The 56,370-nt window shown below is 72.1% G+C and carries 58 protein-coding genes (1 of these 58 only partly in view); 21 read left to right on the plus strand and 37 right to left on the minus strand.

Annotated features, from left to right (window positions below):
• From TR42_RS03265 to TR42_RS03275, 3 genes are all read right to left on the minus strand, one after another.
• Positions 1-1,287 (minus strand): DEAD/DEAH box helicase (locus TR42_RS03265; RefSeq protein ID WP_042213048.1); only part of this gene is annotated, 1,287 nt, incomplete at its 3' end.
• Between the two features lie 241 nt (positions 1,288-1,528).
• On the minus strand, positions 1,529-2,179 hold the full coding sequence (locus TR42_RS03270; protein ID WP_042213049.1) for a response regulator: 651 nt from the start codon (positions 2,177-2,179) through the stop codon (positions 1,529-1,531).
• Entirely contained in the window at positions 2,176-3,195 is a 1,020-nt protein-coding gene (locus TR42_RS03275; protein ID WP_052405556.1) for a sensor histidine kinase, read from the minus strand. Before TR42_RS03275 ends, TR42_RS03270 begins: the two co-directional genes overlap by 4 nt.
• A gap of 159 nt (positions 3,196-3,354) precedes the next feature.
• On the opposite strand from TR42_RS03275, the gene TR42_RS14080 reads away from it, so the two are divergent.
• On the plus strand, positions 3,355-5,040 hold the full coding sequence (locus TR42_RS14080; protein WP_052405557.1) for a PspC domain-containing protein: 1,686 nt from the start codon (positions 3,355-3,357) through the stop codon (positions 5,038-5,040).
• Positions 5,037-5,387 carry a hypothetical protein gene (locus tag TR42_RS03285; RefSeq protein WP_042213051.1) on the plus strand — a complete coding sequence of 117 codons (351 nt, stop codon included), beginning with the start codon at positions 5,037-5,039 and terminating at the stop codon, positions 5,385-5,387. The genes TR42_RS14080 and TR42_RS03285 overlap by 4 nt, the downstream gene beginning before the upstream one ends.
• Positions 5,388-5,462: 75 nt before the next feature.
• On the opposite strand, the gene guaA is transcribed toward TR42_RS03285, so the two are convergent.
• Genes guaA through TR42_RS14085 form a run of 4 tightly spaced genes read right to left on the minus strand, consistent with a single transcriptional unit; the run spans position 5,463 to position 9,326 of the window.
• A complete protein-coding gene (gene guaA, locus TR42_RS03290) occupies positions 5,463-7,148 on the minus strand; it encodes a glutamine-hydrolyzing GMP synthase (protein ID WP_081953147.1) in 1,686 nt (561 codons plus the stop codon).
• On the minus strand, positions 7,031-7,378 hold the full coding sequence (locus tag TR42_RS03295) for a DUF3817 domain-containing protein (RefSeq protein ID WP_042213055.1): 348 nt from the start codon (positions 7,376-7,378) through the stop codon (positions 7,031-7,033). Before TR42_RS03295 ends, guaA begins: the two co-directional genes overlap by 118 nt.
• On the minus strand, positions 7,375-8,160 hold the full coding sequence (locus TR42_RS03300) for an SURF1 family cytochrome oxidase biogenesis protein (RefSeq protein ID WP_042213056.1): 786 nt from the start codon (positions 8,158-8,160) through the stop codon (positions 7,375-7,377). The genes TR42_RS03295 and TR42_RS03300 overlap by 4 nt, the downstream gene beginning before the upstream one ends.
• Positions 8,157-9,326 (minus strand): sensor domain-containing diguanylate cyclase, encoded by a 1,170-nt coding sequence (locus tag TR42_RS14085; RefSeq protein WP_052405558.1) that lies wholly within the window; start codon positions 9,324-9,326, stop codon positions 8,157-8,159. Before TR42_RS14085 ends, TR42_RS03300 begins: the two co-directional genes overlap by 4 nt.
• Positions 9,327-9,515: 189 nt before the next feature.
• Between TR42_RS14085 and pta the strand changes: the two genes are divergently transcribed.
• From pta to TR42_RS03325, 4 genes are all read left to right on the plus strand, one after another.
• On the plus strand, positions 9,516-11,594 hold the full coding sequence (pta, locus tag TR42_RS03310; protein WP_042213058.1) for a phosphate acetyltransferase: 2,079 nt from the start codon (positions 9,516-9,518) through the stop codon (positions 11,592-11,594).
• A complete protein-coding gene (locus TR42_RS03315; protein ID WP_042213059.1) occupies positions 11,591-12,727 on the plus strand; it encodes an acetate/propionate family kinase in 1,137 nt (378 codons plus the stop codon). Before pta ends, TR42_RS03315 begins: the two co-directional genes overlap by 4 nt.
• 254 nt (positions 12,728-12,981) lie before the next feature.
• Complete coding sequence (locus TR42_RS03320) at positions 12,982-15,429, plus strand: phosphoketolase family protein (RefSeq protein WP_236623329.1); 2,448 nt, start codon at positions 12,982-12,984, stop codon at positions 15,427-15,429.
• A gap of 135 nt (positions 15,430-15,564) precedes the next feature.
• On the plus strand, positions 15,565-16,524 hold the full coding sequence (locus TR42_RS03325; RefSeq protein WP_042213063.1) for a zinc-binding dehydrogenase: 960 nt from the start codon (positions 15,565-15,567) through the stop codon (positions 16,522-16,524).
• Positions 16,525-16,595: 71 nt separating this feature from the next.
• On the opposite strand, the gene TR42_RS03330 is transcribed toward TR42_RS03325, so the two are convergent.
• Together TR42_RS03330 and TR42_RS03335 are read right to left on the minus strand one after the other, a co-directional pair.
• Positions 16,596-16,982: a DUF3054 domain-containing protein gene (locus TR42_RS03330; protein WP_042213424.1), complete on the minus strand. Its 387-nt coding sequence runs from the start codon at positions 16,980-16,982 to the stop codon at positions 16,596-16,598.
• The gene (locus TR42_RS03335; protein ID WP_042213064.1) at positions 16,979-17,671 is read right to left on the minus strand and encodes a glutamine amidotransferase; all 693 of its coding nucleotides are present in this window, start codon (positions 17,669-17,671) and stop codon (positions 16,979-16,981) included. The genes TR42_RS03330 and TR42_RS03335 overlap by 4 nt, the downstream gene beginning before the upstream one ends.
• Positions 17,672-17,859: 188 nt before the next feature.
• On the opposite strand from TR42_RS03335, the gene TR42_RS03340 reads away from it, so the two are divergent.
• From TR42_RS03340 to TR42_RS03365, 6 genes are all read left to right on the plus strand, one after another.
• Positions 17,860-19,233, plus strand: a complete 1,374-nt coding sequence (locus TR42_RS03340; protein WP_042213066.1) for an L-serine ammonia-lyase — start codon at positions 17,860-17,862, stop codon at positions 19,231-19,233.
• Positions 19,234-19,265: 32 nt separating this feature from the next.
• The gene (locus TR42_RS03345; protein ID WP_042213067.1) at positions 19,266-19,685 is read left to right on the plus strand and encodes a nitroreductase family deazaflavin-dependent oxidoreductase; all 420 of its coding nucleotides are present in this window, start codon (positions 19,266-19,268) and stop codon (positions 19,683-19,685) included.
• 122 nt (positions 19,686-19,807) lie between these two features.
• Positions 19,808-21,622 (plus strand): ABC-F family ATP-binding cassette domain-containing protein, encoded by a 1,815-nt coding sequence (locus TR42_RS03350; RefSeq protein ID WP_439644689.1) that lies wholly within the window; start codon positions 19,808-19,810, stop codon positions 21,620-21,622.
• 101 nt (positions 21,623-21,723) lie between these two features.
• The gene (locus tag TR42_RS03355; protein WP_042213071.1) at positions 21,724-23,079 is read left to right on the plus strand and encodes an urease accessory protein UreH domain-containing protein; all 1,356 of its coding nucleotides are present in this window, start codon (positions 21,724-21,726) and stop codon (positions 23,077-23,079) included.
• A gap of 54 nt (positions 23,080-23,133) precedes the next feature.
• The gene (locus TR42_RS03360) at positions 23,134-24,204 is read left to right on the plus strand and encodes a malate dehydrogenase (protein WP_042213073.1); all 1,071 of its coding nucleotides are present in this window, start codon (positions 23,134-23,136) and stop codon (positions 24,202-24,204) included.
• Positions 24,201-24,656 (plus strand): hypothetical protein, encoded by a 456-nt coding sequence (locus TR42_RS03365; protein ID WP_042213074.1) that lies wholly within the window; start codon positions 24,201-24,203, stop codon positions 24,654-24,656. Before TR42_RS03360 ends, TR42_RS03365 begins: the two co-directional genes overlap by 4 nt.
• A 115-nt stretch (positions 24,657-24,771) precedes the next feature.
• Here TR42_RS03365 and TR42_RS03370 read toward each other — a convergent pair whose 3' ends face one another.
• Complete coding sequence (locus tag TR42_RS03370) at positions 24,772-25,896, minus strand: GuaB3 family IMP dehydrogenase-related protein (protein ID WP_042213076.1); 1,125 nt, start codon at positions 25,894-25,896, stop codon at positions 24,772-24,774.
• 107 nt (positions 25,897-26,003) lie between these two features.
• Here TR42_RS03370 and TR42_RS03375 point away from each other — a divergent pair, with 107 nt between their 5' ends.
• Together TR42_RS03375 and TR42_RS03380 are read left to right on the plus strand one after the other, a co-directional pair.
• Positions 26,004-26,771, plus strand: a complete 768-nt coding sequence (locus tag TR42_RS03375; protein ID WP_042213078.1) for an exonuclease domain-containing protein — start codon at positions 26,004-26,006, stop codon at positions 26,769-26,771.
• A gap of 152 nt (positions 26,772-26,923) precedes the next feature.
• Complete coding sequence (locus tag TR42_RS03380) at positions 26,924-28,201, plus strand: Glu/Leu/Phe/Val family dehydrogenase (protein ID WP_042213080.1); 1,278 nt, start codon at positions 26,924-26,926, stop codon at positions 28,199-28,201.
• 96 nt (positions 28,202-28,297) lie between these two features.
• Here TR42_RS03380 and TR42_RS03385 read toward each other — a convergent pair whose 3' ends face one another.
• Complete coding sequence (locus tag TR42_RS03385) at positions 28,298-29,047, minus strand: TSUP family transporter (RefSeq protein WP_042213082.1); 750 nt, start codon at positions 29,045-29,047, stop codon at positions 28,298-28,300.
• A 15-nt stretch (positions 29,048-29,062) separates the two neighbouring features.
• Positions 29,063-30,574, minus strand: coding sequence for an IMP dehydrogenase (gene guaB / locus TR42_RS03390; RefSeq protein ID WP_042213084.1), 1,512 nt, complete (start codon positions 30,572-30,574; stop codon positions 29,063-29,065).
• Positions 30,575-31,018: 444 nt separating this feature from the next.
• Here guaB and TR42_RS03395 point away from each other — a divergent pair, with 444 nt between their 5' ends.
• Positions 31,019-31,309: a WhiB family transcriptional regulator gene (locus tag TR42_RS03395; protein WP_042213425.1), complete on the plus strand. Its 291-nt coding sequence runs from the start codon at positions 31,019-31,021 to the stop codon at positions 31,307-31,309.
• Positions 31,310-31,445: 136 nt separating this feature from the next.
• On the opposite strand, the gene groES is transcribed toward TR42_RS03395, so the two are convergent.
• Positions 31,446-31,739, minus strand: coding sequence for a co-chaperone GroES (gene groES, locus TR42_RS03400; RefSeq protein ID WP_042213085.1), 294 nt, complete (start codon positions 31,737-31,739; stop codon positions 31,446-31,448).
• A gap of 169 nt (positions 31,740-31,908) precedes the next feature.
• On the opposite strand from groES, the gene TR42_RS03405 reads away from it, so the two are divergent.
• From TR42_RS03405 to TR42_RS03415, 3 genes are all read left to right on the plus strand, one after another.
• Complete coding sequence (locus TR42_RS03405) at positions 31,909-33,078, plus strand: THUMP-like domain-containing protein (protein WP_042213087.1); 1,170 nt, start codon at positions 31,909-31,911, stop codon at positions 33,076-33,078.
• 146 nt (positions 33,079-33,224) lie between these two features.
• Positions 33,225-34,835: a sulfatase family protein gene (locus TR42_RS03410; protein ID WP_143058905.1), complete on the plus strand. Its 1,611-nt coding sequence runs from the start codon at positions 33,225-33,227 to the stop codon at positions 34,833-34,835.
• Between the two features lie 110 nt (positions 34,836-34,945).
• Positions 34,946-36,220 carry an anaerobic sulfatase maturase gene (locus TR42_RS03415; protein ID WP_042213089.1) on the plus strand — a complete coding sequence of 425 codons (1,275 nt, stop codon included), beginning with the start codon at positions 34,946-34,948 and terminating at the stop codon, positions 36,218-36,220.
• Here the strand turns inward: TR42_RS03415 and TR42_RS14520 are convergent.
• Both TR42_RS14520 and TR42_RS03425 read right to left on the minus strand, forming a co-directional pair.
• Complete coding sequence (locus TR42_RS14520) at positions 36,217-36,507, minus strand: hypothetical protein (RefSeq protein WP_042213090.1); 291 nt, start codon at positions 36,505-36,507, stop codon at positions 36,217-36,219. The genes TR42_RS03415 and TR42_RS14520 overlap by 4 nt on opposite strands.
• A 17-nt stretch (positions 36,508-36,524) precedes the next feature.
• Positions 36,525-37,130 carry a LysE/ArgO family amino acid transporter gene (locus TR42_RS03425; RefSeq protein WP_042213092.1) on the minus strand — a complete coding sequence of 202 codons (606 nt, stop codon included), beginning with the start codon at positions 37,128-37,130 and terminating at the stop codon, positions 36,525-36,527.
• Between the two features lie 70 nt (positions 37,131-37,200).
• Here TR42_RS03425 and TR42_RS03430 point away from each other — a divergent pair, with 70 nt between their 5' ends.
• Positions 37,201-38,082 (plus strand): ArgP/LysG family DNA-binding transcriptional regulator, encoded by an 882-nt coding sequence (locus tag TR42_RS03430; protein WP_042213094.1) that lies wholly within the window; start codon positions 37,201-37,203, stop codon positions 38,080-38,082.
• Here TR42_RS03430 and TR42_RS03435 read toward each other — a convergent pair.
• Both TR42_RS03435 and tsaD read right to left on the minus strand, forming a co-directional pair.
• Entirely contained in the window at positions 38,069-39,712 is a 1,644-nt protein-coding gene (locus tag TR42_RS03435) for a glycoside hydrolase family 3 N-terminal domain-containing protein (protein ID WP_052405560.1), read from the minus strand. The genes TR42_RS03430 and TR42_RS03435 overlap by 14 nt on opposite strands.
• Complete coding sequence (tsaD, locus tag TR42_RS03440) at positions 39,712-40,749, minus strand: tRNA (adenosine(37)-N6)-threonylcarbamoyltransferase complex transferase subunit TsaD (protein ID WP_042213095.1); 1,038 nt, start codon at positions 40,747-40,749, stop codon at positions 39,712-39,714. The genes TR42_RS03435 and tsaD overlap by 1 nt, the downstream gene beginning before the upstream one ends.
• A 91-nt stretch (positions 40,750-40,840) precedes the next feature.
• Here tsaD and TR42_RS03445 point away from each other — a divergent pair, with 91 nt between their 5' ends.
• Complete coding sequence (locus TR42_RS03445; RefSeq protein ID WP_042213431.1) at positions 40,841-41,470, plus strand: malonic semialdehyde reductase; 630 nt, start codon at positions 40,841-40,843, stop codon at positions 41,468-41,470.
• A gap of 191 nt (positions 41,471-41,661) precedes the next feature.
• On the opposite strand, the gene rimI is transcribed toward TR42_RS03445, so the two are convergent.
• Genes rimI through glmS form a run of 6 tightly spaced genes read right to left on the minus strand, consistent with a single transcriptional unit; the run spans position 41,662 to position 46,554 of the window.
• Positions 41,662-42,123, minus strand: a complete 462-nt coding sequence (gene rimI, locus TR42_RS03450; protein ID WP_052405562.1) for a ribosomal protein S18-alanine N-acetyltransferase — start codon at positions 42,121-42,123, stop codon at positions 41,662-41,664.
• Positions 42,120-42,728: a tRNA (adenosine(37)-N6)-threonylcarbamoyltransferase complex dimerization subunit type 1 TsaB gene (gene tsaB / locus TR42_RS03455; RefSeq protein ID WP_042213096.1), complete on the minus strand. Its 609-nt coding sequence runs from the start codon at positions 42,726-42,728 to the stop codon at positions 42,120-42,122. The genes rimI and tsaB overlap by 4 nt, the downstream gene beginning before the upstream one ends.
• A gap of 4 nt (positions 42,729-42,732) precedes the next feature.
• Positions 42,733-43,230, minus strand: coding sequence for a tRNA (adenosine(37)-N6)-threonylcarbamoyltransferase complex ATPase subunit type 1 TsaE (tsaE, locus tag TR42_RS03460; protein WP_042213098.1), 498 nt, complete (start codon positions 43,228-43,230; stop codon positions 42,733-42,735).
• The gene (gene alr / locus TR42_RS03465) at positions 43,227-44,333 is read right to left on the minus strand and encodes an alanine racemase (RefSeq protein ID WP_042213100.1); all 1,107 of its coding nucleotides are present in this window, start codon (positions 44,331-44,333) and stop codon (positions 43,227-43,229) included. Before alr ends, tsaE begins: the two co-directional genes overlap by 4 nt.
• Complete coding sequence (locus TR42_RS03470; RefSeq protein WP_042213102.1) at positions 44,333-44,686, minus strand: holo-ACP synthase; 354 nt, start codon at positions 44,684-44,686, stop codon at positions 44,333-44,335. The genes alr and TR42_RS03470 overlap by 1 nt, the downstream gene beginning before the upstream one ends.
• Positions 44,687-44,688: 2 nt before the next feature.
• Entirely contained in the window at positions 44,689-46,554 is a 1,866-nt protein-coding gene (gene glmS / locus TR42_RS03475; protein WP_042213104.1) for a glutamine--fructose-6-phosphate transaminase (isomerizing), read from the minus strand.
• Positions 46,555-46,633: 79 nt separating this feature from the next.
• Between glmS and coaA the strand changes: the two genes are divergently transcribed.
• On the plus strand, positions 46,634-47,608 hold the full coding sequence (coaA, locus tag TR42_RS03480; RefSeq protein WP_042213106.1) for a type I pantothenate kinase: 975 nt from the start codon (positions 46,634-46,636) through the stop codon (positions 47,606-47,608).
• 21 nt (positions 47,609-47,629) lie between these two features.
• Here coaA and TR42_RS03485 read toward each other — a convergent pair whose 3' ends face one another.
• The 14 genes from TR42_RS03485 to TR42_RS03545 all read right to left on the minus strand — a co-directional run.
• Positions 47,630-48,373 carry a DedA family protein gene (locus tag TR42_RS03485; protein WP_052405563.1) on the minus strand — a complete coding sequence of 248 codons (744 nt, stop codon included), beginning with the start codon at positions 48,371-48,373 and terminating at the stop codon, positions 47,630-47,632.
• 79 nt (positions 48,374-48,452) lie between these two features.
• Positions 48,453-49,814 carry a phosphoglucosamine mutase gene (gene glmM, locus TR42_RS03490; protein WP_042213108.1) on the minus strand — a complete coding sequence of 454 codons (1,362 nt, stop codon included), beginning with the start codon at positions 49,812-49,814 and terminating at the stop codon, positions 48,453-48,455.
• A 10-nt stretch (positions 49,815-49,824) separates the two neighbouring features.
• Complete coding sequence (gene rpsI / locus TR42_RS03495) at positions 49,825-50,304, minus strand: 30S ribosomal protein S9 (RefSeq protein WP_074789205.1); 480 nt, start codon at positions 50,302-50,304, stop codon at positions 49,825-49,827.
• Positions 50,305-50,332: 28 nt separating this feature from the next.
• A complete protein-coding gene (gene rplM, locus TR42_RS03500) occupies positions 50,333-50,776 on the minus strand; it encodes a 50S ribosomal protein L13 (protein ID WP_042213112.1) in 444 nt (147 codons plus the stop codon).
• A 182-nt stretch (positions 50,777-50,958) separates the two neighbouring features.
• A complete protein-coding gene (gene truA, locus TR42_RS03505) occupies positions 50,959-51,813 on the minus strand; it encodes a tRNA pseudouridine(38-40) synthase TruA (RefSeq protein WP_042213114.1) in 855 nt (284 codons plus the stop codon).
• Positions 51,814-51,852: 39 nt separating this feature from the next.
• Positions 51,853-52,368, minus strand: coding sequence for a 50S ribosomal protein L17 (gene rplQ, locus TR42_RS03510; protein WP_042213115.1), 516 nt, complete (start codon positions 52,366-52,368; stop codon positions 51,853-51,855).
• A gap of 18 nt (positions 52,369-52,386) precedes the next feature.
• Entirely contained in the window at positions 52,387-53,373 is a 987-nt protein-coding gene (locus TR42_RS03515; RefSeq protein ID WP_042213117.1) for a DNA-directed RNA polymerase subunit alpha, read from the minus strand.
• Between the two features lie 156 nt (positions 53,374-53,529).
• Positions 53,530-53,919, minus strand: coding sequence for a 30S ribosomal protein S11 (gene rpsK, locus TR42_RS03520; protein ID WP_042213119.1), 390 nt, complete (start codon positions 53,917-53,919; stop codon positions 53,530-53,532).
• A 3-nt stretch (positions 53,920-53,922) separates the two neighbouring features.
• Positions 53,923-54,291, minus strand: coding sequence for a 30S ribosomal protein S13 (rpsM, locus tag TR42_RS03525; RefSeq protein WP_042213121.1), 369 nt, complete (start codon positions 54,289-54,291; stop codon positions 53,923-53,925).
• Between the two features lie 128 nt (positions 54,292-54,419).
• A complete protein-coding gene (rpmJ, locus tag TR42_RS14530; RefSeq protein ID WP_061960951.1) occupies positions 54,420-54,533 on the minus strand; it encodes a 50S ribosomal protein L36 in 114 nt (37 codons plus the stop codon).
• A 48-nt stretch (positions 54,534-54,581) separates the two neighbouring features.
• Positions 54,582-54,803, minus strand: a complete 222-nt coding sequence (gene infA / locus TR42_RS03530) for a translation initiation factor IF-1 (protein ID WP_042213122.1) — start codon at positions 54,801-54,803, stop codon at positions 54,582-54,584.
• Positions 54,804-55,014: 211 nt separating this feature from the next.
• Entirely contained in the window at positions 55,015-55,335 is a 321-nt protein-coding gene (locus TR42_RS03535) for a hypothetical protein (protein ID WP_042213124.1), read from the minus strand.
• A 120-nt stretch (positions 55,336-55,455) separates the two neighbouring features.
• A complete protein-coding gene (locus TR42_RS03540) occupies positions 55,456-56,046 on the minus strand; it encodes a hypothetical protein (protein ID WP_042213125.1) in 591 nt (196 codons plus the stop codon).
• A 108-nt stretch (positions 56,047-56,154) separates the two neighbouring features.
• Positions 56,155-56,370, minus strand: the 3' portion of a protein-coding gene (locus tag TR42_RS03545; RefSeq protein WP_042213127.1) for a hypothetical protein. The gene runs 372 nt beyond the window's last position; 216 of the gene's 588 nt are visible here — the last part of the coding sequence; its start codon lies beyond the right edge, outside the window — the gene reads right to left on this strand; it ends in the stop codon at positions 56,155-56,157.

Here is a 56,370-nt window from a genome sequence, read left to right on the forward strand (position 1 = left end):
GCCGCGGCCCGCGCCGCGACCGCCCGAGCGACGCCCGCGGCCGCCCGCGGGACGCGAGCCTCCGGGACGCGAGGTGTGGTGCGCCTGCGGCGCGGCGGCGGTGCTCGGCGCGACGTGCGCCGCGACCTCGCCGATGAGCCGGACCACCGGGGCCGAGGCCGCGCTCACGGCCTCGGGGCGCACGGTGATCTTGGCCTTCTTGAGCAGCAGGTCGGTCTCCTTGCGCTGCTCGGGCATCACGACGGTGACGACGTCGCCGGCGGAGCCGGCACGCGCGGTGCGGCCCGAGCGGTGCAGGTAGGCCTTGTGCTCGGCCGGCGGGTCGACGTGGACCACGAGCTCGACGCCGTCGACGTGGACGCCGCGCGCCGCGACGTCCGTCGCGACCAGCACGCGCACGCCGTCGCCCGCGAAGGCCGCGAGGTTCCGGTCGCGAGCGTTCTGCGACAGGTTTCCGTGGAGGTCCACGGCCGGGATGCCGGCGGCGGTGAGCTGCTTCGCGAGCTTCTTCGCCTGGTGCTTGGTGCGCGTGAAGAGGATGCGGCGCGACGTGCCCGAGGCGAGCGCGTGCACCAGGTCCTTCTTCGCGTCCGCGCCCGCGACGTGGAACACGTGGTGGGTCATCGCCTCGACGGGGCTCGACGCATCGTCCACGGAGTGCATGACCGGGTCGGTGAGGAAGCGCTTGACCAGCTTGTCGACGCCGTTGTCCAGCGTCGCGGAGAACAGCAGGCGCTGGCCGCGCTGCGGCGTCTTCGACATGATGCGCGTGACGCCGGGGAGGAAGCCGAGGTCGGCCATGTGGTCGGCCTCGTCCAGCACGGTGATCTCGACGCCGTCGAGCGAGACGTGGCCCTGACCCATGAGGTCCTCGAGGCGGCCGGGGCACGCGACGACGATGTCGACGCCGCGCTGGAGCGCCTGCTCCTGACGGCGCTGGCTCACGCCGCCGAAGATGGTGGCGGTGCGCATGCCGTACGCCGCGGCGAGCGGCGCGATCACGGCGTCGATCTGGGTGGCGAGCTCACGGGTCGGCGCGAGGATGAGCGCGCGGGGACGGCCGGGCTTGGCGCGGCCCGAGCGCGAGCCCAGGCGCGAGGCGATCGGGATGGAGAAGGCGAGGGTCTTGCCGGAGCCGGTACGGCCCCGCCCGAGGACGTCACGGCCCGCGAGCGTGTCGGGGAGCGTGTCGACCTGGATGGGGAACGCGTGGCGCTTGCCCTCCGCCTCGAGGACGTCGGTGAGGGGGGTGGGCACGCCGAGCTCGGCGAAGGTGGTGGAGGACATGGGTGCCTTTCTGGCGGCTTCCGGCGCGCGCGACACGGCGCATCACCGGATGAGGTGGCGAATCGCGGAGGTGTCCGCGCTCGTTCGCCGAAGAGAACTTCTCCGAGCCGCGCCGCCATGAAGGTCGGGCGCCGGCGAGAAGTGGAAGCAATCCGCGACGCAGGAGGGCCGTCGACGGCCCTGCAAGTGGGTCAAGCGTACCAGGCCGGTCATCGGCGCCCCCGGCGGGGACCGCGTCGCGTCAGACGATGCGTCGCTGCGCGGCCCAGTGCGCGAGCTCGTGCCGGTTGGACAGCTGGAGCTTGTGCAGCACCTTGCCCACGTGCGTCTCGACCGTCTTGATCGAGATGAACAGCTTCTCGCCCACCTCGCGGTAGGTGTAGCCGCGCGCGATGAGACGCATGACCTCCTGCTCGCGCTCGGTGAGCTTGTCGAGGTCCTCGTCCACCGCCGCGACCTCGCCTCCGGCGGCGCCGAACGCGTCGAGCACGAAGCCCGCGAGGCGCGGCGAGAACACCGCGTCCCCGCCTGCGACGCGACGCACCGCGTCTGAGAGGTCGGGGCCCGAGATCGACTTGGTGACGTAGCCGCGCGCGCCGGCGCGCACCGTCGCGACCACATCCTCGGCCGCATCGGACACCGACAGCGCGAGGACGCGCGGGGCGCCGGGACGATGCAGCACCTCGGCGAGCACGTCGAGCGCGCCTCCCCCGGTGCCGCCGGGCAGGTGCACGTCGAGGATCACCACCTGCGGCGCCTTCGCGACGATCTCGGCGACGGCGGACTCGACGTCGCGCGCCTCGCCGATCACCTCGATGTCGTCGTCGAGGCTCTCGCGAACCCCGACGCGGATGACGTCGTGGTCGTCCACGATCACCACGGATACGGTCATGGCTGCTCCTCCCGGGGCATCGTGATGGTCACCTCGGTGCGGCCGCCGGGCGCGGAGGAGATCTCCGCGGTGCCGCCGTGCCGCTCCACACGGTTGATGATGGAGTCGCGGATCCCGAGCCTGCCCGTCGGCACGGCGCCGGGGTCGAAGCCCGGCCCTCCGTCGCGCACGAACACCTCGAGCCCGCGCGCGGTCACCTCGGCGTACACCGAGTAGGGCGGCTCCGCGTGCCGCGCGGCGTTGAAGGTCGCCTCGCGCACCGCCTGCACCGCCGCCGCGAGCGCGGGCGTGGTGGGCGAGTCGCCGACCGTCACCACCTCGACCTCGACGCTGTGCGCGTCCTCGACCTCCGCGACCACGGCGCCGAGCGCCGTCGCCACCGACTCGTCGTGCGAGAGCCGATCCTGGTACAGGTAGGCGCGCAGGTCCCGCTCCTGCGCGCGGGCGAGCCGCGCGACCGCCGCCGGATCGTCCGCCTTCGCGCGGATGAGGGTGAGCGTCTGGAGCACCGAGTCGTGCAGGTGCGCCGCGATCTCGGCGCGCTCGAACTCGCGCACGCGCCGCTCACGCTCGACGCCGACCTGCCGGATGAGCCGCAACCACCACGGCGCGAGCAGGAACGCGAGCGCCGCGACGAGCACGAGAGGCAGCACCAGCGCCCGTACCAGCGGGTTCCAGTCCGGGTCCGCGGCCGCGAACCACCACAGCGCCCCGACCGACAGCAGCAGGCCCGCGCTCGCGCGCAGCCACGCGTCTCGGGAGAACAGCCCGCCGACGTCCGGCCTGCGCGCGTCGAGCTGAACCGCGTTCTCGAGCGGGCTCCACACCAGCACCACGCCCATGATGAAGACGAGCAGCGGCACCAGCCACCACGACAGGCGCGCCCACTCGTAGCGGTGGATCAGCATCGCCGCCGCGATCGCGAGCAGCACGCCCCCGACCAGCGCACGCCACCACTGCGCGGCCGTCGAGCGGCGCTCGAGGGGGTGCGCGAGGCGCGGCGCGGGAGCGGACATGGGACCACCTTCGCACAGGGTTCGCGCGCCTCGCCTCGGCCGCTCGGACGATGCGCGGAACAGCGCCGCCGACCCAGGATCAGGGGTCGAATCAGGGGCTTCCCTCATGGCGCGCCGCGCGGGCCGGCGCGAGACTCGAAGAGGAGACGGAGGAACGACATGAGCGATCAGCAGACCCCGCCGCAGGAGGCAGGGTTCTTCACCAGCATCCGAGGCTGGGGCATCCGGCGCGGCGACGCGCACGTCCTGGGAGGGGTCGCGAGCGGCCTCGCCGAGCGGCTCGGGTGGTCGGTCGGATGGACCCGCGTGGCCGTCGTGGCGGCGGCTCTCCTCACGCACGGGCTGGGGCTGCTCGCCTATGCCGCGGCGTGGGCGCTGCTGCCGGACAGCCAGGGCCGCATCGTCGCCCAGGACTTCGGACGCGGCGTCCCCAACGTCGGCGCGCTCATCGGCATCGGGATCATCGGCGTGCTGGGCCTCATCGGGCTCAGCGACGGCAACACGTGGGGGTGGAACGGCGGCGGCTGGGACGGCGGTCCCGACGTCGGCGGCATCCTCCGCGGCTTCTTCGGCCTGGTCGCCGCGATGTTCACCCTCGCGGTCATCGCCGGCGCGATCGCGCTCATCGTCTACCTGGTCCGCCGCAACCGGGACACCACCGGCACCGCGCAGCCGCGCAACCCCGCCGACGGCCCGCCCGTGTACGCCGCGCCCCCGGCGTGGGCCGCCGATCGGCAGGCGCAGCGCGAGGCGTCGCGCCAGGCACGCGACGAGCGCCGCGACTACCGGCGTGCGCAGGCCTACGCCGCGGCCGATGAGGCCGTCGCCTCCGCGAACGCCGCCGCCGACGGTGCGGCAGCCGCCGCCCAGGAGGCCTCCGACGCCGCACGTCAGGCCGCTCAGCCGCCGTACACGTACGCCGGGCACACCGCCCCGCGCATGGCACCGCCCCGCCCCCCGCGCCCGCCGCGGGTGCCCGGACCCGGGCTGCCGTTCCACCTGCTCAACCTCGCGTGGTTCGCGCTCTCCGGCGCCGCGACGGCCTGGGCGGCGTGGCAGGGCGAGCTCGCGGTCAACGGGCTGGTCGCATGGTTCGCGCTGTACTTCACGGGGCTCGGCGTGCTCATCGCGATCGTCGCCCTCACCGGGCGCCGGCTGGGATTCCTCGCGGTGCTCTCCGCGCTGCTCCTGGTCCCGGCGATCGTCATGATCGCCCAGGCGGACGAGATCCGCGACGGCTGGGGCAACCGGTGGCTTCCGGGCATCGCGATCGAGGGCGAGGGCGACGAGGTCACCCGCGTGCGGATCGGCGACAGCGGGATCGTGATCGACGAGGACGGCGTGCGGATCGGCGACGACGACATCGTCATCGACGACCAGGGGGTCCACCTCAACGGCGGCTCCGAGCCGACCACCGAGCCGTCCACGGCGGCCCCCGAGCCCTCGTCCACCGGCACCGCGTCGGCCGGGCCGGCGGAGGTGGACGCGATCGCCGCGCTCACGGACGGCTACTCGCTGATCTTCGTGCCCTCCGCGTGCGACGACGACCTCACGGTCGACGCCGACGGGCACCCCACCGGACAGGTGTCGACCACGGGGCTCCTCGGGGAGCGCACGGTCGAGGCCACCACGTACAGCACCACCGTCGGCATCGACGAGGGCACCGGGATCGCGATCGACCTCGCGGACGACGAGTCCGTACGCGTCGTCTGGCCGCAGCGCGGCTTCGCGTGCGACGTCGCCGCGGGCGACGAGTTCGCCGCGGTCGCCCCCACCCACCCGCTGGTCCACATCGATCCGAGCCCGGCGGTCCGCTACATCGTCATCGAGGAGGTCGCATCATGAGCACCGACACCCTGCGCACCCGGCCGCGCCGCGGCATCGGCGAGCGCGTCACCGGAGTGATCTGGGGCGCGATCGTCGCCACCACGGGCGGGCTGCTCATCGCAGCGCTGTCCGGTTACACGATCGACGTCGAGCTCGCCGCGATCATCGCGCTCAGCGCGCTCGGGGCTTGGCTCGTGGTCTCCGCGGTCGTGGTCGCGACGCGTCAGTCCCGCCGGGAGCGGGCGGCCTTCGAAGCGGCCAAGTCGCCGGGCCCGGAGCCCGAGGAGCCCGCGATGGCGCCGGCCGAGCCCACGGGCACCACAGGGCAGGCGTCTACCGAGCCCGAGGACCGCAAGGATCCCTGACTGGCCCGACATACGGGTCGGCCCGGACACGCAGAAGGGGCGCCGCGCATGCATGCGCGGCGCCCCTTCAGGCGTCTACTCCCACTCGATGGTGCCCGGCGGCTTCGACGTGACGTCGACGACCACGCGGTTGACCTCGGCCACCTCGTTGGTGATGCGGTTGGAGATGTGCGCGAGCACGTCGTAGGGCAGGCGCGACCAGTCGGCGGTCATCGCGTCCTCGGAGGACACGGGACGCAGCACGATCGGGTGCCCGTAGGTGCGGCCGTCGCCCTGGACGCCCACCGAGCGGACGTCCGCGAGCAGCACCACGGGGCACTGCCAGATCTGGTCGTCGAGGCCGGCCTTGGTGAGCTCCTCGCGCGCGATCGCGTCGGCGCGGCGCAGGATCTCGAGGCGCTCCCACGTGACCTCGCCGATGATGCGGATGCCCAGGCCGGGGCCCGGGAAGGGCTGACGGCCCACGATCTCCTCGGGGATGCCGAGCTCGCGGCCCACCGCGCGGACCTCGTCCTTGAACAGCGCACGCAGCGGCTCGACCAGCGAGAACTGCAGGTCGTCGGGAAGGCCGCCCACGTTGTGGTGGCTCTTGATGTTCGCCGCGCCCTCGCCGCCGCCGGACTCGACCACGTCGGGGTACAGCGTGCCCTGGACCAGGAACTCGACGTCCTCGCCGTGCGCGCCGGCCTCCTCGACCACCTGACGCGCGGAGTCCTCGAACACGCGGATGAACTCGCGGCCGATGATCTTGCGCTTGGTCTCGGGGTCGGAGACGCCGGCCAGGGCCGAGAGGAAGCGCTCCTTCTCGTCGCGGATGATGAGGCGCACGCCGGTCGAGGCGACGAAGTCCTTCTCGATCTGCTCGACCTCGCCCGCGCGCATGAGCCCGTGGTCGACGTGGATGCACGTGAGCTGGTCGCCCACGGCCTTCTGCACGATCGCCGCGGCGACCGCGGAGTCGACGCCGCCCGAGAGGGCGCAGATGACGCGCTTGTCGCCCACCTGGGCGCGGATGCGCTCGACCTGCTCGTCGATCACGTTGGAGGACGTCCAGTCGGGCTGCAGCCCGGCGACGTTGTAGAGGAAGTTCTCGATCGCGTGCTGACCCAGCGGCGAGTGCTTGACCTCGGGGTGCCACTGCACGCCGCACATGCGCTTGTCGAGGTTCTCGAAGGCGGCGACGGGCGCGCCCTCGGTGGTCGCGAGGACCTCGAAGCCGGGGGGAGCCTCGTGCACCGAGTCGCCGTGGCTCATCCAGACCTCCTGGACGGCGGGGCTGCCCGCGAGCGCGGTGCCGGCGGTGCCGACCGACGCCTGCGTGCGGCCGTACTCGCGGAGGCCGGTCTTCGCGACGGTGCCGCCCATGGCCTTCGCCATCGCCTGGAAGCCGTAGCAGATGCCCATGACGGGCAAGCCGGCCTCGAACAGCGCGGGGTCGATCTGCGGGGCGCCGGCCTCGTACACCGAGGAGGGGCCGCCGGACAGGATCACCGCGGCCGGGTTCTTGGCGAGCATGGCCTCGGCGGACATCGAGTGGGGCACGATCTCCGAGTAGACGGACGCCTCGCGCACGCGCCGCGCGATCAGCTGCGCGTACTGCGCGCCGCAGTCGACGACGAGCACCGGGCGGTGCTGGGTCTCATTCACTTCTGAACCTCCAGGGTGTCGAGGACCTCCGCGTGCACGCGGCGCTCGGCGAAGAACGACAGCAGCGGGACGATGCCGCCCGCGGCCATGTAGATGACGCGCGGGATGTCCCATCGCATCAGCAGCCACAGCTGCAGCACCGTGACCAGGTAGACCATGTAGACGAAGCCGTGGACCTGCGCGATGACGAACATCGTCGGGTCGAGCGTCTCCTTGAGCGACTCGAGGCCGGGCAGGTAGCGCAGCAGCCCGAGGAACACGACGATGAGCAGCGCTCCGGTGACGAACGCCATGACGCGGTAGCGCGCCAGCGCGCCGGGGATCTTGCTGGAAGCGTCGCTCACGCGTGGTCCTCTCCGGTGATCTGCGCATCGTCCCGGGTGTCCGGGCGCGCGCGTCCATTGTCGCGTATCCAGCGCATCGTGATGAACAGAGCGAAGGCGCCGAACAGCCACCACTCGAGCGCGTACGCGGCGGAGCGGAAGTTGAGCTCCGTGGTGGGCGGCAGCGGCTCGAGCGCCGTCCAGGTCTCGGTGCCGTCGTAGGACACGAGCAGGGCGGAGTACATCGGCGCGGGCCAGACCTGCGCGAGCTCCGAGGTCGCCATCGCTGAGGCCCAGAAGGTCCCGTCGGCGGGCGCGGACTCGGGAGCGGACGATGCGGTCGAGGCCTCGGGCGCCCGGAGGTACCCCTCGAGCGCGACCTCGGTGCCGGCGGCGTCGTCGGGCCCGGCCGGCTCGCCGTCCGCGCGCCAGCCCACGACCACCGCGAGCGTCGCCTCCTCACCCGTGCCGGTCTGCTCGGCGGGCACCGTGAGCGCGCGCACCAGCATCTCGGCGGCCGTGCCGTCCACCTCGCGGCCGGTGACCACGGCCGCGTCGACGTCGGCCCAGGTCCCGGTGACGGTGACCTGGCGGCCGATCGCCTCGCCCGCGGACTGCGCGGGGCTCAGCACCTCCGCGAGCGCGACGGCGGGATCGGGCTGCACGGTGCGCCCGGTGGTCGAGGCGCGCGACCACTGCCACCAGCCGAGTCCGCCGCACACCCCGACCGCGAGCGCCGCGACGAGCACGGCGGCGATCACGCGGCCCCAGAGGATGGTGCCGCGTGCGTCCCGCCCCGTCACCGGCGCGGCCGCGTCGGGTTGCGGGAGGAGCCGGCCTCGCTCAGCGGGCGCATCCGGACGCAGTCGCGACCGGCCTGCTTCGCGTCGTACAGCGCGTCGTCGGCCCGCTTGACCACCCGGTGGCTCGCGCCGTCGCCCGTGCCGTCGGCCACGCCGACGGACACCGTGACGCGGTGCTCATGGTCGCCGCACGTGATGGGGCGCTCGCGAACGATCCTTCTCATGCGCTCCATCATGACGGCTGCATCGGCCAGCGTGGAATCGCCGAGGACCACGATGAACTCCTCGCCGCCCCAGCGCCCCAGCGCGTCGGTGACGCGGACCTGCCCGCGCAGGCGCTCGCCGAGATCCGCGAGCACACGGTCGCCGCACGCGTGGCCGTGCACGTCGTTGAGCTCCTTGAAGCGGTCGAGATCCGCGATCGCGACGCAGTAGGCGCGGCCCTCCGCGCCGCCAAGCTCCTCGAGGCGGGCCGCGATGGGGCGCCGGTTCGCGAGCCCGGTGAGGGGATCGGTGTTGGCGAGGTACTCGGCGCGGGCGGCGAGGCGCTCGGCCTCGGCCTTGGCGGCGCGCGCCCGATGCTGCGCGACCACCGACAGCAGGAACATCAGCGTCGCGGTCCCGACTGCGTTGGTCGCGAACATGCCGGCCACGTCCTCCTCGCTGCCGTACGGGCCCACGCCCTCGGTCGCGAGCTGCGCGTACAGGAAGGCGGTGCCTGTGACGGCGGCGAAGAACCACCGCCATCCGCGCTGATCCTCGGTGAACATGAGGAACACCAGCTGCGACGCGGTGATGAGGTAGAAGTGATGGCCCGACGCCCATCCCATGAGCGCCGCCATGTAGACCATCCCGGTGGTCGCGACGGCGAGGTACAGCACCGCGGCCGCGAGCTGGCGCCCGCGGTGCACCAGCGCCAGCACGGCGAGGAACGCGAGGATCGAGGCGCCGTTGAGCCACGGCAGCGGGCCCGCGGCGACCTCGGGGTCGGTGAGGTAGGTCAGCGTGAAGAGCAGCGTGGTGACCACCGACACGACCGCGAAGGTGTTGACGGTGCCGGCCGCGCTTCCCGCGGGCCCGGTCAGGCCGCCGGCCCGGCGCTCGAAGAACGTCGACAGCGCTGCGGGCACGCGCGAGACGCGCTCCTCGGGCTCCCCCGGACCCATCGCGCCTCCCCTCGGCCGTGCCCCGCATCAGGCCTGGCACGTACGGTCCTGCCCCTCAGCGGGACCGCTCGACGTCCAGCCTACCGACCCCCGCGGACGATGCGCCTCTCACGAGCGTGCGAAGGGTGCCACAGGCCCCTCAGGACCTTCGGCCGCGAAGGTCCCGGTCATTCGTGGAACCATAGGGGCGTGGCACGAAGCATCTACATCGCATCGGCCGAAGGCGACACCGGGAAATCGACGATCGCGCTCGGCATCACCAATCTCCTCGCGAAGCAGGTAGGACGGGTCGGGATCTTCCGACCCGTCGCCCGCGTCGCCGACGGATCCGACTACGTCCTGCAGCTGCTGCTGGGACACGACAGCATCGACCTCTCGTACGAGCAGGCCATCGGCGTCACGTACGACGATGTCCACGCCGACCCCGAGAAGGCCCTCGCGACCATCGTGTCGCGCTATCACGAGGTCGAGCGCAGGTGCGACGCCGTGGTGATCGTGGGCACCGACTACACGGACGTCTCCGCGGCCGCGGAGCTCGAGTTCAACGGACGCGTCGCCGCGAACCTCGGCGCCCCCGTGGTGCTCGTGGTGCACGGTAACGAGCGCACGCCCGCCGAGGTCGCGCAGGTCATCGACCAGGCGCGCCTCGAGCTCGTGGGCTCGCACGCCCACATCGCCGGCATCTTCGTCAACCGCTGCAACGTCGACGACGTCGACGCGATCGGCGCGCTGCTGCCCGAGGGCCTGCGCCTCGGCGTGCTGCCCGAGGACCCGCTGCTCATCGCGCCGTCGATGAACCAGCTGGTCGACGCCATCGAGGGCACGCTCGTCACGGGCGACCCGGCGCTGCTGTCGCGCGAGTCGCGCGGGATCATGGTCGGCGCGATGACCACGTCGAACCTGCTCGACCGGCTCGAGGACGGCTCGGTCGTCATCGTCCCCGGCGACCGCTCCGACACGGTGCTGGCGCTGCTCGCGGCGCACGGCGCCGAGGGCTTCCCCGCGCTGTCCGGCGTGATCCTCACCGGCGGGCTCGAGCCGCGCTCGGCCGTCCGCCGCCTGCTCGAGGGCCTCAGCTCCCCGCTGCCGGTCATCCGCACCGAGCTCGACACGTTCGAGACGGCCCGCCGCTGCTCGGCGACCAAGGGCCGCCTGTCGCGCGAGAGCCAGCTCAAGGTCGACACCGCGCTGGCGATGTTCGAGCAGCGCGTCGACACCGACAAGCTGCGCGGCGTCCTCGACGTGGCCCGCACCGACGTCATCACGCCGCTGATGTTCGAGTACGACCTGCTCGACCGCGCCCGCTCGGACAAGCAGCACATCGTGCTCCCCGAGGGGATGGACGACCGCATCCTGCGCGCCGCCTCGTCCCTGCTCACGCGCGACGTGGTCGAGCTCACCATCCTCGGCAACGAGCAGTCGATCCGGGCGCGCGCCGCGGAGCTGGGCCTCGAGCTCGACTCCGCGACCGTCATCGACCCGACCGACCCCGAGCACGTCGAGCGCTTCGCGGCCGAGTACTACGAGATGCGCAAGGCCAAGGGCGCGACGCTCGAGGCCGCGCGCGACCGCGTCCAGGACGTGTCGTACTTCGGCACGATGATGGTCCAGCTGGGCCTCGCCGACGGCATGGTCTCGGGCGCCGCGCACACGACGGCGCACACGATCCTGCCGTCGTTCCAGATCATCAAGACCATCCCCGGCGTCTCCGTGGTCTCGTCGGTGTTCTTCATGTGCCTCGCGGACCGCGTCCTCGTCTACGGCGACTGCGCCGTCAACCCGGACCCCACGGCGGAGCAGCTCGCGGACATCGCGATCTCCTCGGCCGACACCGCCGCGCAGTTCGGCGTGGAGCCGAAGGTCGCGATGCTGTCCTACTCGACGGGCGAGTCCGGCTCGGGCTCCGACGTCGACAAGGTGCGCGAGGCGACCCGCCTGGTGAAGGAGCGCCGTCCCGACCTGCTGGTCGACGGGCCGATGCAGTACGACGCCGCGGTCGAGCCCTCGGTCGCACGCTCGAAGGCGCCGGACTCCCCCGTCGCGGGTCAGGCCACCGTGCTCGTCTTCCCCGACCTCAACACCGGCAACAACACCTACAAGGCTGTGCAGCGCTCCGCAGGGGCCGTCGCTGTCGGCCCCGTCCTGCAGGGCCTGCGCAAGCCGGTCAACGACCTCTCGCGCGGCGCGCTCGTGCAGGACATCGTCAACACGGTCGCGATCACCGCGATCCAGGCCCAGAACCTCGACTCCTCGGAAGGCAACGCGTGAGCGTCAACTACACGGGCATCGCCCTCGTCCTCAACTGCGGTTCCAGCTCGATCAAGTACCAGGTGGTGGACACCACCCAGGACGCGCCGCTCGCGTCCGGCCTGGTCGAGCGCGTGACCGACCACAACGAGGGCGTGCGCCAGATCATCGCCGACCTCTCGCAGCCCGGCTCCGGCGTGGATCTCTCGACCCTCACGGTCGTGGGCCACCGCGTCGTCCAGGGCGGCTCGGAGTTCACGGCCCCGACCGTCGTCACCGACGAGGTCGAGGACCACATCGCCAAGCTGTCGACGCTCGCGCCGCTGCACAACCCGGCGAACCTCGCGGGCATCACCGCGGCCCGCGCGGCCTTCCCCGAGATCCCCCACGTGGTGGTCTTCGACACCGCGTTCCACGCGACGCTGCCCGAGGCCGCGTACACGTACGCGATCGACCGTCGCGTCGCCGAGGAGCACGGCGTGCGCCGCTACGGCTTCCACGGCACCTCGCACGCGTACGTCTCCCGCGAGACCGCGCGCCTCATGGGCAAGGCGCCCGAGGACGTCAACATCATCGTGCTCCACCTCGGCAACGGCGCCTCCGCGTGCGCCGTCCAGGGCGGCCGCTCGGTCGACACGTCGATGGGCCTCACCCCGCTCGAGGGCCTCGTCATGGGCACGCGCTCGGGCGACATCGACCCCGCCGTCGTGATGCACCTGGGCCGCACCGCCGGCATGGACGTCGACGAGGTCGACGCGCTGCTCAACCGCCAGTCCGGCATGCTCGGGCTCACCGGCTACTCGGACATGCGCGACGTGTGGACCGCCGCCGACCAGGGCGACGCCGCCGCGAAGCTGGGCCTCGAGGTCTACGGCCGCCGCATCAAGGGCTACATCGGCAAGTACCTCGCCGAGATGGGCAGCGTCGACGCGATCGTCTTCACCGCGGGCGTGGGCGAGAACGACCACGGCGTGCGCGAGCTCGCCACCAAGGGCCTCGCGGGCCTCGGCATCGAGCTCGACCTCGAGCGCAACGACGGCCGCAAGAAGCAGGCCACGCTCGTCTCGACCGACGCGTCGCCGGTCCAGATCTGGGTGGTGCCCACCAACGAGGAGCGCGAGATCGCGCTGCAGTCGGTGGCCGCGGTCTCGTAGGCCACGCATCATCCACGAGGGCCGGTCTCCCGCAAGGGGGCCGGCCCTCGTCGCGTCTCCGGCGGTCCAGCCCCCTGCGAGGTGCTCAGCGCCCGTTCCGATCGAATCCGGGCACTCAGCACCTCACAGCGCGCCAAGTCTCCACCGCGAAGTTCACCCGCATTTCTCCTCCCGGTCGGGACCTTCGCCGCGCCGTGTGAACGTTCACCATGGAATGCTGAACGCATACCCGAACTGGAGGAGAAATGGCACCGATGCCCTGGTCCCCCCGCACTGCGGATTCCGTCAGCGACGCCGAGGTCGAGGCCATCGACCTGTGGTGGCGCACGGCGAACTACATGTCGGTGGGGCAGATCTACCTGCTGGACAACCCGCTGCTCCGTGAGCCGCTGCACCGCGATCACGTGAAGAAGCGCCTCGTGGGCCACTGGGGCACCACGCCGGGCCTCAACTTCATCTACACGCACCTCAACCGCATGATCACGTCGCGTCAGCAGCCGACGATGTACATCATCGGCCCCGGCCACGGCGGCCCCGGCCTGGTGGCCGCGAGCTACCTCGAGGGCACCTACAACGAGACCTACCCGGAGATCTCCGAGGACGAGCGCGGCCTGCAGCGCCTGTTCAAGCAGTTCTCGTTCCCGGGCGGAATCCCGTCGCACGTCGCGCCGGAGACCCCCGGCTCGATCCACGAGGGCGGCGAGCTCGGCTACGCCCTCAGCCACGCGTACGGCGCGGCCTTCGACAACCCGGACCTGCTGGTCGCGGCGGTCGTCGGCGACGGCGAGGCCGAGACCGGCCCGCTCGCCACGTCCTGGCACTCGAACAAGTTCATCAACCCGGCCACCGACGGCGTGGTCCTCCCGATCCTGCACCTCAACGGCTACAAGATCGCGAACCCGACGCTCCTCGCCCGCATCGGCGACGAGGAGCTCGAGGCGCTCATGGTGGGCTACGGCCACAAGCCGCACTTCTTCACCGCCGGCTTCGACGAGGAGTCGCCCGAGTCCTTCCACCGCCGCTACGCGGAGCTGATGGACGTGGTGATGGACGAGATCGCCGCGATCAAGGCCGAGGCCAAGGAGAACCCGAACATGGAGCGCCCGAAGTGGCCCATGATCGTGCTCCGCACCCCCAAGGGCTGGACCTGCCCGCCCAGCATCGACGGCAAGCGCACCGAGAACTCGTGGCGCGCGCACCAGGTGCCGCTGTCCAACGCCCGCGACACCGACGACCACCTCCACACCCTCGAGGCGTGGCTCCAGTCGTACGGCCCGGACGACCTCTTCGACGAGAACGGCGTGGTCCGCCCCGCGGTGCTCGGCACGGTCCCCGAGGGCGAGCTGCGCATGTCGGCCCGCCCCGAGGCCAACGGCGGCCTGCTCATGCAGGACCTCGTGATGCCCGACTACCGCGACTACGCGGTGGACGTGCCGGCCCCCGGCGCGGAGATCGGCGAGGCGACCCGCACGCTCGGCGACTTCCTCAAGGGCGTCATGGAGCGCAACCCCGACAACTTCCGCATCTTCGCGCCCGACGAGCTCGCCTCGAACCGCATCCAGGCGGTCCTCGATGTGACCCAGAAGGTGTGGAACGCGGAGATCGACCCGGACGACGGCCCGATGGGCCACAACGGCCGCGTCGTGGAGATGCTCTCCGAGCACCAGTGCCAGGGCTGGCTCGAGGCCTACAACCTCACCGGCCGCCACGGCCTGTTCACCTCGTACGAGGCCTTCATCCACATCGTCGACTCGATGTTCAACCAGCACGCGAAGTGGCTCAAGGTCGCCCACGAGCTGCCGTGGCGCCGGCCCATCCCGTCGCTCAACTACCTGCTGTCGAGCCACGTGTGGCGCCAGGACCACAACGGCTTCTCGCACCAGGACCCGGGCTTCATCGACCACGTGGTGAACAAGAAGGCCGAGGTGGTGCGCGTGTACCTCCCCGCCGACGCGAACACCCTGCTCGCGACCTACGACCACTGCCTGCGCTCGCGCGACAAGGTCAACGTCGTGGTCGCCGGCAAGCAGCCCCAGGCCCAGTGGCTCACCATCGAGGAGGCGGAGAACCACTTCGCCCGCGGCGCCGGCATCTGGGAGTTCGCCTCCAACGTGCCGCTCGGCGAGGAGCCCGACGTGGTCATGGCCGGCATCGGCGACGTGCCCACGATGGAGGTGCTCGCGGCGATCGACATCATCCGCGAGGAGCTGCCCGAGCTCAAGGTGCGCATGGTCAACGTGGTCGACCTCATGCGTCTGCAGCCGGAGAAGGAGCACCCGCACGGCATGTCCGACCGGGAGTTCGACCAGCTGTTCACCACGGACAAGCCGATCATCATGAACTACCACGGCTACCCGTGGCTCATCCACCGCCTCACGTACCGTCGCAACGGGCACGAGAACCTGCACGTGCGCGGCTTCAAGGAGGAGGGCACCACCACGTCGCCGTTCGACATGGCGATGGTCAACGACATCGACCGCTACCACCTGGTCATGGATGTCATCGACCGCGTGCCGGGCCTCGGCACCCGCGCCGCCGTCCTGCGCCAGAAGCTGCAGGACAAGCGCTTCGAGGCCCAGCGCTACGCCTACGAGACCGGCGCCGACCTCCCCGAGGTCGCCGAGTGGGTCTGGTCCGGCGCCGGCACCGAGGTGCAGGCCAAGCTCTCGGGCGCGCTCGCGACCGACGGCGACAACGAGTAGGGACTCCTCTCCCGACGCTCAGGGGGACGATGTGCGGGCCGCGACCCGCGCATCGTCCCCCTTTCGCTTGCCCGGCGCAGAATGCCGGTGACCTCCGTCCCGGCGGACCGCCGCGCATCGTCCTAGGTTGGAGGCATGCTCGCCGCCTACGCCGCCCGCTTCAGCCCCGACGACCCCGTGAGCGCCCTCGAGGTGGGCGACCGCCCCGCTCCCGAGGAGCGCGAGCATTGGACCACCGTGTCCGTGCGCGCCGCGTCGATCAACCACCACGACGTGTGGTCGCTGCGCGGAGTCGGGCTCGCGGAGGCGCAGCTGCCGATGATCCTCGGCTGCGACGCCGCCGGCGTGACCCCCGACGGGGCCGAGGTGGTGGTCCACGGCGTGATCGGCGCGGACGGTCACGGCGTCGGGCCGCGCGAGCCGCGCAGCATCCTCTCGGAGCGCTACCCCGGCACGCTGGCCGAGCAGGTCGCCGTCCCCACCGCGAACCTGCTCCCCAAGCCCCCGGAGCTCAGCTTCGAGGAGGCGGCCTGCCTGCCCACGGCCTGGCTCACCGCGTACCGGATGCTGTTCCACGGCGCGGATCTCAAGCCGGGGGAGTCGGTGCTGGTCCAGGGTGCCGGAGGCGGCGTCGCGAGCGCCGCGATCGCGCTGGGCGCGGCCGCGGGCCTCGAGGTGTTCGCCACCTCGCGCTCGGAGGCCAAGCGCGAGGCCGCGCTCGGGATGGGCGCGGTCGGCGCCGTCGAGCCGGGCGCGCGGCTCCCGAAGCGGGTGGACGCCGTGATCGAGACCGTGGGCAAGGCGACGTGGAAGCACTCGATCGCGAGCGTCCGCAACGGCGGCACCATCGCGATCGCGGGCCACACCACCGGCGACCCCGACCCCGCCCTGCTCACGCGGGTGTTCTTCCACGAGCTCCGCATCCAGGGCGTCACGATGGGCACGCGCGAGGATCTGGCCGCGCTCATGGCCTTCCTGGTGCGGACCGGGCTGCGGCCGACCATCGACTCGGTGCACCCGCTCGCGCAGGCCCGCGAGGCGGTCGCCCGCGTGGTGTCGGGCGAGCAGGTGGGCAAGGTCGTCGTCACCGCCTGACCTCCTCGGGTCGGGACGCTCAGTACTGCTGCGCGCTCGCCTCGGCGCTCCCGCGGGACGCTCAGTCCTGCTCAGCCCTTGAGGCCCCGGCGTGTCGCGATCCACCCGGAGACGACGCGCCAGCCGATGAGGGACACCGCGAGGAACGTGCCGGCGACGATGACGAAGGACACCTGGACGCCCTGACCGCTCGCCGCGCGCAGGAGCATGCCGCCCGCCAGCGTCGACGCCCACACCGCGAGCCCGGTGCGTCGCCAGTCGCAGGGGCGCCTCCACGCCCTCGCGAGCACCCACCCGATCCCTGCGCCCGCGAGGAACGGCCACGCGGTGGTCGCGAGGCCGGAGCCGCCGGGCCCGAGGATCCCTTCGTCGTGGCTCGCACGCCCGATCGCGGAGAACACCACGATCGCACCCGCGTCGAGCGCCGCGGCGCCGATGGCCGCCTGCCGGAGGTTCACGCCGCGCTCCCGTCGCCGCCGCGCAGCCATTCCCTGATCATGAGGATCCCGGCGACGGCCGCATCGTCCCCCACCTCGCGGGAGCGCTCGCGCAGGCCGCGCGGCGAGATCCCCAGGGCGCGAAGCTCGCCGGTGTGCCCGATCAGCCAGCGCTCGATGCGCTCGGCGTCGACCTCGGGGTGGAACTGCAGGGCCAGCGCCGAGCCGTGGACGAACGCCTGGCACGGCGTCGCGGCGGTGGAGGCGAGCACGGCGGCGCCGGAGGGAGGGACGATGCGGTCGCCGTGCCAATGCAGCACGGGCGCCCCGGCGAGGTGGCGCAGCGGAGTGCCGGCGGCCTCGGGCGCGAGGTCGATGCCGCCCCACCCGACCTCGGGCTCGCCGGGCTCGACGCGGCCGCCGAGCGCGTGCGCGAGCAGCTGCGCGCCCAGGCACACCGCCAGCGTCGGCAGGCCGGACCGCACCCGGCTCGCGAGCAGCGCGGACTCCTCGGCGAGCGTGGGGTAGTCGTCGACGTCGCCGACGCCGATCGGGCCGCCGAGGACGACGCCGAGGTCCGCGGAGAGGAAGGGCGCGAGGTCGTCGACCCCGGCATCGAGGTAGACGACCTCGTAGCCGTGGGCCGCGATCTCCGCCTCCCAGATCCCGAGGTCCTCGAACGCGACGTGGCGGATGGCGACGCATCTCATGCCGCGAGCCTAGGTCCTCCCGCCGCCGTCGACGGCCCACGCGGGGCGCGTGCGCACCTGCGGATCCGGACGTGGCCGCGCTCAGCGATCGCGTCGCCGCGCTCGCGCCGCGCCCGCCGCTGGATGAGGATGCCTGATATGAGCGCGACGTCCCCCCAGCACGGTCCGCAGGCGAGCGGGAGCCTCCGATGCCCCTGAGCGCCTTCGACCTGTACTCCGTCGGCATCGGCCCCTCGTCCTCGCACACCGTCGGGCCGATGCGGGCCGCGAGGACCTTCGTCGAGGCCCTCGCGGCCGAGGGAGCCCTGGCCCGTACGGTCCGCGTGCGCGCCGAGCTGTTCGGCTCGCTCGGTGCGACCGGCCGCGGGCACGGCTCCGACAACGCGGTGATCCTCGGACTCGAGGGCGAGGATCCCGCCACGGTCGACACCGATCGCGCGGCGACGCGGGTCGAGTCCGTCCGTGCCGAGGGGACGCTGCTGCTCGGCGGCGCGCATCCCGTGAGGTTCGTCCCGCAGACCGACCTGCTCCTGCATCGGCGCCGGTCCCTCCCGACGCACCCCAACGGCATGCGCTTCACCGCGTACGCGGCCGACGGCGGCGTGGTGCTCGAGCGCGAGTACTACTCGGTGGGCGGCGGCTTCGTGGTCGACGGCGACACGCGCGGCAGCGATCCGCTGGTGCAGGACGACACCCCGCTGCCGTTCCACTTCACCAGCGGGGACGAGCTCCTCGCGATCTGCCGCCGCGAGGGCCTGTCGGTGAGCGACGTCATGCTCCGCAACGAGCTCGCGTGGCGCACCGAGGACGAGGTGCGCGCCGGCCTCCTGCACCTGTGGGAGGTCATGGCGGACTGCGTGCGCGAGGGCTGCGAGCGCGACGGCGCGCTGCCCGGCGGGCTCGAGGTCCCCCGCCGTGCCCCGGCGCTGCTCGCCGACCTCCGTGGGCGCGAGCAGGGCAAGGACCCCCTCGACGTCGTGGACTGGGTGAGCCTGTACGCGCTCGCCGTCAACGAGCAGAACGCGGCCGGCGGCCGCATCGTCACCGCGCCCACCAACGGCGCCGCCGGGATCATCCCCGCGGTGCTGCACTACTACTGGCGGTTCGTGCCCGACGCGAGTGAGGAGGGCATCGTCCGCTTCCTGCTCGCCGCCGCCGCGATCGGCATCGTCATCAAGGAGAACGCCTCGATCTCGGGCGCCGAGGTCGGCTGCCAGGGCGAGGTGGGCTCCGCGTGCGCGATGGCCGCGGCGGGCCTCGCGGAGGTGCTCGGCGGCTCCCCCGAGCAGGTCGAGAACGCGGCGGAGGTGGGCGTCGAGCACAACCTGGGCCTCACGTGCGATCCGATCGGCGGGCTGGTGCAGATCCCGTGCATCGAGCGCAACGCGGTCGCCTCGATCAAGGCGATCACGGCGGCCCGCCTCGCGCTCCGGGGATCAGGGGTGCACAAGGTGAGCCTCGACTCCGCGGTGAGGACGATGCGCGACACCGGCCGCGACATGCACAAGAAGTACAAGGAGACCTCGAGGGGCGGCCTGGCGGTCAACGTCATCGAGTGCTGACAGGTGCGCTGTCTCTTGGCACCATCGATCTCATGACCTCCGCGATGGACCTCCACGGACCCGCCCACGTGGCCCGCTACCTCGAGACCGACGGCGCCGACGGGCACGACTGGCGCCGCGGCACCACCGTCCTGCTTCTCACCACCATCGGCCGCAAGAGCGGCGAAGCGCGCACCAGCCCGCTGATCTACCGCGAGTGGGGCGATGCGTACCTCGTCGTCGCGTCCAAGGGCGGGGCCGATGCGCCGCCGGCGTGGTTCCTCAACCTCGCCGCGAACCCGGACGTGACGGTGCAGATCAGGGCCGAGAGGTTCGCGGCACGGGCCCGTACCGCCACTGCCGAGGAGAAGCCCGCGATGTGGGGCGCCATGGTCGAGGCGTGGCCCGACTACGACTCCTACCAGGCCGGCACCGAGCGCGAGATCCCCGTGGTGGTGCTCGAGCGCACGTAGCCGCCCGCCTCCCCCGGTGCCGAGGAGTGTGGCGGAGCCCCGGGACCGGGCGCGACTACCCTTGTGTGGTGGCTCACCTGCTTGGCGCCGAGGCGCTTCACCTGGACTTCGGCACCGGACCGGTGCTCGGCTCGATCTCGATCGGGCTCGACGACGGCGACCGCATCGGCATGGTCGGCACCAACGGCGCGGGCAAGTCCACGCTGCTCAAGGTGCTCGCCGGGCGCATCGAGCCCGATAACGGCCGCGTCACCGTGGCCCGCGGCACGCGCATCGGCGTGCTCGATCAGTCCGATCACGTCGACGAGGCGCTCACCGTCGCGCAGGCGATCGTCGGCGACCGCGACGAGCACGAATGGGCCGCCGACCCGCGCGTCCGGGACATCATGTCCGGCCTGGTCCCCGACATCCCGGCCGAGGCGATCGTGGGCGACCTCTCGGGAGGCCAGCAGCGCCGCGTCGCGCTGGCCCACGTGCTGGTCGAGGACCACGACGTGGTCTTCCTCGACGAGCCCACCAACCACCTCGACGTCGAGGGCGTGACCTGGCTCGCCGACCACCTCAAGCGTCGCTGGCCCGCGAACCGGGGCGCCCTCCTGGTGGTCACCCACGACCGCTGGTTCCTCGACGAGATCTCCACCAAGACCTGGGAGGTCCACGACGGCGAGGTCGACATGTACGAGGGCGGCTACGCCGCGTACGTGCTCCAGCGCGTCGAGCGCGACCGCATCGCCGCCGTCACCGAGCAGCGCCGCCAGAACCTCATGCGCAAGGAGCTCGCGTGGCTCCGCCGCGGCGCCCCCGCGCGCACCTCGAAGCCCAAGTTCCGCATCGACGCCGCCAACGCGCTCATCGCGGACGTGCCGCCCATCCGTGACAACGTCAAGCTCCACCGCATGGCCGCGGCCCGCCTGGGCAAGGACGTGGTCGAGCTGGTGAACGTGGGCGTGAGCTACGGCGACAAGCAGGTCATCCGCGGCCTCGACTGGAACATCGGCCCCGGCGACCGCATCGGCCTCCTGGGCGAGAACGGCGCGGGCAAGTCGACGCTGCTGCGCCTCATCACCGGGGAGCAGGAGCCCACCTCGGGCCGCGTCAAGACCGGCATGACCGTGCGCGTCGAGCAGCTGAGCCAGCAGCTCGCGGAGCTCGACGACATCGCCGACGAGCGCGTCTCCGCGGTGGTGAAGCGCTACTCGTCGATCCAGCTGAGCGACGGGCAGGAGATGACGCCCAGCCAGCTGCTCGAGCGCATGGGCTTCACCTCGATCCAGCTCAAGACGCCGGTGGGCCGCCTGAGCGGCGGCCAGCGCCGCCGGCTGCAGCTCCTCGTCGTGCTGCTGAGCGAGCCCAACGTGCTGGTGCTCGACGAGCCCACCAACGACCTCGACACCGACATGCTCGCCGCGCTCGAGGACCTGCTCGACTCGTGGCCCGGCACGCTCATCGTCGTGAGCCACGACCGCTACCTCATGGAGCGCATCACCGACCAGCAGTACGCGGTGGTCGACGGCGGCCTCCGCCACCTCCCCGGCGGCGTCGACGAGTACGTCGCGCTGTCCCGCGAGCGCCGCACGGGCGGCTCGTCGGGCATCGGCACCTTCGGCGCCTCGCAGGGGGACGATGCGGCGGCCACCGTCCGCGCGGCGTTCCCCGACGCGGTCGAGTCCCCCGCGGCGGCCGCCTCGTCGGCATCGTCCGCGGCGCCCGCGCTGAGCGGCGCCGAGCGCCGTGCGGTCGAGAAGGAGCTCAAGGCCGTCGAGCGGCGGATGGCGAAGATCCAGGAGCTCACGGAAGGTCGGCACCTCGAGATGTCGATGCACGACCAGTCCGACTTCGGAGGGCTCGCGAAGCACATGAAGGAGCTCCAGGCCCTCGAGGAGGAGAACGCGGAGCTCGAGGAGCGGTGGCTCGAGCTGGGCGAGCAGCTGGGCTGAGATCGCCTACCAACCCTGCCCCGGGGTCAGGGTCGCGACCTCGGTCCCGCGCGCGGCGCCCGTCGCTGATGCTTAATGGACTCACCCGAAGGAGAGTCCCCGTGAGCGAACGCACCGTCCCGATCGCAGGCATGACCTGCGCGGCGTGCGAGCGCACCGTGACCGCGGCGGTGCTGGGCCTCCCCGGGATCGAGTCCGCGAGCGCGGATCGACGCGCGGGCCGCCTTGCCATCGCGGGCCGCAGCCTCCCCTCCGACGCCGACGTGGACGCCGCGCTCGCGGACACCCCGTACTCGGTCGGCACGCGCCCGTGGCTCAACCGCGACCCCTTCGTGTGGCGCGACCTCCTGGTCGCAGTCGCGGTCGTCGGGATGCTCGCGGCGGCCGCCTGGACGCTCGGGCTCGCCTCCCGCGTGCAGGACCTCACCTCCGGCGCCTCCGCGGGCTCGGCGGTGGTGGTGCTCGGACTCGGTGTCGCGGCCTCGGTGTCGACATGCATGGCCCTGGTCGGCGGGCTCGTGGTCTCGCTCGCGGCGTCGGTCCCGTCGCGCGCCTCCGGCATCGCCCGACTGCGCCCGCATCTCGCCTTTAACGGCGGGCGGATCGTGGGGTTCACCGCGCTCGGCGCGGTCATCGGGCTCGTGGGCCGCTCGCTCGCGCCGTCGGGGCTCCTGCTCGCCGTCGTGGTCCTGCTCGCGGCGTCGGTCATGGCCATCGTGGGGGTCCGCCTCACCGAGACCTCGCCTCGGGTCGCCGCCTGGCAGCTCTCGCTGCCGGGCCGCTGGGGCGCCTGGGTGCGCGGCGCCTCGGCGGACGATGCGCGGGGCGGTACGCCGCGCGCGCTCGGCATGGGCGCCGCGACCTTCTTCCTGCCGTGCGGGTTCACGCAGGCGGTGCAGGTGTACGCGCTGTCCACGGGGAGCGCCCGCGAGGGCGCACTGGTCATGGGCCTGTTCGCGATCGGCACCACGCCGGGCCTGCTCGCCGCAGGTGCGGCTGCCGGGGCCGCCGCAACGTCCCGCCGTCCTGGGGCCGGGCGCGTGCTGAGGGGCATCGGCGTCGCCGTGATCGCGTTCGCGCTGGTGACGGCCTCCGGCGCGATCACGCAGCTGGCTCCGGGCCTCGGCACGACCGCCGTGACCGCCACCGAGCGCACCCCGAACGTGAGCGACGTCGGCGGTGTCCAGCACGTCACGACCCAGGTGGTGGACGACGGCTACTCGCCGGCGACCACGGTGGTCTATGTCGACGAGCCCGTCGCGTGGACGCTCGAGCCGGTCTACCAGGGCTGCCAGAGCGCGATCGACGCGCCATCGCTCGGGCTCGACCGGCTGATGGTGCTGTTCGACGCGGAGACGGTGGAGTTCACGCCGACGGAGACGGGGACCTACCGGTACTCGTGCGCGATGGGGATGTACACCGGCGAGTTCGTCGCGATCGAGCGGCCCGACCCCTGACCTCTCGGGCACGCGGCAACACCCGCGACACACGGCCCGCGTACCCTTTTCCGCATGGATGTCGCGATCGTCGGAGCCACCGGGGACATCGGCCGGGCGATCTGCGGATCCCTGATCGAGCACGGTGAGCTGGGGCCCACGAGCCGTCTGCAGCTGGTCGGACGGGAGGGCGGCGCCTCGGGCGACGCGATCCACGGGCTGCGCGTCGACCTCATCGACGCGCACGACGAGCGCGCGCCCCACATCGACGTCGCGACCCGACCCGAGGACGTGGTCGCCGACGTCATCGTCATCGCCGCCGGCGCCACCGTGCCGACGGGGACCGGCCAGGTGGTCGACCGCGACAAGCTCGCCGAGGGCAACCGGCGCTTGTTCGAGCAGTACGCCGACGCCCTCGCCGCGCACGGCTCCGGCCACGAGGTCGTGATCGTCGTCTCCAACCCGGTCGAGCTCGCGGTCGAGGTCTTCGCGCGCCGCCTAGGCCGCCACCGCGTCATCGGCATGGGCGCATGGCTCGACACGCTGCGCTTCCGCCGCGAGATCGCGGCGACGCTGGGGATCCGCCGCCAACGGGTGGGCGGCTTCGTCGCGGGCCAGCACGGCGACCGGATGGTGCCGCTGTGGTCGAGCGTGCGGCTCCGCGGCCTCGACCCGGACGAGCGCGCCGAGATCGTCGACCGCCTGCGCGGCGAGCGGACCCTCGCCTCGTTCCGCTCCGAGGTGACCGCCGCGAAGCAGCGCGTCGCCGGGGAGCCGGACGTCCGTGGGGCCTTCGCCGCGATCGACACCTACCCGCCGGACATCCAGGCGGTGATCCGGCCCTACCTCACGCACCAGAGCGGCGCCAAGACCGCGTACGGCACCGCCAATGCGACCGTCGACCTCATCCGCACGGTGCTCGACGGCCGCGACATCGTGGTGGCCGGCCAGGTGCTGCTCGACGGCGAGATCGAGCTGGGCGGGATCCCGTGGCGCGGGGTGCTGGGCGTGCCCGTCGCGGTCGGCCCCGAGGGCTGGTCGAAGGTGCTGCTCGACGACCTCGCTCCCGACGAGACGCGCGTGCTGTGGGAGGTCGCCCAGTCCATCAACGAGTCCCTGGTCGCATGGGGAGGCGGTGCGCGATGAGCACGATCACCCAGCGCTGGTTCGCCTTCATCGAGGTCGAGGACCGCTCCGGCGCGTCCGCAGCCCTCACCGGGGTCTTCTCCGAGCGGGGCGTGAGCTTCGGCTCGGTGTCGACGCTCGACGTGCACGACGGCCGCGGCACCATGTCGGTCGAGTTCGCGGCGTCCGAGCGCCTCGCGCAGGTGCTGGTCCGCACGCTCGAGCGGCTCGCGGTCGTGGTGTCGGTGGCGCTCGTCCGGGCGGACGATGCGGGCGTGAGGGCCGTCGCGGTCCTCACCGGGATCCCGTCCGAGCCCGAGGTGCCCGCCGAGGTGAGCGTGCATCGTCACGACGACGCCGCCGGAGGGATCACGATGCTCGTGGGCCCGCTGCCGTCCGTGAGCGCGGCCGTCGCTGAGCTGCGCCCGCGCGGGGCCACCGTCCAGGCGCTCACGGTCCTGCCCCCGCGCTGAGGCTCCCGGCGCCGGCGACCGTCAGCGCCCCATGGCGCGCACGCGAGGCGCGAGAGCGCCCGTCAGCGCCCCATTCGGGGGAGCGGTGCCGTCGCCAGCCCCGGACGGGCCGAGATCAGCCCGCCTGGTACGGGCTGACCACGATGTCGACGCGCTGGAACTCCTTGAGGTCCGAGTAGCCGGTGGTGGCCATCGACCGGCGCAGCGCGCCCATGAGGTTCGACGTGCCGTCGGCGTGCGTGCCGGGGCCGAAGAGGATCTCGTCGAGGGTGCCCGTCGTGCCCACGTGGACGCGCTCGCCGCGCGGCAGCTCCGAGTGGTGCGCCTCGGGACCCCAGTGGAAGCCGGCGCCGGGCGCCTCCTCTGCGCGCGCGAGCGCCGCGCCGAGCATGATCGCGTCCGCGCCGCACGCGATCGCCTTGACGATGTCGCCCGAGCGGCCCAGGCCGCCGTCCGCGATGACGTGCACGTAGCGGCCGCCCGACTCGTCGAGGTAGTCGCGACGCGCGGCGGCGACGTCGGACACCGCGGTCGCCATGGGCGCGTGGATGCCGAGCGTGGTGCGCGTGGTCTGCGCCGCACCGCCGCCGAAGCCGACAAGCACGCCCGCCGCGCCGGTGCGCATGAGGTGCAGGGCCGCCTGGTAGGTCGAGGCGCCGCCGACGATCACGGGGACGTCGAGGTCGTAGATGAACTTCTTGAGGTTGAGCGGCTCGGCGCCGTCGGAGACGTGCTCGGCGGACACCGTGGTGCCGCGGATGACGAAGAGGTCCACGCCGGCCTTGAGCACCGTCTCGTAGTGCTCCTGCGTGCGCTGCGGGCTGAGCGCGCCCGCCACGACCACGCCGGCCGCGCGGATCTCCTGGAGGCGCGCGGTGATGAGCTCGTCCTTGATGGGCTCGCGGTAGAGCTCCTGCATGCGCGCGGTGGCGTCCGCCGGATCCAGAGCGGCGATCTCCTCGAACACCGCGGCGGGGTCCTCGTACCGGGTCCACAGGCCCTCGAGGTCGAGCACGCCGAGGCCGCCGGCGTTGCCGAGAGCGATCGCCGTCGCCGGGCTCATCACGGAGTCCATGGGCGCGCCGATGACGGGGATCTCGAACTGGAAGGCGTCGATCTGCCAGCCGAGGCTCACCACCTTCGGGTCGCGCGTGCGCCGCGAGGGCACCACCGCGATGTCGTCGAAGGAATAGGCGCGGCGTCCGCGCTTGCCGCGGCCGATCTCGATCTCGTTGCTCACGGGCCACTAGCCTATCGCCCGTACACCTGCGCACACACGGGACGATGCGGGACCCGCCTGTGGACAGGTGTGCGCCGGGTGTCGGACGGGCGTGCCAGGCTAGGACCATGAGCTGGCTCGACGAGACCATGGTGGGCTTCGACACCGAGACGACGGGCGTGTCCACCGCGACCGACCGCATCGTCACCGCGGCGGTGATCACGCGACGCGGGGACGAGGTCACCACCCGCACGTGGCTGATCGACCCGGGGGTCGACATCCCGGCCTCCGCGAGCGCGGTGCACGGCATCTCGACGGAGAAGGCGCGCGCCGAGGGCGTCCAGCCCCCGGAGGCGCTCGAGGAGATCGCGTCGCTGCTGGCGGAGGCGCTCGACGCGGGCTTCCCGGTGGTGGCCTTCAACGCGCAGTTCGACCTCACGCTGCTCGAGCACGAGCTCGCGCGCCACGGGCTGCCCTCGCTCGCCTCGCGTCTCGACCGCGAGGAGGTGCGCCCGGTGATCGACCCGCTGGTGCTGGACCGCAAGCTCGATCAGTACCGCAAGGGCAAGCGCAAGCTCATCGACCTGTGCACGCTGTACGCGGTCAAGGTGGATGCGGACGATCTCCACGCCGCGGATGCGGACGTCCTCGCGACGCTCGACCTTGTCCAGGCGCTCGCCTCGGCCCACCCGACCATGCGGGAGACCTCCCTGGACTCGCTGCACGACCTCCAGGCCGCCGCCCACCACGACTGGGCCGTCCGCTTCGGCGCATGGCTCAAGTCGAAGGGCACCACGGACGACCTGCCCGACCCGATCTGGCCCGTGGCCGCCCCCGCGCTCGCGCTGGCCTCGCCGGGTGGCGCAGACGAGGGCGGCGCCGGCCTGCTCTTCTAATCCGCCGAAGGGCGCGAGCCGTCGGACGAGGCGCATCGTCCGGCGGGACTGTACGCGCGGGCCATGCCCGAGCCTTCCGCTCGCCCTCGCGGCGGTCAGCGACGCCCGGATCCGGGGATAGTGTCGGAGGACACACCTACCCGGAGGTCACAATGACGTGGTCCACCACGGAGGCCGCCGCCCCTACAGGGGCCGGCCCTCTCACCGATGCGCTCTCCCAGCTCGACAACGCGCTGGAGCACCTCGGCATCAACGGCGGCATCAAGAAGATGCTCACCACCCCGCGACGCGAGCTCATGGTGAGCGTCCCGCTGCGCCGCGATGACGGCTCGATCGCCGTCTACTCGGGCTACCGGGTGCAGCACAACTTCTCGCGCGGCCCCGCCAAGGGCGGCCTGCGCTACTCCCCCTCGGTCGACCTCGACGAGGTGCGCGCGCTCGCCATGTGGATGACATGGAAGTGCGCGCTCGTCGACGTGCCGTACGGCGGCGCGAAGGGCGGCATCGCCATCGATCCACGCGAGCACTCGCAGGCCGAGCTCGAGCGCGTCACCCGCCGCTACACCTCGGAGATCCTGCCCATCATCGGCCCGACCAAGGACATCCCGGCGCCGGACATCGGCACCGACGAGCGCACGATGGCGTGGATGATGGACACCTACTCCGCCGCGATGGGCCACACCGTGCCGGGCGTGGTGACGGGCAAGCCCGTGAGCCTCGGCGGCTCGTACGGACGCGCCTCGGCGACGTCGCGCGGGGTCGCGCACATCGCGCTGATGGCGCTCGCCGCACGCGGGATGGACCCGTCGCGGACCACCGCCTCGGTGCAGGGCTTCGGCAAGGTCGGCCGGGACGCCGCGCGCTTCCTCGCCGCCGCGGGGGTCAAGGTGCTCGCGGTGAGCGACATCGACGGCGCGGTGTACGACGAGCGCGGGCTCGACATCGGTCGCCTGTCCGAGCACGCGGAGCGCCACGGCTCGGTCGAGGGCTTCGAGGGCACCGAGGCGATCGACCCCGCCTCCATCCTCACGCTCGACGTCGACCTCGTGGTCCCGGCTGCAGTCGAGGGGGTCCTCACCGCCGAGAACGCCGGTCGGGTGCGGGCGAGCATCGTGGTCGAGGGCGCGAACGGCCCCACCACGCGCGAGGCCGATGCGATCCTCAACGACGCCGGGGTCCTCGTGGTGCCGGACATCCTGGCGAACGCGGGCGGCGTGGTCGTGTCGTACTTCGAGTGGGTGCAGGCGAACCAGGCGTACCAGTGGTCGGAACGCGACGTGAATGACCGGCTCGAGGAGCGCATGACGCGCGCGTGGCACGACGTGGTCGACTACGCGGGCGCGCACGGGCTCTCGTACCGCGAGGCGGCCACGGCCCTCGCGGTCCAGCGCGTCACGGAGGCCCATCGCCTGCGGGGCCTCTACCCCTGACCCCGGTCGACTCCCAATGACAGATGTGACGGGTGGGACTGACGTCGGCGAGCACGCCGGTCACATCTGTCACATCTGTCATTGGGAATCGGAGGGCTAGGCGAGGAGGTAGCGGACCAGCATCCCCACGCTCATCACCACGATGAGCACGCGCAGCACCACGGGGTTCACCTTGAACAGCACGTGCGAGGCGACGTAGGAGCCCACCAGCTGGCCGCCGATCATCGCGCCGCCGACCGCCCACGCGATCTGCCCCGCGAAGGCGAAGACCAGCAGAGACGCGACGTTGGTCGCGAAGTTGAGCGTCTTGGCCACCGCGGTCGACCGCACGAGCGACTGCGCCCGCAGCGTCACGCCCGCGAGCGCGAAGAGCGAGCCCGTGCCGGGCCCGAAGGCGCCGTCGTACGCGCCGATCGCCGGCACCACGGTCGCCTCGTAGGGCGCGGCCGACATCCGCTCACGGTCGGGCGGCTGATGCGCCTTGGGCACGAAGGCGAAGTAGGCGGCGATCACCGCGAGCACCACGGGGATGATGACCCGCAGCGGCTCGGGGTCCGCGAACTGGATGGCCACCGAGCCCGCGACGGACCCGAGGAAGGCCCAGAGCATCGGCCAGCGCGCATCGGACCATCGCACGCGACGGCGGCGGATCACCTGCCACGTCGCCATGCCGGTGCCGAAGGACCCCTGGAGCTTGTTGGTGCCGAGCGCCTGCAGCGGAGGCACCCCCGCGAGGAGCAGGGCGGGCAGCGTCAGCAGCCCGCCCCCTCCCGCGAGCGTGTCGAGGAACCCCGCCAGCAGCGCGACGACCGCCAGGATCGCGAGCGTCTGCCAGGCGAGGTCCACGCGCGGGCCGCGGCGCTAGCCGCGACCGGAGTAGTTGGGCGCCTCGACCGTGATCTGCACGTCGTGGGGGTGGGACTCCTTGAGGCCCGCGGGGGTGATGCGCACGAACTTGCCCTTGGCCTGGAGCTCGGGGATGCTGCGCGCGCCGACGTAGAACATCGACTGGCCGAGGCCGCCGACGAGCTGACGGACCACCGACGACAGCGGGCCCTTGTAGGGCACCCGACCCTCGATGCCCTCGGGGATGAGGTCGTCGTCGCTGGGCGCATCGGCCTGGAAGTAGCGGTCCTTGGAGTAGGACACGCGGCCGCGCGAGGCCATCGCCCCCATCGACCCCATGCCGCGATAGCTCTTGAACTGCTTGCCGTTGACCAGCACCAGGTCGCCCGGGGTCTCCGCGCAGCCCGCGAACAGCGAGCCGAGCATGACGGACGATGCGCCGGCCACCATGGCCTTGGCGATGTCGCCCGAGTACTGGAGGCCGCCGTCGGCGATGACCGGCACGCCCGAGGGGTGCGCCGCCTTCCACGCCTCGTGGACGGCGGTGACCTGCGGCACGCCGACGCCGGCGACCACGCGGGTGGTGCAGATCGAGCCGGGGCCCACGCCCACCTTGACGGCGTCCACGCCTGCGTCGACGAGCGCCTGCGCGCCCTCGCGGGTCGCGACGTTGCCGCCGATGACCTGGACGTGCGCGGTCGCCGGGTCGGACTTGAGGCGCTGGATCATCTCGATCATCTTGCGGGCGTGGCCGTGCGCGGTGTCGACGACGAGCGCGTCGACGTCGGCCTCGACCAGCGCGGTGGCGCGCTCCCAGGCGTCGCCGTAGAAGCCCACGGCGGCGGCCACGCGGAGGCGACCCTCGGCGTCCTTGGACGCGAGCGGGTACTTCTCCGTCTTGACGAAGTCCTTGACGGTGATGAGGCCGGTGAGGCGGCCGTCGGCGTCGACGAGCGGGAGCTTCTCGACGCGGTGCTTCGCGAGCAGGTCGGCGGCCTCGGCGTTCGACACGCCCTCACGGGCGGTGATGAGGGGCATCGCCGTCATCTGGTCCTTGACCAGGCGGGTCGCGAACTCGCTCGGGTTGACGAAGCGCAGGTCGCGGTTGGTGATGATGCCCACCAGGCGACGGTCGCCGTCGACGACCGGCAGGCCGGAGACGCGGTACTTCGCGCACAGGGCGTCGAGCTCCTCGAGCGTCGCGTCGGGGCCCACGGTCACAGGGTCGGTGATCATGCCCGACTCGGAGCGCTTGACGATCTCGACCTGGTGAGCCTGGTCCTCGATCGACAGGTTCCGGTGGAGCACTCCCATGCCGCCGAGCCGCGCGAGCGCGATCGCCATCCGCGCCTCGGTGACGGTGTCCATCGCCGCGGACAGCAGCGGCACCGCCACGGAGATGCCCTTGGTGAGCTGCGTGGTGGTGTCCACCTCGGACGGGATCACGTCGGACTCGCCCGGAAGGAGGAGCACGTCGTCGTAGGTCAGGCCGGTGAAGGCGAACGGGTCGTTCTCAAGGGGCGCCATAAGCAGAGTCTAAGTGCCGCGAAGAGGGCCGACAGCACGGCCCCGGCGCCCTCGTATCGGCGCCGCACCGGTCGACGGCGCGCGCGGACGGCCGAACGCCAGAAGTAAGGCTCGCCTCACTTCGAGCCGCCTCGCCGCGTGAGAGCGCTCACAGGAGAACGGGCGGCAAAGTGCCTGGTAGATCGAATTTTGTCGGACAATACGTCGCGATTGCCGTCACGCTTCCCCCTGGAGGCAATTGACACGCGTAAAAAAGTGACGGGAATTGGTCAAATCGGGCCTTCCCATCCACCAGGGACGATGTTATGAATGGCGGTGGGGGGACGTGAACGGCACCGGCCACAAGCCGACTGTCGGACACATGAGAAGGACGACCAGCAACGATTCTGAGCGGCAATGGCGCCGCTCGTGGGGAGAATCGAGACAACCCAAAAAGGGGGCGCGATGGAGGCCGTGGCGAAACTGCCCGCACCTACTCAGGACCAGTGGGAGTGGCAGTACGAAGGTTCATGCCGGGACGCCGATCCCGACCTGTTCTTCCACCCGGAGGGCGAACGAGGGGCGGCGCGTCGACGCCGCGCCGAGACCGCCAAGGAGTACTGCGCAGGATGCCCGGTGCTCGACACGTGCCGCGAGCGCTCGCTCCAGGCACGCGAGCCGTTCGGGGTCTGGGGCGGGCTGAGCGAGGATGAGCGTCACGCGATCCTCGCCGGGCGCCTCAAGCAGGCCAGCTGACAGACGCGAACGCCGCATCGTCCATGGAGGACGATGCGGCGTTCGCATGTCACAGGTCGGCGCAGCGGGCGCCGACCCGGGAACGACGACGGGCCCCGGGGCTGACGCCCCGAGGCCCGTGCGAAGAAGCGGCTTGTCAGCCGACGATGGCGAGCAGGTCGCGCGCCGAGAGGATGAGGTACTCCTCACCGGCGTACTTGACCTCGGTGCCGCCGTACTTGCTGTAGATCACCTTGTCGCCGACGGTGACGTCGACGGGGACACGGTTGCCGTTGTCGTCGATGCGACCCGGGCCCACCGCCACGACCTCGCCCTCCTGGGGCTTCTCCTTGGCGGTGTCAGGGATCACGAGGCCGGACGCCGTCGTGGTCTCGGCCGCGGCGGCCTTGACAACAACCTTGTCCTCCAGAGGCTTGATGGAGACCGACACTGCGGACCTCACCTTCCGTACTCGAAGTATGTGGGTGCGGATCCGCGGGATCGCCGTCGCGGGGGTCGATCCTGGATCCGCGCTCGTGAGAGCACCCTCAATCTAGCACTCGGGACACGAGAGTGCTAACGAGCGTCGGAGCGTCTCCGGCGGGTGAGATGATCCGGGGATGGACCCCGTCACCGCTCGCCTCACGGTGAGCGAGGCCTGCCTCGAGCTCGCCGCCTCGCTGCGCGACGTCGCCCCGCGCGACGCCCTCGCCGTGTCGGGCCGGCTGAGGAGGGAGGGCCACGCACCGGCGCTGGTCGCGGCCGCGCTCACGCTCGCGGAGCTGCGCGAGGAGGCCCGCCCCCGCCTCGGCGACGCGGTCGACGCGATGGCCTTCCATCGCGCAGGGCTCGAGCAGGCCTCACGCGCGGCCGTCTCCCGGCTCCACGCCGCACGCTTCGCGGAGGCCCACTGCCGCAAGGTCGCCGACCTCACGGCGGGCCTCGGCACGGACGCCATGGCGATCGCGCGACGCGGCCTCGGCGTGGTCGCGTTCGAGGCGGACGAGGCCACCGCGGTGCTCGCCGCCCACAACCTCTCCCCGTGGCCGCTCGCCCGGGTGGTGCACGGCGACTCGCTCGCCGGGCTCGCCTCCGTGACGGTCGACGGGATCTTCGCCGACCCGGCGCGACGGAACGCGCGAGGGCGACGGCACGATCCGGCCGACTACTCCCCGCGGCTCGACGCGGTGCTCGACCTCCGACACGAGGTGCGCGCGCTCGGCGTGAAGGCCGGCCCCGCGCTCCCCCACGAGGCGATCCCCGAGGACATGGAGGCGCAGTGGGTGAGCATCGACGGCGACGTGGTCGAGGTCGGGCTCTGGGCGGGCGACGCGGCCCGCCGCACGGGGCACGCGGCGCTCGTGATCCGCGGCGACGAGGAGCATGAGATCGCGGGGCCGACGGACCGCGCCGGCTCGGGCCCGCTGGGCGAGTGGCTGCTCGAGCCTGACGGCGCGGTGATCCGCGCGGGGCTGATCGGCGTGCTCGCCGACGAGCTCGACGCCCACCTCGTGGACCCGTCCATCGCCTACCTCACCGCCGACGTGCCGGTCGAGACGCCGTTCGCGCGGGCCTACCGCGTCCTCGAGCGCCTGCCGCTCGACGTCAAGGCCCTCGCCAGGGAGCTGCGCAGCCGCGACGTCGGCACCGTCGACATCAAGAAGCGAGGCGTCGACCTCACCCCGGAGCAGCTGCGCCCGCGCCTCAGGCTCAAGGGATCACAGCGCGCGACGCTCGTGCTCACGCGCCTCGAGGGGCGCCACGCCGCACTGCTCGTCGAGCCCGCGTAGCGCGCCCCGGAGAGGGCCCTCGACCGGCCCCGCGCTCGCCTCGCCGCACAACGTCCACCATGCGGTGGAAATTGGTTTAGCATCTTTCACCAGCATGCGGCGCGCGTTCGGCGCCGCGCTGAGAGATGAAGCACGAGAGGACGACGATGTCATCAGCAACGCCCCCGGAGGGCACGCCCGAGAACGCCGCGCAGGCCGGCGCCGAGCAGGCCCCGGTCGAGCGGGCAGCCGCCGAGCAGACCTCGGCTGAGCAGGCAGCCGCCGAGACCACCACCGTCGAGACGCCGGCCAAGCGCAGCCGCGGCAAGCGCATCCTCAAGGCGACCGGCCTGACGCTCGCGCTGCCCGGCGCCGCCGTGGTGGCCGGCGGCGGATACGTCGCGGTCAAGGCGCTCACCTCCAGCCCCGACAACTCGCCCGAGCACGAGGCGTCCAAGGACGAGTACCTCGACGCGCTCGCCGGCACCACGTCCTCGGGCGAGGCGCCCAACGTGCTGCTCGTCTACTACGACGACCTCGGCTACGAGGACCTGGGCTTCATGGGCGAGACGCCCATCAAGACGCCGAACCTCGACTCCCTCGCCGAGGACGGCGCGGTGCTGACGAACTACCACTCGCCGTCGGCAGTGTGCACGCCGTCGCGCGCCGCCATGCTGACCGGGCGCCTCGCGCCCCGCGCCGGCGTCCCCGAGGTGCTGTTCCCCAGCTCCGGCGCGATGAACCTCATGAACGTCATGGCGGACGCGCACGGGCTCACGCAGGCCGAGATCACCATCCCCGACGTCCTCCAGGCGTCGGGCTACGACACGGGCATGATCGGCAAGTGGCACATCGGCGACACCGAGGGCTCGAAGCCGAACGACTTCGGCTTCGACTCGTTCCTCGGCTCGCTGTACTCGAACGACATGGCGCCGTTCTCGATCTACCAGGACGAGGAGGTGCTGCTCGAGACCGTCGACCAGACCGAGCTCGACGCGTTCTACACGGACGCCGCGGTCGACTTCATCGGCGACGCCGCCGAGTCCGACGACCCGTTCTTCCTGTACTTCGCCCACAACTTCCCGCACGAGCCCCTGTTCGCGGCGGAGGAGAACGAGGGCCGCTCCGACGCCGGCCTGTACGGCGACATCGTCGAGGGCCTCGACGACGGCATCGGCCGCATCGTCGACGAGCTCGAGGCCACCGACCAGCTCGACAACACGATCATCATCGTCACGAGCGACAACGGCCCGTGGTTCCAGGGCGACGCGGGCGACAACCGCGGCCGCAAGGGCATGGTCTACGAGGGCGGCCAGCTGGTGCCGTTCCTCGTCCACTGGCCCGACGGCGTCGAGGGCGGTCAGACGATCGACACCATGACCATGGGCACCGACCTCATGCCGACCCTGCTGGACTGGCTCGACATCGAGGCACCCACGGACCGCGTTCTCGACGGCTCGTCCATGGCGCCGCTGCTCGCGGGCGAGAGCGACGAGGTCAGCGAGTACTACTACTACTACGCCGGCAGCGAGCTGATGGCGGTCAGCGACGGCCGGTACAAGTACCACGCGCGCACGCCGTACCTCTACACGATGAGCGGCGACACGTTCACCATCGGTGCGCACGTGAAGGGTCCCTGGCTGTTCGACCTCGAGGCCGACCCGAGCGAGTCGTACGACATCCTCGACAGCAACCCCGAGAAGGCCGCCGAGCTCGCGGCTGAGCTCGAGCGCAAGAACGCCGAGATGGAGGAGAACCTCCGCGGCTGGGTCTCCTGACCCGAGCGTGAACGATGCGGCCGTCCACGGCGACGTGGGCGGCCGCATCGTGCTTCCCGGACCTCCGGTCCCGCCTCACCCCGCCCCCCTCCCCGTAGAATTGTCACCGTATGTCCGATTCGCCCGCGCCCCAGAGCCCCGTCGTCGTCGCCGTCCCCGGCCTGGACCCGCTGACCGCCGGCGGGCGCCGCAGGCTGCCGTTCACGGTCCTGGCCAAGCCGACCGGCGCGGCGTGCAACCTCGACTGCACGTACTGCTTCTTCCTGTCCAAGGAGCTGCTGTACGACGGCGACGGCCAGCGCATGACCGAGGCCGGCCTCGAGTCCTACCTCGCGAACCTGCTGCGCTCGCAGCCCGACGGCGAGGTCGAGATCGCGTGGCAGGGCGGCGAGCCGACGATGCGCGGGATCCCGTTCTTCCGGCGCGCTGTCGAGCTCGCGGAGCAGCTGCGCCGCCCTCAGCAGACCGTGCGGCACACGCTGCAGACCAACGGCACCCTGCTGGACGATGCGTGGGGCGAGTTCCTCGCGGCGAACGGCTTCCTCATCGGGCTGAGCGTCGACGGGCCCGCGCACCTGCACGACGCCTACCGCGTCAACAAGGCCGGGAGGGCGACGCACGCGCAGGTGATGCGCGGGCACGAGATCCTCCGGCGCCACGGCGTCGAGTACAACATCCTCTGCACCGTGCACGCGGCCAACCAGGACCACGGGCTCGAGGTGTACCGCTACTTCCGCGACACCCTCGGCGCGCGGCACGTGCAGTTCATCCCGATCGTCGAGCGCGTGACCCGGGAGCAGCTCCCGATCGCGGAGCAGGGCTGGAAGGACGGCAACGGCACCCGCATCCTCTACCGCCAGGAGGGTGACGCGGTCACGTCGCGGAGCGTGGACCCGGCGGCGTGGGGCGAGTTCCTCGCGACGATCTTCGACGAGTGGGCCGCACACGACGTCGGCACAGTCTTCGTTCAGCACTTCGACGTCATGCTCGGCAACGCGCTCGGCCAGTACTCGATGTGCGTGCACGCGCCCGAGTGCGGCGGCGCGCTCGCGGTGGAGCACTCCGGCGACGTGTACGCGTGCGATCACTTCGTCGAGCCGGGATACAAGCTCGGCAACGTCGCGGAGCGGTCGCTGCAGTCGATGCTCCAGTCGCCCGAGCAGCGCGCCTTCGGCCAGGCCAAGCGCACCGGCCTGCCGCGGCAGTGCGCGGAATGCCCCGTGCGATGGGCCTGCCACGGCGGCTGCCCCAAGGATCGCTTCGACACCACGGCCGACGGCGAGCCCGGCCTCAACCACCTGTGCCCCGGGTACTTCCGGTTCTTCTCGCACGCCGCGCCGACCATCCGCCGCATGGCGGAGCTGGTGGGACCGACGCTGGGCTAGCCTGCCGGCTGCTCCTTGAGGAGCTTGGACACCATCTGCTGACTGGTGCCCACCTCGCGCGCGATCGCGCTCTGGGACATCCCGGTCGAGGCGAGCTCGCGAATCCGCGCCTTGACGTCGTCGGTCAGCGTCCCGGACCGCTTCGACGGCCCGCCGCGGCGACCCGTCATGATCGAGTCGACGCTCGCCTTCGAGATCCCGAGCGCCTCGGCGACGTCGATGCGTCGCTCCCCCGCCTCGACGCGACGCCGCACCTCCGCGACCTGGGCCTCCGTGATCCGTGCCATGAGGCCAGCCTAGGCACTCAGGCGCCGGCGACGAGCGACACCGCGAGCACCGCCATCACGGCCGCGATCGCGCCGTCGAGCACCCTCCACGCGCCCGGGCGCGCCAGGACCCCGGACAGCAGGCGCGCGCCGAAGCCGAGGCCCGCGAACCACAGCGCGCTGCCCGTCACAGCCCCGGCGGCGAAGAGCCAGCGCGCCTCGTGCGTCGACGCCACCGTCCCCAGCAGCACCACGGTGTCGAGGTAGACGTGCGGGTTGAGCCAGGTCAGCGCGAGGCACGTGGCGGCGACCGCGCCGGACGATGCGGCGGCCGCCGGGGCATCGTGCGCGTCGAGCGTCTCGCCTGCGGGACGGAGCGCACGCCGGGCCGCGAGCGCGGCGTAGCCCAGCAGGAAGGCGGCGCCCGCCCACCGTGCGCCTGACACGAGCCACGGCACGTTCTCCACAGCCGCGCCGACCCCGGCGACGCCCGCCGCGATGAGCACGGCGTCCGAGAGCGTGCAGATCGTCACCACCAGCAGCACGTGCTCGCGGCGGAGCCCCTGGCGCAGCACGAAGACGTTCTGGGCCCCGATCGCGACGATCAGCGAGAGCCCGAGCCCGAGCCCGACGAGGTAGGTCATGGCGACACGTTATCCGCAGGTTCTCCACAGCACTATTAACAATTGTGGACTGTGCATTAGCGTTGCTTATATGAAGATCCCCGCCGACCTCGCGCAGACGCTGGCTGCCGTCGTCGACGAGGGGTCGCTCGAGGCCGCGGCACGCACGCTCCACGTCACCCAGCCCGCCGTGAGCCAGCGCATCGCGACGCTCGAGCGGCTCACGGGGCAGGTGCTCCTCATCCGCTCGCGCCCTGCCCGCGCCACCGAGGCGGGCGAGGCCGTGGTGCGCTACGGACGTCAGGTCTCCCTGCTCGAGTCCGAGGCGGCATCGACGCTCGGCATCCCCGAGGACCGCCCCGCGCCGCTGCGGATCGCCGTGAACGCGGACTCGCTCGCGACCTGGCTGCTCGCGCCCCTCGCACGCGTCGCACCCGAGCTGGGCAGCACGGTCCACCTTCACCGCGAGGACGAGTCCTACACGGCCGAGCTCCTCGCCCAGGGCGCGGTGGTGGCGGCGGTCACCACGCGCGCGGCCGCCGTCCCCGGGTGCACGGTGACGGCGCTCGGGCGCATGGCCTACCGCGCGGTCGCCGCGCCGGGCTTCGCGGCGCGCTGGTTCCCCGACGGCGCGACGGACGAGGCGCTCCGCCTGGCCCCCGTGGTCGACTTCGACCGCCGCGACGACCTGCAGAGCCGCTGGCTCGACGCGCGTTCCCCCGGGGCGGCGCCCCCGCGCCACCAGGTCCCGTCCTCGGCGGAGTTCGCCCAGGCCATCGCGCTCGGCCTGGGGTGGGGCCTGCTGCCGCCGTCCCAGCGCACGGGCCACGCGCTGGTGGACCTCGGCGAGCCGTCGCTCGAGGTCGCGCTCCACTGGCAGCAGTGGCGCGTCCACTCGGCGGACCTCACCGCGGTCGCCGAGGCGGTCGCCCAGGAGGCCCGGAGCACGCTCGAGCCGCTCAGCCCCCGCTGACCGCGCACACGGGGTACGGGGCGTCGCCCATGTCGACGGGCCAGGAGCCGCCGGGCTCGGCCTCTCCGACCAGCACCCGCGTGAGGCCCGCGAGCGCCGCGCGCGAGGAACCGTAGGTCGCGACGTACGCCCGCGCATCGGAGCCGAAGAGCCCCCACGGGTCGCCGAGAGAGACCACCACGTCCGCGGTCGCCGCGGTGCGCCCCGAGGACACCAGCGCGACGGACGTGCCGCGCTCGCCCACCTCGACCCCCGCGGCCTCGAGCATCCGCGAGAGGGTGCGCCGCGCCTCGTCCGATCCGGAGACGATCCGCGCACGCCGGCCCACGAGCGGCGTCTCGCAGTCCGCCGTCGCGACCGTGGTGCCGGCGATCGCCAGGGCACGGCCGTAGGCCGGCTCCGGACCGGACGCATCGAGGCCGCCCGCCCACCGCATGAGCAGGATCGACCTCGCGGCCGCCTCGTCGAGCCGGGCGCGCGCAAGGCCGCCGTCGCGTACCGCCGCGACCACCGCGCGGATCGCCGCATCGGCGTCGGCGGGCATGACGAGCACGTCGGCGCCGGCGGCGAGCGCGTCGACCGCCGCCTCGCCCGCGGCGCGGCCGGACGTCACCGCGCCCATGTTCAGCGCATCGGTCACGGCGGCTCCCGTGAAGCCGAGCTCCTCTCGCAGGTACGCGTACGCCTCGTGCTCGAGCGTCGCGGGGCCGTCGCCCCACGCGGGCACCGCGATGTGGCCGACCATGACCGCCGGCGCGCCCGCATCGATCGCCGCGGCGAAGGGCTCGAGATCGGTGCGCGCGAGCGCCTTGAGGCCCCGCTCCTGCACCGGCAGCGCCTCGTGCGAGTCGACGGTGACGGAGCCGTGGCCGGGGAAGTGCTTGATCACCGGGATCACGCCGCCGCCGAGGTAGCCCTCGACCGCCGCGGTCACGGTGCGCGCGACCTCCGCCGGGTCGGAGCCGGCGCTGCGCGAGCGGATGATCGGGTCGGCGGGTCCGATGGTGACGTCCGCGACCGGCGCGAGGTCGACGTTGACGCCCAGCGCGCGGAGGTCCGCCCCCTGCGAGGCGTACGCCGCGGTCACCGCCGCCTTGTCGGTCGCCGCGCCCGCGGCCATGAAGCCGGGCAGGCTCGGCACCGCGCTCGCGAGGCGCGACACCACGCCGCCTTCCTCGTCGGCGGAGACCCACACGGGCCAGGTCCTGTCGTCCGCCTGCTGCACGCCGGCGGCCAGCGCCGCGACCGCCTCCGCTGAGGGCGCGGCGCCGCCCATGAGGATCACGCCGCCGGCGTGGGTCTCGCGCACGAGCGCCGCCGCGGCGTCCGGATCCGACGAGTAGAGGTCGAGGATCATCACCTGGCCCGCCGCACGGCGCAGCGGCAGCGCCTGCGCGGTCGCGAGCGCGTCCTCCCACTCCTCGACGGTCGGCCCCCAGGCGAGGGTCTCGACCGGCGCCTCGGTGGGCGTGGGCGAGGGGGTCGGCGTGGACGAGGCGCGCGCCTCGGCGGGGGGCGTGGCGACCGTCGCGACGGGCGAGGCCGCCTCCGGGGACGCGGCCGCATCGTCCCCCTGCGACGTGCACCCCGCGAGCAGGGCCACCGCAGCGAGGACCGCGGCGATGCGCATCAGACCGTGATGGTCGACAGCGGCATCGAGGAGTCGACGCCGATGCCGAGCGTGCTGGGCTTCACGCCCGCCTCGACCACGGCGGAGCCGAGCGCGGCGATCATCGCGCCGTTGTCGGTGCAGTAGCGCAGCGGCGGGATGCGGACGTCGATGCCCGCCGCCTCGCCGCGCGCCTGCGCGAGCTCGCGCAGCTGGCTGTTGGCGGAGAAGCCGCCGCCGATGACGAGGGTCTCGACGTCGTGCTCGCGGCATGCGTTGAGGGTCTTGGTCACCAGGACGTCGGCGACCGCGGCGGCGAAGCTCGCGCACACGTCCTCGACGGGGATGTCCTGGCCCGAGGCGCGGCGGGCCTCGACCCAGCGCGCGACGGCGGTCTTGAGCCCGGAGAAGGAGAAGTCGTAGGCGTGGTGGACCATGTCCTTGGGCCGCGACAGGCCGCGCGGGAACGGGATCGCCTCGGGATCGCCCTCGCGCGCGAGGCGGTCGACGTGCGGGCCGCCCGGGTACGGCAGGCCCAGCAGGCGCCCGACCTTGTCGAAGGCCTCGCCCGCCGCATCGTCCAGCGTGTGGCCCAGCTCGGTGACGTTGGTCGCGATGTCGTCGACCATGAGCAGCGACGTGTGCCCGCCCGAGACCACGAGCGCCATGGTGCGGTCCGGGAACCGCCCATGCACCAGCTGGTCGACGGCCGCGTGGCCGATGACGTGGTTGACGCCGTAGAGCGGGCGTCCGAGGCCGAGCGACAGCGCCTTCGCGGCGGAGACGCCGACGGTCAGCGAGCCGACCAGCCCGGGGCCCGAGGCCACCGCGACCGCGTCGACGTCGGAGAGCGTGCGGCCGGCGCGGCTCAGCGCCTCGTCGAGCGTGGGCACCACGGCCTCGAGATGCGCGCGCGACGCGACCTCGGGGACGATGCCGCCGAAGCGCGCGTGCTCGTCCATGCTGGACGCGACGACGTCGGCGAGCAGCTCGCCGTCCTCCACGAGCGCGACGCCCGTCTCATCGCAGGTGCTCTCGAGTCCCAGTACCAATGCCACGGGTCAACTGTAGTCGCGCGTGCGGGCGGCTCCCGCGGTCGGGACCTCGGCCCGTAGCGAGCATGTGTCAAAGAAGGGGATCATGGTGGGCATGACCTCCCCGGACCTCTCCACGTCGACCATGACCGCCTTCACCCTCGACACCGACGCCCGCGAGGCGCTCTTCACCTCCGCGCGCTCCGCGATCGCCTTCGACGACCGCCCGGTCGAGCCCGAGCTGGTGACCCGCGCCTGGGACCTCGCGAAGTGGGGCCCGTCGAGCATGAACACGCAGCCGCTGCGGCTCGTGGTCGCGCGCTCCGAGGCGGCCCGCGCCGCCGTCATCGACGCCGCGATGCCCGGCAACCGCCCCAAGCTCGAGCAGGCGCCGCTGCTGCTCATCGCCGCGCGCGACGACCGCTTCCACGACCAGCACGAGATCACCGCGCCCGGCTTCGCCGGCTTCCACGAGCGCTTCGAGACCAACCCCGAGATGCGCGCCTCGCTCGCGGCCTCGGGCGCGATGCTCCAGCTCGGCTACCTCATCATCGCGCTGCGCGCCGAGGGCCTGGCCCTGCGCCCCTACGGCGGCTTCGACAGCGCCGCGCTCGACGCGGCGCTCATGCCCGCGGGCTGGGGCTCCGAGGTGCTGCTCGGCGTCGGCTATCCGGCGCCCGGCGACCACGGCGCGGGCGAGCGTCGCGGCCGCATCCCGGCCGAGCTGGGCATCCGCGAGCTCTGACCCTCGCGGCCCCTTCACCAACCCGCTCCTCGGCCGGGACGCTCACCACGCTTTTCAGCGCGATCCGGCGCCGCACGGGACGTTCACCTGCAGCCGGTCCAGCGCCCGACAGATGAGCGTCCCGTGCGAGGCCGAACAGTCGAAGAAAGCATGGTGAGTGTCCCGGCCGATCCGAGGGGGGATCGCTGGGGTCAGTGCTCGGGCTCGTAGCCTCGCAGCGCGACCCTCATCACCAGCGCGTCCACGCCCTCGGGCTGGTAGTACTTCCGGCGCACCCGGACGTCCTCGAAGCCGTGCGCGCGGTACAGCCCGAGCGCGGCCTCGTTGGTGACCGCGACCTCGAGCCACGCGTCGCCCACGCCCTCGACCCGCGCCTCCGCGAGGAAGTCCTCGAGCAGCGCGCGCCCGAGCCCTCGCCCGCGCATCTCGGGCAGCACCGCGAGGTTCATGAGGTGGAAGGCGTCGCCGTCGTAGCCGTAGACGGAGTAGCCCGCGAGGGCGCCGTCGACCTCGAGGCCGCGGTAGCGCGCGAAGCCGTAGCGGTAGTCATGCGTGATGAGCTCGCGCGACCACGCGGACGCGCCGAAGAGCTCCCGCTCCACCTCCGCCATCCACGGCAGGTCGGCCTCCGTGAGATCGCGCAGGGAGATCACGCCGAGGGCACCCCGTGGATGTCGGGACGGCGCAGGTACAGCGGCTCGGTGGACATGTCCGAGCCCGCCTCGCGCGCCCGATCCGCCGCGCCGACGAGGAGCGCCGGGTCGGGGTCGCCCTCGACCGCCCCGGGGAACGCCTCGGGGTACAGCAGCGCGCCGCGGCCCACCACGGAGCCGAGCACCGGCACGTCGCCGGGGAAGGACACCTCGGGGCCGGCGACCCGCACGCCGTCGCGGTAGGTGGCCCAGTAGACCTCCTTGCGGCGGGCGTCCGCGACCACGGTCACCTCGCCGGACGATTCGGCGCCGATCGCGTCGAGCGAGCACACGCCCTCGACGGGGACGCCCCAGACATGGCCGAGCATCCGCGCCGTCATGAGGCCCACCCGCAGTCCGGTGAAGGGCGCGGGACCCGTCCCGACGACGATGCGCGCGACGTCCCCGCGCGCGACGCCCGCCTCCGTGAGGACCTCCTCGACGAGCCCCGAGAGGAGCTCGGCGTGGCCGCGCGGGTTGAACTCGGACCGTCGGGCGAGCACGTCGCCGGAAGCGGAGACGAGCGCGACGGCGATGGCGGACGAGGTGTCGATGGCGAGGATCACGGGACTAGCCTACGAGCGCGACGCCGGCCCACCGGTCGCCGTGGGTGGTGAAGGTGACGGTGCGGAGGCCCTCGTCGGGGCGCTCCATGTCGACCTCGCCGCCGTGCTCGCGGTCGATCACCACGTGGATGCGATCGGTCGACAGCTGCTCGGCCTTGTCCTCGCCCCACTCGACCACGGTCACCGACGAGTCGACGGTCGCGTCGAGGTCGAGGTCGTCGAGCTCGGCCAGCGAGTTGAGCCGGTACGCGTCGACGTGGATGAGCGCGGGGCCGCCCACCTCGGACGGGTGCGTGCGCGCGATGATGAACGTCGGGCTCGCCACGGGCCCGCGCACGCCGATCGCGGCGCCGAGCCCCTGCGTGAAGGTCGTCTTGCCCGCGCCGAGGTCGCCGGAGAGGATGACGACGTCGCCCTCACGCAGATGCGGCGCGAGCACGTCGCGCGCGAGGGCGCGCATGGCGTCGCCGTCGGCGGCGGTGAACGTGAACGATGCGGTCATGCGGGGTGCTTCTCCTTCAGTCCGCCGAAGCGGCACACGATCTCATAGTCGATGGTGCCCGCCGCGGCCGCCCATGCGCGAGCCGAGGGCCCGTCGGCGCCGATGAGCACCACCTCGTCGCCCGCGCGCTCGGTCGCCTCGGGGCCCAGGTCGAGCACCACCTGGTCCATGCAGACGCGCCCGACGATGCGGAGCTCGCGCCCCCCGATCGCGACCGGTCCGCGGCCGGCACCCGCCGAGCGGAAGATCCCGTCCGCGTAGCCGGCGGTCACCAGGCCGAGGCGGGTGTCGCGCGGCGTCGTGTACTCGTGGCCGTAGCTGACGCCCTCGCCCGCGGGCACGTCCTTGACGAGCGCGAGCGACGCGGTCACCCGCATCGCCGGCTCGAGGCCCCAGTCATCCCCCGGCGGGGAAGGCACGGGCGGCAGTCCGTAGACCGCGATGCCCGGGCGCACGAGGTCGAAGTGCAGGTCGGGCCGGGTGAGCGTCGCGGCGGAGTTCGCGAGGTGGCGCACCTCGAGCGCGATCCCCCGCTCCTCGATCACCGCGAGCGCGGCGCGGAAGATGTCCGCCTGGCGGTCGATGGTCGGGTCGCCGGGGCGGTCCGCCCACGCGAAGTGGGACCACGCGCCGACGATCTCCACCGCATCGTCCGCCGCGAGCGCCGCGTCGAGCAGCGCCGGCAGGCCCTCGGGGCGCACGCCTTCGCGCGACAGCCCGGTGTCGATCGCGACGTGGAGGCGGGCGCGCTCGCCCGACATCCGGGCGGCGGCGACGATGGTGTCGAGGACCTCGAGCGAGGAGACGCTGAGATCCACGCCCGCGCGGATGAGCCCGCGCGCGGGGAGCTCGGGGCTGTACAGCCAGCACAGCAGACGGCCGGTGTCGCCGGCGGCGCGCAGCGCGAGCGCCTCGTCGGGCTGGGCCACGCCGAGCCACGTCGCGCCGCCCGCGCGGGCCGCCGCGGCGGCGCCCACGAGCCCGTGGCCGTACGCATCGGCCTTCACGACGGCCATGACCGCGGCGGTCGGCGCCATCGCGACCAGCCGCGAGACGTTGCGCTCGATCGCGCCGTGGTCCACCGACACCTTCAGACGGGACATCAACCCTCCCCGATCACCACGGCGGAGGCGATCCCCGCATCGTGCGACAGCGATACGTGCAGCGACGTCATGCCGAGCGCGGCGACGCGCTCCGCGACCGTGCCCGACACCTCGAGGACGGGCGCGCCGCCCGGGCCGCGCAGCACCTCGCAGTCCTGCCAGCTCAGCCCCGCGGGCGCGCCGAGCGCCTTCGCGAGCGCCTCCTTGGCGGCCCAGTTCGCGGCGAGGCTCGCGTGGCCCAGGTGCCGCTCGGCGGGTGTGAAGACGCGCTCGAGGAATCCCGGCGAGCGCTCGAGGGCGTCCTCGAACCGGGAGATCTCGACCACGTCGATGCCCAGACCCAGGATCGCCATGTCTACTCGACGGTGACGGACTTGGCGAGGTTGCGCGGCTGGTCGACGTCGTAGCCCTTGGCCGCGGCCAGCTCGAGCGCGAAGATCTGCAGCGGCACGACCGAGAGCAGCGGCGTCATGAGCACGGGCGCAGCCGGTACATAGAAGACCTGCTCGGCGTAGTTGTCCGCCTCGGTGTCGCCTTCCTCCGCGATCACGAACGTCCGGGCGCCGCGCGCACGGACCTCCTGGACGTTGGAGATCACCTTGGAATGCAGCGACTCGCGACCGCGTGGGCTCGGCAGCACGATGAACACCGGCTGCCCCTCCTCGACCAGCGCGATCGGCCCGTGCTTGAGCTCGCCGGCGGCGAAGCCCTCGGCGTGGATGTACGCGAGCTCCTTGAGCTTGAGGGCTCCCTCGAGCGCGACGGGGAAGCCGACGTGGCGCCCGAGGAACAGTACCGTGCGCTCGTCCGCCATGGTGCGCGCGAGCTCGCGGATCGGCTCCGAGGCGTCGAGCACGCGCTGGACCTTGGCGGGAATCGCGTCGAGCTGCTCGAGGAGCGCCTCGATCTCGTCGGGAAACTTGTTGCCCCGGAGCTCCGCGAGGTAGATGCCCAGCAGGTATCCCGCCGTGATCTGCGCGAGGAACGCCTTGGTCGACGCGACCGCGATCTCGGGCCCGGCGCGGGTGTAGAGCACCGCATCGGCCTCGCGGGCGATGGTGGAGCCCTGCGCGTTGACGACGCCGATGACCGTCGCGCCCTGCTGCTGCGCGTGGCGCACGGCCATGATGGTGTCCATCGTCTCGCCGGACTGACTGACGGCCACCACGAGAGTCTTGATCGACACGATGGGGTCGCGGTAGCGGAACTCGTGGGCGAGCTCGACCTCGACAGGGATCCGCGTCCAATGCTCGATGGCATACCGCGCAGTGAGGCCCGCGTACGACGCGGTGCCGCACGCCACGATGATGATCTTGTCGATGGACTTGAGGACGTACTCGTCGATCATTCCACCGTCGAGCTGGAGCCGGCCCTTCTCATCGATACGACCACGAAGCGTGTCCGCGACGGCCGTAGGCTGATCGTGGATCTCCTTCTCCATGAAGGTCGCGAAGCCGCCCTTCTGCGCCGCGGAGGCGTCCCAGTCCACGTGGTACGGCTCGCGGTCGACCACCAGGCCGGCGCTGTCCGTGATGGTGACACGGTCGGGCGTGATCTCCACGATCTCGTCCTGGTGCAGCTCGAGCGCGGTGCGCGTGTGCTCGATGAACGCGACCACGTCGGAGCCGAGGAAGTTCTCCCCGTCGCCCAGGCCGATGACGAGCGGGCTGTTGCGGCGCGCGCCCACCACGGCGCGGGGCTCGTGCGCATCGACCGCGAGGAGCGTGAACGCACCCTCGAGGCGGCGGGTGATCGCGCGCATCGCGTCCGCGAGCGAGCTGCCGCGGAGGACCTCACGAGCGAGCAGGTGGCCCGCGACCTCGGTGTCCGTCTCGGAGAGGAACTTGACGCCGTCGGACTCGAGCTCGGCCCGAAGCGCCGCGAAGTTCTCGATGATGCCGTTGTGGATGATCGCGATGCGCCCTCCCGCGGCGAGATGCGGGTGGGCGTTCGCATCGGTCGGGGCGCCATGCGTCGCCCACCGGGTGTGCCCGATCGCTGCGGTCCCGGCCGGGATGGGACGCTCGGCGAGCTCCTTCTCGAGGTTGACGAGCTTGCCCGACTTCTTGCGCATCCCGACGTGCTCTGGATCGCCCGTGACGACAGCGACGCCGGCCGAGTCGTAGCCGCGGTACTCCAACCTCGCGAGGCCCGACATCACCACGCCCTGAGGGCGGGCTCCGGGCGCGCCCGAGCCTGCATATCCAACGATTCCACACATGGGTCCGAGTCTAGATGCCGCCCCCGCGCCCCGAGCGCACCGGCGGCCGCGGCAGCGCCGCTCATCGTCGCCGGGCACGATGCGCCACAATGGGCGGGTGAACGAGGCGCGACGGTCCGACGCAGGCACCCCGTACGTCACCCTCACGCGGGACGAGTGGGCGGCGCTCGCGGACGCGACCCCGCTGCCGCTCACCGCGGAGGACGTGGCGCGCGTGCGCGGCCTCGGCGACCCGATCGACATCGACGAGGTCGACCGGATCTACCGCCCGCTGTCGCGGCTGCTCGACCTCTACTCCGGGGCGACCGGCCTGCTGCACGGCGCGACCAGCAGCTTCCTGGGCGAGCGCGCCTCGCGCACGCCGTTCGTCATCGGCGTCGCGGGCTCGGTCGCGGTCGGCAAGTCCACCACCGCGCGCCTGCTGCGCGAGCTCATGGCGCGGTGGCCCAGCTCGCCTCACGTCGAGCTCGTCACGACCGACGGCTTCCTCTACCCCAACGCGGTGCTGGCCGAGCGCGACCTCATGGCGCGCAAGGGCTTCCCCGAGTCCTTCGACCGGCGCGCGCTGCGCGACTTCATCCTCAAGGTGAAGTCGGGCGCGCCCGAGGTCCGCGCCCCGGTGTACTCGCACCAGGTCTACGACATCGTCCCCGATCAGGAGGTCGTGGTCCGCCAGCCGGACGTCCTCATCATCGAGGGGCTCAACGTGCTTCAGACGGCCCTCACCCGCGAGCCCGGGGCGTCGCAGCTCGCGGTGAGCGACTTCTTCGACGTGTCGATCTACGTCGACGCGCACCCCGACGACATCCGGCGCTGGTACATCGAGCGCTTCCTCGCGCTGCGCGAGTCGGCGTTCGCGAAGCCCGACTCGTACTTCCACTCGTACTCGACGCTCACCGACGACCAGGCCCGGGCGGTCGCGGGTCAGGTGTGGGACACCGTCAACGCGCCGAACCTCGCGCGCAACATCGCGCCCACCCGTTCGCGCGCGACCATCATCCTGAGCAAGGGCCCCGACCACCGCGTCGAGTCGGTGCGGCTGCGCAAGCTCTGAAGCGGCCGCGCGCCGTCGAACTCAGTCCCTCTCGGCGTCGCCGCCGTCCTGGGCGCGGCGCTCGCGGCGGGTGGGCCGCACCTCGAGCTCGCCGGTGAGCAGGCGCTCCTCGATCTGCGCCGAGAGGTCGGGCATCTCGGGCTCCGCGAAGCCGAGGCGCGCGAGGATCTTGTCGATGAGGATGCCCATGACGACGCCGCCGACCACGCCCACCGTGATGGACACGAGCAGGTTGTCGAAGATCGAGCCGGCCCAGATCCCGAGCGCCGTCCCGTAGGTCGCCCAGATCACCGCGGCGACCGCGTCGACGATCATGAACCACTGCCGCGGGTAGCCGAGCGCCCCCGCGGTGAGGTTGACCGCGACCCTGCCCATGGGGATGAAGCGCGCCGCGATGATGAACGTGGTGCCCCGCCGCTCGAGCGTGCTCTCCGCCCAGTCGAGGGTCTTGCGCATCCCCGCGCGGGCGAAGAACGGATGCTTGCGCACGTCGAACTTGGAGCCGAGCAGGTAGGCGAGCTGGTCGCCGCACCAGGCGCCGGCCGCCGCGAAGATCCACACGAGCCACACCCACGGCGTCCCCGTCTGCTTCCACGCGGTGGCCGTGGCGATCACCACGGACTCGGACGGGACCACCGGGAACACGCCGTCGACCAGGGAGAGCAGGAAGACGCTCGGGTAGATCCAGAGCGACTCCATGAGGGACTCGACCCAGATCTCCAGTTCCCCGATCCAGTCGGTCAGCAGGTGCCAGAGCTCGTTCACGCGCTCAGTCTCCCAGGTATCGCCCGCCTCGGGCGATGGGGGGACCACCTGATCCGCGCATCCGCGAGGACGAGGCGGTTCAGAGCGCGAGTCGCGTGCGGACCACGTCCGCGAGGGCGTCCGCGTGACGCTGCGCGTCCTCCGCGGTCGCCGCCTCGACCATCACGCGCACCAACGGCTCGGTGCCCGAGGGCCGCAGCAGCACGCGGCCGGTGTCGCCGAGGTCGCGGCGTGCGGACGCGACGGCCGCCTGGAGCTCGAGGTCCGTGTAGACGCGGGTGCGGTCCGCGTTGCGCACGTTCACCAGCACCTGCGGCAGCGACTCGATGCCCGCGCACAGACCCTGGAGCGAGCCGTGGGCGGCGACCTGCGAGGCGACCAGCAACGCGGTGAGCACGCCGTCTCCCGTGGTCGCATGCTCGGCCACGATGACGTGCCCGGACTGCTCGCCGCCGAGCGTGTAGCCGCCCTCGCGCATGGCCTCGAGCACGTACCGGTCGCCCACGGCCGCCTCGACCATGTCGATGCCTGCCCGGCGCATCGCGATGTGGAGACCGAGGTTGCTCATCACCGTCGCGACGAGCGTCGAGTGGTACAGCGCCCCGGCGTCGCGCATCGCGATCGCGAGGAGGCCCATGATCTGGTCGCCGTCGACGATCGCCCCGGTGTGGTCGACCGCGAGGCAGCGGTCGGCGTCGCCGTCGAAGGCGACGCCCAGGTCGGCGCCGTGCTCGACCACCGAGGCCTGGAGCGGCCCGAGGTGCGTGGAGCCCACGCCGTCGTTGATGTTGAGCCCGTCGGGAGCGGCGTGGATCGCGGTGACGCGCGCGCCCGCGGCCTCGAGGGCGGCGGGGCCCACGATCGAGGCGGCGCCGTGCGCCGCGTCGGCGACGATGTGCACGCCCGAGAGCGGCGTGTCGCCGCCGGCGAAGGTGCGGACGGCAGCGACCACGTGGTCGACGTACTCGTCGGCGAGGTGCGCGGAGGGGACGATGCGCCCGACCTCGGCACCGGTGGGGCGGGACCAGTCCTCGCCCACGCGCGCCTCGATGGCCGCCTCGACCGCATCGTCGAGCTTGTGGCCTCCGCGCGCGAAGAACTTGATGCCGTTGTCCGGCATCGGGTTGTGGGACGCGGAGATCACCACGCCCAGGTCCGCCCCGGTGGAGGCGGTCAGGTACGCCACCGCGGGGGTGGGCACCACGCCGAGGTCGAGCACGTCGACCCCCGCGGAAGCAAGACCGGCCGCGACAGCCGCCCCCAGGAACTCGCCTGAGATGCGGGTGTCGCGGCCGATGACGGCCACGGGACGGTGACCGGAGAACTCGCCCCGCTCCCCCAGGACGTGAGCCGCGGCGACCGCGAGGTCGACCGCAAGCTCCGCCGTGAGGTCCCGGTTGGCAAGGCCCCGGACACCGTCCGTGCCGAAAAGTCGCGCCATGCGCGAGAGATTAACGCTTCGAGTACTGAGGCGCGCGGCGGGCCTTCTTGAGACCGGCCTTCTTGCGCTCGACGACGCGGGCGTCACGGGTGAGGAAGCCGGCCTTCTTGAGGGCCGGACGGTTGTTCTCCTCGTCGATCTCGTTCAGCGCGCGGGACACGCCGAGACGGAGCGCACCGGCCTGACCCGAGGGACCGCCACCGTGGATGCGGGCGTGCACGTCGAACTTGCCCTCGATGTCGAGGAGCGCGAACGGCGAGTTCACCAGCTGCTGGTGGACCTTGTTCGGGAAGTAGTCCTCGATGTCGCGACCGTTGATGGTCCACTTGCCGGTGCCGGGCACCAGGCGGACGCGGGCGACGGCCTCCTTGCGACGGCCGAGGCCGGCGCCGGGGGCGAGGTTGGTGACACCCTTGCCGCGCTCGGCAACGGTCTCGGTGGTGTACTCGGACGGGGTCTCGTTCTCGACCTCGGTGGTCACATCTGCCACTTTCATCAATCCTTAACTGCTGCGGCGCTTACTGCGCGACCTGGGAGATCTCGAAGACCTCGGGCTGCTGCGCGGCGTGCGGGTGCTCCGCGCCGGCGTAGACCTTGAGGTGCTTGAGCTGGGCGGCGCCGAGCTTGGTCTTGGGCAGCATGCCCTTGACCGCGTTCTCGATCACGCGACGGGGGTTCTTCTCGAGCAGCTCGCCGATCGGGACGGCCGAGAGACCGCCCGGGAAGCCCGAGTGGCGGTAGACCATCTTGTCGGTGAGCTTGTTGCCCGAGAGGGCCACCTTCTCAGCGTTGATGACGATGACGAAGTCACCGCCGTCGACGTGGGGCGCAAAGGTCGCCTTGTGCTTGCCGCGGAGCAGCGAAGCGGCCTGGGAGGCCAGACGACCGAGGACCACGTCAGTAGCGTCGATGACGTACCAGTTCTTGGTGACGTCACCCGGCTTGGGAGAAAACGTACGCACTGTGAAGCCTTACTTCTACTCGTTCTGGTGGACGATGCTTGATGGGCATCGCGAAGCAATCGGTCGGCGGGTCCTGCGGCGGCGAGTGGGAGGCACCGTCCACGAGGGAACGCACAACGACGCACCATCATACGCTCCCGGGCCGCGAATCTCAATCCGAGGGTCCCGGGTCAGCGCGTCGGTCACGGGAGGGTGCGACGCCCTCGGGTAGCCTCGGCGCGCTCCGCGAGCAGCGCATCGTCCGGATACGCCACCTCCTCGAGCGTGAGCCCGTGCGCGGGGGCGACCGCGATCGCCTGCGACCGCGTCTCGGAGGCCGCGACGGCGGCCAGCCAGCCGAGGTCGCGGCGGCCCTCCCCCACGGTCAGCAGCGCGCCCACGAGCGAGCGCACCATCGAGTGGCAGAAGGCGTCGGCGCGCACCGTCGCGACCACGAGCCCGGCGTCGGGTCCGTCCGTCTCGCGACGCCAGCTCAGCTCGAGCAGGTCGCGGATGGTGGTGGCGCCCTCGCGCCCGCGGCAGAAGGCCGCGAAGTCGCGCAGCCCGAGCAGCGTGGATGAGGCGCCGTTGAGCGCGTCGACGTCGAGCGGCCGGCTCACGCGCACCACGTGGCGGCGGCGCAGCACGTCGGGGACGGCGTCGGTGACACGGTAGGCGTAGCGGCGCTGGGTCGCGGAGAAGCGCGCGTCGAAGCCCTCGGGGGCCACGCGCACGTCGCGGATCACCACATCGTCGGGGAGCACGCCGTCGAGGCGGCTGAGCAGACCCTCGGCCGGGGTCCGCTGCGCGCGGCCGGGCATCCGCGCCCAGGCCTGCTGCTCGATGTCGACGTGCGCGACCTGTCCGCGCGCGTGGACGCCGGCATCGGTGCGACCGGCGACGGTCACGCGGGGGTACGCGTCCTGGCGGACGATGCGCACGAGGGCGTCCTCGAGGACGCCCTGGACGGTCCGCAGCCCGGGCTGGGTGGCCCAGCCGGAGAAGTCGGTGCCGTCGTAGGAAAGGTCGAGGCGGGCCCGCACAGTCTCAGGGAGCATGTGCGGACCCGCCTCGGGTTGCCTTGGTGGAAGGCGAGGTTACTTGGCCTCGTCGGCAGCCGGGGCCTCAGCGGCCTCGGTCTCCTCGACGACGGTCTCCTCGGCGACGGGCGCCTCCTCGACCTTCTCGGCCTTCTTCGGCGCAGCCTTCTTGGTGGCCTTCTCGGCCTCCTTAGCGACGGCCTTCTTGGCGGGGGCACCGAACTCGACGAGCTCGATCACGGCCATGGGGGCGTTGTCGCCCTTGCGGAAGCCGGTCTTGGTGATGCGGGTGTAGCCGCCGTCACGCTCGGCGAAGCCGGGGCCGATCTCGGTGAAGAGCTTGTGGACGACGCCCTTGTCCGAGATGATCCCGAGCACCTTGCGGCGCGAGGCGAGGTCGCCGCGCTTCGCGAAGGTGATGAGACGCTCGGCGTGCGGGCGCAGGCGCTTGGCCTTGGTCACGGTGGTGGTGATACGGCCGTGCTCGAACAGGCTCTGCGAGAGGTTCGCGAGCATCTGACGCTCGTGCGCGGGGCCGCCGCCCAGGCGGGCGCCCTTGGTGGGGGTAGGCATGATTGAGAATTCTCCTTGTTACTCGTCGCTGCCCGAGAAGTAGACGGAGGAGCCGTTGTCGTACTCGACGGCGCCGTCCTTCAGGGAGAAGCCCAGCTCGGCGAGCTTCTCCTTGACCTCGGTGATCGACTTCTGGCCGAAGTTGCGGATGTCCATGAGATCCGCCTCGGACCGCGCGGTGAGCTCACCCACGGTGTGGATGCCCTCACGCTTGAGGCAGTTGTAGGACCGCTGCGTGAGGTTGAGCTCCTCGATCGGCTGGTTGTAGTCCTCCTCGAGCGACTCGTCCGTCTCGGACGGGCCGATCTCGATGCCCTCGGCGGCCTCGTTGAGGCCACGGGCGAGCGAGAAGAGCTCGACGAGCGTCGCACCCGCCGACGCGACGGCGTCGCGGGGCGAGATCGAGTTCTTGGTCTCGACGTCGATGACCAGCTCGTCGAAGTCCGTGCGCTGCGCGACACGGGTGGCCTCGACCTTGTAGGTCACCTTGAGGACGGGCGAGTAGATCGAGTCGACGGGGATCTGGCCGATCTCCGCGTCGTAGCTCTTGTTCATCGCCGCAGGAACGTAACCGCGCCCGCGCTCGACCGTGAGCTCCACCTCGAACTTCGCCTTCGCGTTGAGCGTCGCGATGTGGAGGTCCGGGTTGTGGATCTCGACGCCGGCCGGGGGCTGGATGTCAGCACCGGTGACGACGCCCGCGCCCGACTTGCGCAGGTACATCACGACGGGCTCGTCGTTCTCCGACGAGACCACGAGGTTCTTGAGGTTGAGCAGGATCTCGGTCACGTCCTCCTTCACACCGTCGATGGTGGTGAACTCGTGGAGGACGCCCTCGAAGCGCACCGACGTCACGGCCGCGCCCGGGATGGACGACAGGAGCGTGCGGCGGAGCGAGTTGCCGAGCGTGTAGCCGAAGCCGGGCTCGAGCGGCTTGAGCGAGAACTGCGAACGGTTCTCCGAGATGACCTTCTCGGTCAGCGTGGGACGCTGTGCGATCAGCACGGTTGTTTCCTTTCCGAGCATCCGCTATCTGATGCTCGAGGGTTCCCTGCCGGGATCGGTCCGGAAGGGGCCAGAAGCTGGAAATGGGGTGTGGTCACGGGCCGATGCGTCGCATCGGCCCGCGACCGTGAGCGCGGGCTCACCCGCGCGGGCGTGCTAGTTGCGGCGGCGCTTCGGGGGGCGGCAGCCGTTGTGCGCCTGCGGGGTGACGTCCTTGATGGAGGTCACCTCGAGGCCGGCGGCCGTGAGCGAGCGGATCGCGGTGTCGCGGCCCGAGCCCGGGCCCTTGACGAACACGTCGACCTTGCTCATGCCGGCGTCGGTGGCGCGGCGAGCAGCGGCCTCGGCGGCCATCTGCGCGGCGTACGGGGTCGACTTGCGCGAACCCTTGAAGCCGACCTGGCCCGACGACGACCACGACACGACGGCACCCGAGGGGTCCGTGATCGAGATGATCGTGTTGTTGAAGGTGGACTTGATGTGCGCCTGACCGTGCGCGACGGTCTTCTTGATCTTCTTGCGCGGCTTGCGAGTAGGAGCGGCCATGTCTTACTTCTTCTTTCCGGCGACGGTCTTCTTGGGGCCCTTGCGAGTGCGCGCGTTGGTCTTCGTGCGCTGACCGCGGACGGGCATGCCACGGCGGTGGCGGAGACCCTGGTAGTTGCCGATCTCGACCTTGCGGCGGATGTCGGCGGTCACCTCGCGGCGCAGGTCGCCCTCGACGGTGAAGTTGGCCTCGATGTAGTCGCGGATCGCGACGAGCTGCTCGTCCGTCGCGTCCTTGACGCGAAGGTCGGAGGAGATGCCGGTGGCGGCGAGGATCTCCTGCGAGCGGGTACGGCCGATGCCGTAGATGTAGGTGAGTGCGATCTCCATGCGCTTGTCGCGCGGGATGTCGACTCCGACGATGCGTGCCATTTCTGGTTCTACTCCATCAGTAGTCGGAGGTCTGACGCTCGACCGCCCCGCTGCTGTCTAGAGCGGGCCCCGGCCTCCGAGCCGGGGGTTTGATGCATATGGTCGAACGAGGATGTTCTCGGGTGTGTCTAGCCCTGACGCTGCTTGTGGCGCAGGTTGTCGCAGATGACCATCACTCGGCCATTGCGTCGGATCACCTTGCACTTGTCGCAGATGGGCTTGACGCTGGGCTTAACCTTCATGGTTCTTTCCTGCGTCGATCAGGCACGCGCGCGCGCCGTCTCGACGACTCACTTGTAGCGGTAGACGATGCGGCCGCGGGACAGGTCGTACGGGCTGAGCTCCACCACCACGCGGTCCTCGGGGAGGATCCTGATGTAGTGCTGTCGCATCTTGCCGGAGATGTGAGCGAGCACCAGGTGCCCGTTCGTCAACTCCACTCGGAACGATGCGTTCGGCAGTGCTTCGACCACCACGCCCTCGACCTCGATGACGCCGTCCTTCTTAGCCATGAACTCCGCTAACGTTGATTGACAGGGATGCGGGCGCGCAAAAACGCCCAACGGAAAACTATACGGCAATCTTCCCCTGCTCTCAACCGCGCGCAGGCAGCAGCGCGGGAGGCGGATCCCGTCGGCGCGTCTGGCGACGCGCGGCGCGGCGCTCGACGCCGCATCGTCCCCCGAGTCTACGGGACGGCGCGCGGCGTGACGACGGCGCGGCTCAGCGGAACGAGTTGCGCAGCCGCTGGACCGCGAGACCCGAGATGCGCGGGTCGCGGTGATCCGCGAGACGGCGCACCACCGACGAGGGGGTGCGGGGGTTGGCGAGCAGCGCGCCCAGGACGTCGAGGTTCACGTCGTGGCCGAGCGAGACGAGCGCACCCATGGGGCAGTCGGAGCGACCCGCGACGGCCGCGCGCACCGCCGCGTCGCGATGCACCGCGAGGGGGAGGAGCTCGGAGCCGGACACCCCGGGATCGAGAGCCCTCATGACGTCCTCCGACGAGCCGCTGACCGGAACCACCACGTCGTACCTCCCCACGCTTGCCGTTGTAGGAAATATCTACCGGTGCGGCGGGGCGGTCTCAAACCCGTGTGAGGAATCAGACATCACGTCATGTGTCAGACACATCGCACATCTCGCCGGAGGCGTCGCACCAGGTCAACGGGCGGGCCTCGGCCCGCTGCGGCCCACCTCGGGCCGCGGCGCGAGCGCCCGAGCGCGCCTCTCCCCCACGGGCGAGGACTGCTCCGCGTGGGCGCTCGGGCGCACGAAGGCCGGGCGCGTCGCCGTCTGCTCCACGGCTCCCGCGGCGGGCGACCCTCCGTCCAGCGCGCGCCGCGCGAGACGGGCGACGTCCGGACGCCGGTGGAGCGCGAGCGCCTCGAGCACCTGGCGCGGCGTGGCGGAGTTCCGCGCGAGCGCCTTGAGGACGGAGGCGTCCTTGTCGCGCGCGAGCTCCCCCGCGACCCCGATCGCGATGCCTGCGCACGAGGCCAGCGCGACCCGCACCGACCCCCGCCTGTCATGCGCGAGCGTCGCCTGCAGCGCGACCGGGCAGTCGCGACGCGAGGCGACCGCCTCCCGCACCTCGACCTCTCGATGCGCGGCGAGCACCGCCATGCGCGAGCGGTCGAGGCCCTCCGCGCGCGCCTCGTTCACGAGCGCGCGCAGGGCGTCGTCCTGACGGTCGCCGGCCATGGGCACGCCGGACGCCGCCATGAACGCCCGCGACCAGCCGTCGTCCGCCACCGCGCACCTCCCCCGCGTCAGGTAGCGCGATGCTAGGCGGCGGTGATGAGCGGAAACTGGACGACAGGTGTCTATCGGGTGAAGCGGACGCGAATGCTCGGTGTCGCGCTACGCGTCGACCGGCGGCAGGAAGCCTCGCACGGGAGCGGTGCGCACCGGCTTGGGCGCCGACTCCTCCTCGGCACCCTCCTCCGAGGCGGCCGCCGCGGCCGCGCGCTCCGCGAGCATCGCGTCGCGACGCTCGCGCGACCGCTCGAACACCTGGTCGCGGAGCAGCTCGGGGGCGGTGCCCGTGGCGCCGCCGCGGTCGGCCTGGGCGTCCAG

The sequence above is a fragment of the Demequina mangrovi genome, from assembly GCF_000759715.1.
GTDB classification, from domain to species: Bacteria; Actinomycetota; Actinomycetes; order Actinomycetales; family Demequinaceae; genus Demequina; species Demequina mangrovi.

Bases quoted from the DNA above. Each gene is read 5' to 3' on its own strand.
- TR42_RS03345 (WP_042213067.1), top strand. From the start codon at position 19,266: ATGACCTCCGCGATGGACCTCCACGGACCCGCCCACGTGGCCCGCTAC.
- TR42_RS14080 (WP_052405557.1), top strand. From the start codon at position 3,355: ATGAGCGATCAGCAGACCCCGCCGCAGGAGGCAGGGTTCTTCACCAGC.
- TR42_RS03430 (WP_042213094.1), top strand. From the start codon at position 37,201: ATGAAGATCCCCGCCGACCTCGCGCAGACGCTGGCTGCCGTCGTCGAC.
- guaB (WP_042213084.1), bottom strand. From the start codon at position 30,574: ATGGCGCCCCTTGAGAACGACCCGTTCGCCTTCACCGGCCTGACCTAC.
- tsaE (WP_042213098.1), bottom strand. From the start codon at position 43,230: ATGACCGCATCGTTCACGTTCACCGCCGCCGACGGCGACGCCATGCGC.
- TR42_RS03285 (WP_042213051.1), top strand. From the start codon at position 5,037: ATGAGCACCGACACCCTGCGCACCCGGCCGCGCCGCGGCATCGGCGAG.
- rpsM (WP_042213121.1), bottom strand. From the start codon at position 54,291: ATGGCACGCATCGTCGGAGTCGACATCCCGCGCGACAAGCGCATGGAG.
- TR42_RS03340 (WP_042213066.1), top strand. From the start codon at position 17,860: ATGCCCCTGAGCGCCTTCGACCTGTACTCCGTCGGCATCGGCCCCTCG.
- TR42_RS03380 (WP_042213080.1), top strand. From the start codon at position 26,924: ATGACGTGGTCCACCACGGAGGCCGCCGCCCCTACAGGGGCCGGCCCT.
- TR42_RS03270 (WP_042213049.1), bottom strand. From the start codon at position 2,179: ATGACCGTATCCGTGGTGATCGTGGACGACCACGACGTCATCCGCGTC.
- alr (WP_042213100.1), bottom strand. From the start codon at position 44,333: ATGTCCCGTCTGAAGGTGTCGGTGGACCACGGCGCGATCGAGCGCAAC.
- rpsK (WP_042213119.1), bottom strand. From the start codon at position 53,919: ATGGCCGCTCCTACTCGCAAGCCGCGCAAGAAGATCAAGAAGACCGTC.
- TR42_RS03435 (WP_052405560.1), bottom strand. From the start codon at position 39,712: ATGCGCATCGCCGCGGTCCTCGCTGCGGTGGCCCTGCTCGCGGGGTGC.
- guaA (WP_081953147.1), bottom strand. From the start codon at position 7,148: ATGGGACATCCCGCGCGTCATCTACATGGCCGCGGGCGGCATCGTCCC.
- TR42_RS03375 (WP_042213078.1), top strand. From the start codon at position 26,004: ATGAGCTGGCTCGACGAGACCATGGTGGGCTTCGACACCGAGACGACG.
- TR42_RS14520 (WP_042213090.1), bottom strand. From the start codon at position 36,507: ATGGCACGGATCACGGAGGCCCAGGTCGCGGAGGTGCGGCGTCGCGTC.
- TR42_RS03360 (WP_042213073.1), top strand. From the start codon at position 23,134: ATGGATGTCGCGATCGTCGGAGCCACCGGGGACATCGGCCGGGCGATC.
- TR42_RS03325 (WP_042213063.1), top strand. From the start codon at position 15,565: ATGCTCGCCGCCTACGCCGCCCGCTTCAGCCCCGACGACCCCGTGAGC.
- infA (WP_042213122.1), bottom strand. From the start codon at position 54,803: ATGGCTAAGAAGGACGGCGTCATCGAGGTCGAGGGCGTGGTGGTCGAA.
- truA (WP_042213114.1), bottom strand. From the start codon at position 51,813: ATGCTCCCTGAGACTGTGCGGGCCCGCCTCGACCTTTCCTACGACGGC.
- TR42_RS03415 (WP_042213089.1), top strand. From the start codon at position 34,946: ATGTCCGATTCGCCCGCGCCCCAGAGCCCCGTCGTCGTCGCCGTCCCC.
- TR42_RS03320 (WP_236623329.1), top strand. From the start codon at position 12,982: ATGCCCTGGTCCCCCCGCACTGCGGATTCCGTCAGCGACGCCGAGGTC.
- TR42_RS03425 (WP_042213092.1), bottom strand. From the start codon at position 37,130: ATGACCTACCTCGTCGGGCTCGGGCTCGGGCTCTCGCTGATCGTCGCG.
- TR42_RS03335 (WP_042213064.1), bottom strand. From the start codon at position 17,671: ATGAGATGCGTCGCCATCCGCCACGTCGCGTTCGAGGACCTCGGGATC.
- TR42_RS03445 (WP_042213431.1), top strand. From the start codon at position 40,841: ATGACCTCCCCGGACCTCTCCACGTCGACCATGACCGCCTTCACCCTC.
- TR42_RS03410 (WP_143058905.1), top strand. From the start codon at position 33,225: ATGTCATCAGCAACGCCCCCGGAGGGCACGCCCGAGAACGCCGCGCAG.
- TR42_RS03405 (WP_042213087.1), top strand. From the start codon at position 31,909: ATGGACCCCGTCACCGCTCGCCTCACGGTGAGCGAGGCCTGCCTCGAG.
- TR42_RS03365 (WP_042213074.1), top strand. From the start codon at position 24,201: ATGAGCACGATCACCCAGCGCTGGTTCGCCTTCATCGAGGTCGAGGAC.
- glmS (WP_042213104.1), bottom strand. From the start codon at position 46,554: ATGTGTGGAATCGTTGGATATGCAGGCTCGGGCGCGCCCGGAGCCCGC.
- TR42_RS03470 (WP_042213102.1), bottom strand. From the start codon at position 44,686: ATGGCGATCCTGGGTCTGGGCATCGACGTGGTCGAGATCTCCCGGTTC.
- TR42_RS03395 (WP_042213425.1), top strand. From the start codon at position 31,019: ATGGAGGCCGTGGCGAAACTGCCCGCACCTACTCAGGACCAGTGGGAG.
- glmM (WP_042213108.1), bottom strand. From the start codon at position 49,814: ATGGCGCGACTTTTCGGCACGGACGGTGTCCGGGGCCTTGCCAACCGG.
- TR42_RS14085 (WP_052405558.1), bottom strand. From the start codon at position 9,326: ATGGGTCCGGGGGAGCCCGAGGAGCGCGTCTCGCGCGTGCCCGCAGCG.
- TR42_RS03275 (WP_052405556.1), bottom strand. From the start codon at position 3,195: ATGTCCGCTCCCGCGCCGCGCCTCGCGCACCCCCTCGAGCGCCGCTCG.
- rpmJ (WP_061960951.1), bottom strand. From the start codon at position 54,533: ATGAAGGTTAAGCCCAGCGTCAAGCCCATCTGCGACAAGTGCAAGGTG.
- coaA (WP_042213106.1), top strand. From the start codon at position 46,634: ATGCGCCACAATGGGCGGGTGAACGAGGCGCGACGGTCCGACGCAGGC.
- rplQ (WP_042213115.1), bottom strand. From the start codon at position 52,368: ATGCCTACCCCCACCAAGGGCGCCCGCCTGGGCGGCGGCCCCGCGCAC.